Source organism: Paractinoplanes hotanensis (assembly GCF_023717965.1).
GTDB classification, from domain to species: domain Bacteria; phylum Actinomycetota; class Actinomycetes; order Mycobacteriales; family Micromonosporaceae; genus Actinoplanes; species Actinoplanes polyasparticus.
Genome location: NZ_JAMQOL010000013.1, coordinates 1 through 57,671, shown reverse-complemented (window position 1 = coordinate 57,671; position 57,671 = coordinate 1). Strand labels below are relative to the sequence as shown.

General features: G+C 71.3%; 40 protein-coding genes (1 of these 40 running past the window's edge). 20 read left to right on the top strand and 20 right to left on the bottom strand.

All coding sequences use genetic code 11. From position 1 onward, the window contains the following. A protein-coding gene (locus LXN57_RS10980) for an SDR family oxidoreductase (protein WP_251797937.1) crosses the window boundary here: on the bottom strand, positions 1 to 496 show its 5' portion. The gene continues 452 nt to the left of window position 1, outside the view; the window shows 496 of its 948 coding nt (coding positions 1–496); its start codon is at positions 494 to 496; the stop codon falls past the left edge of the window. A gap of 159 nt (positions 497 to 655) precedes the next feature. Here LXN57_RS10980 and LXN57_RS10975 point away from each other — a divergent pair, with 159 nt between their 5' ends. Together LXN57_RS10975 and LXN57_RS10970 are read left to right on the top strand one after the other, a co-directional pair. Next, positions 656 to 1,507, top strand: coding sequence for a helix-turn-helix transcriptional regulator (locus LXN57_RS10975; RefSeq protein WP_251797936.1), 852 nt, complete (start codon positions 656 to 658; stop codon positions 1,505 to 1,507). Between the two features lie 624 nt (positions 1,508 to 2,131). Next, complete coding sequence (locus LXN57_RS10970; RefSeq protein ID WP_251797935.1) at positions 2,132 to 2,290, top strand: hypothetical protein; 159 nt, start codon at positions 2,132 to 2,134, stop codon at positions 2,288 to 2,290. 37 nt (positions 2,291 to 2,327) lie between these two features. Here LXN57_RS10970 and LXN57_RS10965 read toward each other — a convergent pair whose 3' ends face one another. Both LXN57_RS10965 and LXN57_RS10960 read right to left on the bottom strand, forming a co-directional pair. Then, complete coding sequence (locus LXN57_RS10965) at positions 2,328 to 2,687, bottom strand: hypothetical protein (protein WP_251797934.1); 360 nt, start codon at positions 2,685 to 2,687, stop codon at positions 2,328 to 2,330. Between the two features lie 352 nt (positions 2,688 to 3,039). Then, positions 3,040 to 4,620, bottom strand: a complete 1,581-nt coding sequence (locus tag LXN57_RS10960) for a tannase/feruloyl esterase family alpha/beta hydrolase (RefSeq protein WP_251797933.1) — start codon at positions 4,618 to 4,620, stop codon at positions 3,040 to 3,042. A gap of 225 nt (positions 4,621 to 4,845) precedes the next feature. Between LXN57_RS10960 and LXN57_RS10955 the strand changes: the two genes are divergently transcribed. Then, entirely contained in the window at positions 4,846 to 6,456 is a 1,611-nt protein-coding gene (locus LXN57_RS10955) for an alpha/beta hydrolase (protein WP_251797932.1), read from the top strand. A gap of 87 nt (positions 6,457 to 6,543) precedes the next feature. Here the strand turns inward: LXN57_RS10955 and LXN57_RS10950 are convergent, their stop codons facing one another. Further along, positions 6,544 to 7,137, bottom strand: coding sequence for a class I SAM-dependent methyltransferase (locus LXN57_RS10950; RefSeq protein ID WP_251797931.1), 594 nt, complete (start codon positions 7,135 to 7,137; stop codon positions 6,544 to 6,546). Between the two features lie 81 nt (positions 7,138 to 7,218). Continuing rightward, complete coding sequence (locus LXN57_RS10945; RefSeq protein ID WP_251797930.1) at positions 7,219 to 7,812, bottom strand: TetR/AcrR family transcriptional regulator; 594 nt, start codon at positions 7,810 to 7,812, stop codon at positions 7,219 to 7,221. 108 nt (positions 7,813 to 7,920) lie between these two features. Here LXN57_RS10945 and LXN57_RS10940 point away from each other — a divergent pair, with 108 nt between their 5' ends. The 3 genes from LXN57_RS10940 (at position 7,921) to LXN57_RS10930 (ending at position 10,120) form a co-directional block, all read left to right on the top strand. Beyond that, a complete protein-coding gene (locus LXN57_RS10940; RefSeq protein ID WP_251797929.1) occupies positions 7,921 to 8,625 on the top strand; it encodes a DUF998 domain-containing protein in 705 nt (234 codons plus the stop codon). Positions 8,626 to 8,787: 162 nt separating this feature from the next. Next, complete coding sequence (locus LXN57_RS10935; RefSeq protein WP_251797928.1) at positions 8,788 to 9,168, top strand: hypothetical protein; 381 nt, start codon at positions 8,788 to 8,790, stop codon at positions 9,166 to 9,168. A 133-nt stretch (positions 9,169 to 9,301) separates the two neighbouring features. Beyond that, positions 9,302 to 10,120 carry an SAM-dependent methyltransferase gene (locus LXN57_RS10930; protein WP_251797927.1) on the top strand — a complete coding sequence of 273 codons (819 nt, stop codon included), beginning with the start codon at positions 9,302 to 9,304 and terminating at the stop codon, positions 10,118 to 10,120. A 6-nt stretch (positions 10,121 to 10,126) separates the two neighbouring features. Here LXN57_RS10930 and LXN57_RS10925 read toward each other — a convergent pair whose 3' ends face one another. From LXN57_RS10925 to LXN57_RS10915, 3 genes are read right to left on the bottom strand one after another with little or no spacing between them, the layout of a single operon-like run. Next, positions 10,127 to 11,821: an amylo-alpha-1,6-glucosidase gene (locus LXN57_RS10925; protein WP_251797926.1), complete on the bottom strand. Its 1,695-nt coding sequence runs from the start codon at positions 11,819 to 11,821 to the stop codon at positions 10,127 to 10,129. A gap of 14 nt (positions 11,822 to 11,835) precedes the next feature. Beyond that, on the bottom strand, positions 11,836 to 12,156 hold the full coding sequence (locus tag LXN57_RS10920; RefSeq protein ID WP_251797925.1) for an STAS domain-containing protein: 321 nt from the start codon (positions 12,154 to 12,156) through the stop codon (positions 11,836 to 11,838). A gap of 38 nt (positions 12,157 to 12,194) precedes the next feature. After that, entirely contained in the window at positions 12,195 to 12,641 is a 447-nt protein-coding gene (locus LXN57_RS10915; protein WP_251797924.1) for an ATP-binding protein, read from the bottom strand. Between the two features lie 147 nt (positions 12,642 to 12,788). Between LXN57_RS10915 and LXN57_RS10910 the strand changes: the two genes are divergently transcribed. From LXN57_RS10910 to LXN57_RS10895, 4 genes are all read left to right on the top strand, one after another. Beyond that, the gene (locus LXN57_RS10910; protein WP_251797923.1) at positions 12,789 to 13,505 is read left to right on the top strand and encodes a class I SAM-dependent methyltransferase; all 717 of its coding nucleotides are present in this window, start codon (positions 12,789 to 12,791) and stop codon (positions 13,503 to 13,505) included. Continuing rightward, the gene (locus LXN57_RS10905; RefSeq protein ID WP_251797922.1) at positions 13,505 to 13,831 is read left to right on the top strand and encodes a hypothetical protein; all 327 of its coding nucleotides are present in this window, start codon (positions 13,505 to 13,507) and stop codon (positions 13,829 to 13,831) included. The genes LXN57_RS10910 and LXN57_RS10905 overlap by 1 nt, the downstream gene beginning before the upstream one ends. Further along, a complete protein-coding gene (locus LXN57_RS10900) occupies positions 13,831 to 14,631 on the top strand; it encodes a nitroreductase family protein (RefSeq protein WP_251797921.1) in 801 nt (266 codons plus the stop codon). The genes LXN57_RS10905 and LXN57_RS10900 overlap by 1 nt, the downstream gene beginning before the upstream one ends. A gap of 93 nt (positions 14,632 to 14,724) precedes the next feature. Then, entirely contained in the window at positions 14,725 to 16,716 is a 1,992-nt protein-coding gene (locus LXN57_RS10895; RefSeq protein WP_251797920.1) for a S1 family peptidase, read from the top strand. Here LXN57_RS10895 and LXN57_RS10890 read toward each other — a convergent pair. The 4 genes from LXN57_RS10890 to LXN57_RS10875 form a co-directional block, all read right to left on the bottom strand. Beyond that, the gene (locus LXN57_RS10890) at positions 16,644 to 17,741 is read right to left on the bottom strand and encodes a PaaX family transcriptional regulator (protein ID WP_251797919.1); all 1,098 of its coding nucleotides are present in this window, start codon (positions 17,739 to 17,741) and stop codon (positions 16,644 to 16,646) included. The two genes, LXN57_RS10895 and LXN57_RS10890, sit on opposite strands and share 73 nt — an antisense overlap. A 125-nt stretch (positions 17,742 to 17,866) precedes the next feature. Further along, a complete protein-coding gene (locus LXN57_RS10885; protein ID WP_251797918.1) occupies positions 17,867 to 19,219 on the bottom strand; it encodes an extracellular catalytic domain type 1 short-chain-length polyhydroxyalkanoate depolymerase in 1,353 nt (450 codons plus the stop codon). Positions 19,220 to 19,493: 274 nt separating this feature from the next. Then, positions 19,494 to 20,249, bottom strand: coding sequence for an SDR family oxidoreductase (locus LXN57_RS10880; protein ID WP_251797917.1), 756 nt, complete (start codon positions 20,247 to 20,249; stop codon positions 19,494 to 19,496). Beyond that, on the bottom strand, positions 20,246 to 21,274 hold the full coding sequence (locus tag LXN57_RS10875) for a zinc-dependent alcohol dehydrogenase (RefSeq protein ID WP_251797916.1): 1,029 nt from the start codon (positions 21,272 to 21,274) through the stop codon (positions 20,246 to 20,248). The genes LXN57_RS10880 and LXN57_RS10875 overlap by 4 nt, the downstream gene beginning before the upstream one ends. A 94-nt stretch (positions 21,275 to 21,368) precedes the next feature. Between LXN57_RS10875 and LXN57_RS10870 the strand changes: the two genes are divergently transcribed. The 6 genes from LXN57_RS10870 to LXN57_RS10845 are packed head-to-tail and all read left to right on the top strand — an operon-like array spanning position 21,369 to position 27,568. Further along, positions 21,369 to 22,739: an ABC transporter substrate-binding protein gene (locus LXN57_RS10870; protein WP_251797915.1), complete on the top strand. Its 1,371-nt coding sequence runs from the start codon at positions 21,369 to 21,371 to the stop codon at positions 22,737 to 22,739. Next, positions 22,736 to 23,665: a carbohydrate ABC transporter permease gene (locus LXN57_RS10865; RefSeq protein ID WP_251797914.1), complete on the top strand. Its 930-nt coding sequence runs from the start codon at positions 22,736 to 22,738 to the stop codon at positions 23,663 to 23,665. Before LXN57_RS10870 ends, LXN57_RS10865 begins: the two co-directional genes overlap by 4 nt. Positions 23,666 to 23,669: 4 nt before the next feature. Then, positions 23,670 to 24,563 (top strand): carbohydrate ABC transporter permease, encoded by an 894-nt coding sequence (locus LXN57_RS10860; RefSeq protein WP_251797913.1) that lies wholly within the window; start codon positions 23,670 to 23,672, stop codon positions 24,561 to 24,563. A 28-nt stretch (positions 24,564 to 24,591) separates the two neighbouring features. Beyond that, on the top strand, positions 24,592 to 25,746 hold the full coding sequence (locus tag LXN57_RS10855; protein ID WP_251797912.1) for a mandelate racemase/muconate lactonizing enzyme family protein: 1,155 nt from the start codon (positions 24,592 to 24,594) through the stop codon (positions 25,744 to 25,746). An 8-nt stretch (positions 25,747 to 25,754) separates the two neighbouring features. Then, a complete protein-coding gene (locus tag LXN57_RS10850; RefSeq protein WP_251797911.1) occupies positions 25,755 to 26,579 on the top strand; it encodes an amidohydrolase family protein in 825 nt (274 codons plus the stop codon). Continuing rightward, complete coding sequence (locus LXN57_RS10845) at positions 26,576 to 27,568, top strand: aldo/keto reductase (protein ID WP_251797910.1); 993 nt, start codon at positions 26,576 to 26,578, stop codon at positions 27,566 to 27,568. The genes LXN57_RS10850 and LXN57_RS10845 overlap by 4 nt, the downstream gene beginning before the upstream one ends. On the opposite strand, the gene LXN57_RS10840 is transcribed toward LXN57_RS10845, so the two are convergent. The 8 genes from LXN57_RS10840 to LXN57_RS10800 form a co-directional block, all read right to left on the bottom strand. Next, positions 27,565 to 28,314, bottom strand: coding sequence for a FadR/GntR family transcriptional regulator (locus LXN57_RS10840; RefSeq protein WP_251797909.1), 750 nt, complete (start codon positions 28,312 to 28,314; stop codon positions 27,565 to 27,567). The two genes, LXN57_RS10845 and LXN57_RS10840, sit on opposite strands and share 4 nt — an antisense overlap. A 35-nt stretch (positions 28,315 to 28,349) precedes the next feature. Then, positions 28,350 to 29,120, bottom strand: coding sequence for a FadR/GntR family transcriptional regulator (locus LXN57_RS10835; protein WP_285904611.1), 771 nt, complete (start codon positions 29,118 to 29,120; stop codon positions 28,350 to 28,352). A 42-nt stretch (positions 29,121 to 29,162) separates the two neighbouring features. Beyond that, positions 29,163 to 30,062: a GlcNAc-transferase family protein gene (locus LXN57_RS10830; protein WP_251797907.1), complete on the bottom strand. Its 900-nt coding sequence runs from the start codon at positions 30,060 to 30,062 to the stop codon at positions 29,163 to 29,165. After that, positions 30,059 to 30,760 (bottom strand): hypothetical protein, encoded by a 702-nt coding sequence (locus tag LXN57_RS10825; RefSeq protein ID WP_251797906.1) that lies wholly within the window; start codon positions 30,758 to 30,760, stop codon positions 30,059 to 30,061. Before LXN57_RS10825 ends, LXN57_RS10830 begins: the two co-directional genes overlap by 4 nt. Before the next feature lie 2 nt (positions 30,761 to 30,762). Beyond that, a complete protein-coding gene (locus tag LXN57_RS10820; RefSeq protein WP_251797905.1) occupies positions 30,763 to 31,818 on the bottom strand; it encodes a hypothetical protein in 1,056 nt (351 codons plus the stop codon). Positions 31,819 to 31,942: 124 nt separating this feature from the next. After that, a complete protein-coding gene (locus LXN57_RS10815) occupies positions 31,943 to 50,935 on the bottom strand; it encodes an aldo/keto reductase (RefSeq protein WP_285904610.1) in 18,993 nt (6,330 codons plus the stop codon). Then, positions 50,928 to 51,971 (bottom strand): hypothetical protein, encoded by a 1,044-nt coding sequence (locus LXN57_RS10805; protein WP_251797904.1) that lies wholly within the window; start codon positions 51,969 to 51,971, stop codon positions 50,928 to 50,930. Before LXN57_RS10805 ends, LXN57_RS10815 begins: the two co-directional genes overlap by 8 nt. Next, a complete protein-coding gene (locus tag LXN57_RS10800; RefSeq protein ID WP_251797903.1) occupies positions 51,968 to 52,384 on the bottom strand; it encodes a YbaB/EbfC family nucleoid-associated protein in 417 nt (138 codons plus the stop codon). The genes LXN57_RS10805 and LXN57_RS10800 overlap by 4 nt, the downstream gene beginning before the upstream one ends. A gap of 282 nt (positions 52,385 to 52,666) precedes the next feature. Here LXN57_RS10800 and LXN57_RS10795 point away from each other — a divergent pair, with 282 nt between their 5' ends. The 4 genes from LXN57_RS10795 to LXN57_RS10780 all read left to right on the top strand — a co-directional run. Continuing rightward, positions 52,667 to 52,987 carry a WXG100 family type VII secretion target gene (locus LXN57_RS10795; protein ID WP_251797902.1) on the top strand — a complete coding sequence of 107 codons (321 nt, stop codon included), beginning with the start codon at positions 52,667 to 52,669 and terminating at the stop codon, positions 52,985 to 52,987. Between the two features lie 27 nt (positions 52,988 to 53,014). Further along, positions 53,015 to 53,317: a WXG100 family type VII secretion target gene (locus tag LXN57_RS10790; protein ID WP_202989554.1), complete on the top strand. Its 303-nt coding sequence runs from the start codon at positions 53,015 to 53,017 to the stop codon at positions 53,315 to 53,317. A 61-nt stretch (positions 53,318 to 53,378) separates the two neighbouring features. Beyond that, complete coding sequence (locus tag LXN57_RS10785; protein WP_251798005.1) at positions 53,379 to 54,176, top strand: hypothetical protein; 798 nt, start codon at positions 53,379 to 53,381, stop codon at positions 54,174 to 54,176. A 36-nt stretch (positions 54,177 to 54,212) separates the two neighbouring features. Then, positions 54,213 to 57,671: WXG100 family type VII secretion target (locus tag LXN57_RS10780; protein WP_251797901.1), on the top strand; the 3,459-nt coding region annotated here is incomplete at its 3' end.

The following is a 57,671-nucleotide window of genomic DNA, read 5'->3' as shown; positions in this document are numbered from 1 at the left end:
CGTTCAGATCGTCCCAGTTGATCGTGCCCCGGCGGGCGGCGATGCTGATCTGCGACGTGACCCGTGCGCGGCCGGCGCGCAGCAGCGGCAGCAGGTGTCCGACCAGCGCGAAGTGGCCCAGGTGGTTGGTGCCGAACTGCACCTCGAAGCCATCGGCCGTGAGCTGCCGGTTCGGCGGCCGCATGACACCGGCGTTGTTGATCAATACGTGAATCGGGTCGCCCTCCCCGCGGAACGTGTCGCCGAGGGCGGCGACCGAGGCGAGGGACGAAAGGTCGAGGGTACGCAAGGAGACTGTGGCGCCCGGGTGGCTGCGCCGGATCTGCGCGATCGCCCTGTCGCCCTTGGCCGCGTTGCGGACCGGCAGGATCAGTTCGGCTCCGGCGCCGGCCAGCCGGGTGGCCATGATGAGGCCCATCCCGTCGCTCGCGCCCGTGATCACGACGCGCCTGCCGGTCAGGTCGGGGACGGAAAAGTCGATCTTCGTACGTGCCATCGTGCTGCTCCTCGTCAGTTCGGCTGCGATTGAGATTCGTGCACAACCGGAACCACATCCAGGGCCTGCCGATCCGTGTCACGCCGATCCGTCCCGGCCCGGCGAAGGGGGGATCGGCAGGCCCTGGATGCTGTGGCGCGCGGCCGGTAGAACAGACAGATGATCGATCGCTCCGGACTGGCCGAGTTCCTGCGCCGCCGGCGGGAGTCGTTGCAGCCGGAGGACGTCGGTCTGCCCCGCGGGCCGCGCCGCCGCACCACCGGCCTGCGCCGGGAGGAGGTGGCGGAGCTCTGTCACCTCTCCGCCGACTACTACAGCCGGATCGAGCAGGAGCGCGGCCCGTTGCCGTCCGAAGGCCTGATCGCCGCCATCGCCCAGGGCCTGCACCTGTCCCTCGACGAGCGCGACCACTTGTTCCGCCTGGCCGGCCACCACCCGCCGGCCCGCGGAGCGACCAGCGAGCACATCGGCCCGGGTCTGCTGCGCATCTTCGACCGGCTCACCGACAGCGCCGCCGAGATCGTCACCGAGCTCGGCGAGACGCTGCGGCAGACCCCGCTCGCCGTGGCGCTCACCGGCGACCTCACCCGCTTCACCGGACCCGCCCGGAGCCTGCCGTACCGGTGGTTCACCGATCCGGCCACCCGTCAGCTGTACCACCCTGACGATCATGACCGCATGTCCCGCGTCTTCGCCTCCGCGGCACGCCGGCTGACCACCGTCCGCGGGCCCGGTTCGAAGGCCGCCCGGCTCGCCGACCGACTGCTCGCCGAGAGCCCGGAGTTCGCCGAACTGTGGAACCGGCATGACGTCAGCGCGGGCCCGCACGAGATCAAGCGATACGTGCACCCCGAGGTCGGTCTCGTGGAGCTCGACTGCCAGACGCTGCACGACCCGGAGCAGTCCCATCGGCTCCTCGTCTACACCGCCGTCCCGGGCAGCGAGAGCTACCGCAAGCTCGATCGCCTGTCGACGATCGCCGCACGGCCCGTCTCCGCCGATTTTCACTGAGCCTCGGCACTCCGGCGCCGGGCCCGGTCACGCGTGCCCCGACAGTGTGCGCGACAGCGTTCCCGGCAGCCACGGTCTGCCGGTCCCCGGCTCGGCGGCGCTCGCGGTCGCCGATCCAGGGATCGGCAGACCGTGGCTGCCGCGTCGACGAGGGCCCAACCTGGTGGGCAGCCGGAGTTGACCAGCGCCCGAACCGTGCAGGGCGGGGAAGCAGGGAACGATGACGTCACATGACGATGGGGAACATGGCGGATCGGGGGTGACCCGGCGGGCTGTCCTCGGTGGTGGCGCTGCGGTCGCGGTTGCGGGGCCGCTGCTCGCCGGTCCGTCCGAGGCCGTTGCGGCCGGGGGCGGTTCCGTCACGGTGCGTTGCGCACCACATGCTCCTTCGACGTCGGGCTGCGCAAGCTGCTGCCCCAGCTGAGTGACCTGCCCCCGCGCTATGTCGTGTGGGGCGAGGGCACCACCGATGAGATGTGTGCGCCACTGCTCACTGTCTCCGGCCCCGTTTCGAATGCTGGGAGTGGATCTGCGCAAAGGTGACACGGCTGGGTCGTACCGGACTGAAGGCGCGCTACCTCGGCGCGTCGTCGATGGGGGCCCGGCAGTTCGCGAAGATGCAGCATGCCGCCGTGGCCACCGGTGGTGTCCTGCCCGATCGTTGGCGCCACCGAGCCGAACCACCTGCAGGACGCTGTCGCCGCCCTCGGTCTCGACCTCACCGGGAGCGAGATCGCCGACCTGGAAGCTCCCTATCAGCCGCAGGACAACTACTGGTGGTGATGCCAGGACTCCACGAGGATGCTCTTGGCCCGGTGATTCACCGGCCGGTTCGTCGGGAGTCCGGGCGTCGCCCGCCACGCGCCGGCCCGGATCGGCGGGCTCGAGCCGGTTGATCCGCGGGACTGTCGAAAGCGCCGGGGCTGGAGAACACCGCCGGAGGCGCCGCGGGGCGGCTGGAAGTCGGGGGTGGCCACTCCGACGCGGTGATCTGTGCTCCGGTGACCGGCACCGCCGGCGAGACGTGGTCCAGCAGGCGCTGCGCCAGAGTGGCGTCGATCTCGAGGTCGGAGCTGATGCGAACGTCAGCGGCGGTGGCCAGGTCCACAACGTCGTCGCTGGTGAACGCCTCGGCTCGAAGAGTGCTGAGCCGCCGGGCGAATTCCTGTGCATTGATCATCTGTAAACCACATCACTCGATCTGCTAATGACCCAGCGTAACCGCTGCGATCAGACCGCCCCGACGCCCCACCGCAGAAGCGGGTGGCGGCGGCTGTGAACTCGGACCTGCCGCCCGCATCAGCGGGTCTTCCGGCAGATGCCTCTGCGCCGAGCCCGGTGTACGGACACACTACGGACCCGGGACGGCGCGCGTGCGAGTAGGCCCTTCACAGTACGGCCATTCCCCGGGCCGTCCTGGACCAACCATGCGCCGAGGTGCTCGACCGACACGCGACCGCGAGGCGGCCCCGGTCTTCCTGTGCAGGAGACCGGGGCCGCTTTCCTGGAAAGGATCAAGTTGCCGGGTGGGATCAGGCGCGGACGCAGCGGTAGTTCGCGGCCGCGGTGACCGAACCCTTGCCGGTCCAGCGTGCGACGTCCGGGTAGCTGCAGACCGGGTGGCTGACGCTCACGCCGGTGGGCGACGTGCCCGCGGCCGGCAGCGTCTTCGGCTCCGTGCCGCGCTCGACCCACTTGGTCAGCGCGGCGAGAGCGTCGGTGTCGCTGATCGTCGGGCCGCTCGTGCCGCAGTGGTCGACGCCGGGCACCAGGAACAGCCGGTAGAAGTGGTCGACCGTGCGGTTGCCACCGAAGATCTTGTTGACCCGCTCGCGGTACCGGACCGTCGCGTCGGTCGGAATCAGCTGGTCGGACTGGCCGTGCCAGGTCAGCAGCTTGCCGCCGGACGCGGCGAACTTCCACAGGTCGGCGTCGTCGGTGCCGATCACGGCGTCGTACTGCTCGACCGAGGCTGCGTACAGCTTGTCGAAGGTCTTGAAGTTGATCTTCGACAGGTCGTAGCCGGGGTTTCTGGTCACGAAGAACTTCGCCCAGGCGTCCGCGACGAAGAACGGCTTGCCCGGCGTGGCCAGGAATGCGAGGCTTGCGCCCTTGTTCGGCCCCGGGTAGCTCTTCGGGCCGGCCCAGATCCTGGTCACGGCGTCGGCGACGGCCTTCGTGACGGTGATCGTCCTGCCGTCGCAGACCACCTCGGCGCCGACCAGCTCACGGGCGTCCCACTCGCAGTTCTGCGGGACGTCGACGATGCCGTCCCGAACGCCGTCGAGGGTGTCGCACGCCTTGACCGCGGCCGTGTTGAAGGCCTCCAGCTCGCACGGGCTCGGCTTGACCTCGTACTCGTTGAAGACCGCCTGCGACCAGGCCGTGCCGACCGCGAAGCGGGTCCAGTCGATCGCGGGCGCCTTGGCCAGGATGCCGTTGAAGTCGGCCGGGTAGTTCTGCGCCTCCGAGTAACCCTGGCGGCCGCCGGTCGAGCAGCCGTTCCAATAGGACCAGAACTGCGCCTTGCTGTAGAAGTTCTTCGTCACCGACTTGCCGACGACCGCGAGGTCGTGCATCGAGCGCGAGGCGAAGTTCTTCACCAGCTGGGGGTTGTCGGCCCACGAACTGGGATCGAGCGGATCGGCGCCCACCCCGGCGTCGGTGGCCGCGGTGGCGTAACCACCCTTGACCCCCGCGACCAGCGGGTAGAGCAGCTCACCGGCGAGGTAGGCGCTGCCGCCGGTGGCTTGGAAGCGGCCGTTCCAGACCTCCTTGTCCCGCGGTAGCGACACCTTGATGGTCACCTTGTCCGCGGCGCCCGGGTGGGTCACGGTGACGGTGATGTCGCACCACGCCGGAACGCCCGCCAGCGGCGGGTGGTCCGGCAGCGGCGGGGCCGAGGGGAACGAGATCGTGCCGCCGGCGTTGGCGACGGCCGTGACCTTCTCCACTTCGGTGCCCTGAGGCGCGGAGACAGGAACGGCAGCACAGGTCGAGGCGGCCTTCGGGCCGCCGCCGGCGGCCGGCACGGCGTTGGCCGCCATCGGCACCAGCAACGCGGCGACCGGCAGGGCGGCCACCACGGTCAGGACGAACAGGCGTCGTTTCATGACCGACACCCTCACCCGGCGTGCGCTGCCCTCGCCCCAGGGAACACACTGGGCACCCCACGGGCGGTCGCTCAGGAGCGCCAAGGCGGCGGAACGCGCCGCGGCCGTGCGCCCGATGCCCGGCGTCCACGCCGGACAGGACTGAGCGCACTCGCGGTTGGTGACCGGCTTGACCCGGTGGCGGGAACATGGTTTTGGCTGGCGGAAAGGAGAGGATTCCGCACTGTGCCCAGAACGATGAACGGCAAGCCTTTCGCGCATCGGGAAAGCCGGGGATCGCGCCGCTTCGGCCTCGCCGGCCTCGCCGTGCTGATGTGTGTGATTTCGGCCGTGGGTTGCACGCCCGCAGACAACGAGCAACCGGAACCAGCAGGCAGTTCAGCAATTGCCGATCTGGGGAGGTACTACTCTCAGAAGCTGGAATGGAATGGCTGCGCCGAGTTCGCCACCAGCAAGCGCGAGGCCGAGATTCTGGCCGATCCCGCGGCTGAGTGCGCGCGATTGACCGTGCCGCTGGACTACGACGATCCACAGGGAACGACCGCCTCCGTGGCGGTCCTGCGCGTCAAGGCGCGAGGCGAGTCGCAGGGCTCGGTGGTCTTCAACCCGGGCGGTCCGGGCGGTTCCGGCGTCCTCGGTGGCTTGGCCGCCAGCCGCGGGCTGGCCGAGAGCCGCATCACGGAGACGTTCGACCTCGTCGGGTTCGACCCGCGCGGCGTCGGCGCCACCAAGCCCGCCGCGGACTGCTATTCCGAGAAGGGCACGAGCCGAGGCGACAAGGTGTTCCCCTCGTTGACGCTGACCGTCGATCTGACGGAGGAGGACACCCGGGCGGTCTTCGAGCGTTGCGCCGAGGGATCCGGGGGAGCGAAGGCGCTCGCGCAGATGGGTTCCCGGACGACGGCCCGCGACCTGGACGTTCTGCGGGCGGCTCTGGGCGACGACAAGCTGACCTTCCTCGGCCAGAGTTACGGCACCCGCCTGGGCAGCGTCTACGCCGAACAGTTCCCGCAGCGGGTGCGGGCGATGATCCTCGACGGGGCGTTCGATCCGGGCCTGGGCACGATCGATCGGCGGCTCGGCGCGTACGGAGGTTTCCAGCGCGCCTTCACCGTGATGGCGGCCGCGTGCGCCAAGGACGCCAAGTGCCCGCTGGGGACCGACCCGAAGGCATGGACGTCGACCTTCCAGGACATCCTGCAACCGCTACGGGACAAGCCCGTGCCCGCCGGGGACCAGGAGCTGGACTTCGACGGGGCGCTCGGCGGAGTGATGGCGGGGCTCTACAGCCCGAGGCTGTGGCCCACGATCGTGAGCGGCCTGGCCGAGGTGCGGCAGGGACGCGGTGACGCTCTGCTGCGGTTGGCGCTCGACATCGGTGGCGGCGAGGGCGACACGGCGCTCAACGGCAATGTCACCGAGGCCATGTTCGCGATCAACTGCATGGACGAGCAACGCCTGACGCCACCGGAGGTCGCCCAGCTGCGAACGCGGACGTTCGAGATCGCGCCCTTCATGAACCCCGGCGGCGACGTCACGAAGGGCGCCCGGGACGGCTGCGAGTTCTGGCCGGCGCAGCCCACTCTCGGCATTCCGTACGCTCAGAACATCCCAGGCTTGCCGAAAACACTGGTCGTCTCGATCACCGGTGATCCCACCACTCCGCACGCCGGCGGCATCGAGCTCGCCGAGACCCTCGGAAGCGACCTGCTGACGGTGAAGGGCGAGGGACACACGGTCGTCTCCGCCGGGGCGAACACGTGTGTCGACAAGATCGCTGCCGACTATCTGGTCGACCTCGAGCTGCCGCCGACGATGCCCACCTGCTCGGTGTGAGCTAGGTCCTGCGGTGGAGAAACGCCGCGAGCCGGTCGACAACGGCGTCGACCGGCTCGCGGTGCGTCGTGCCGAAGTTGCTGGACCCTAGGGGCGCCTGGGGCGGCGGCAGTGGTAGACCAGCGCGGGCGGCACGTTCGCCCAGACCGTACGGCCGAGCACGACCTCTTCGAAACGCTCGTTCAACGCCGCCCGGAAGCGGCGGGCCGGTCCCGACCAGCGCGCGTGCACGTACGCGAAGGTGGTGAAGCCGCCGTCCGGGTGCAGGACGGCGGTGAGCGCGTCGAGGATGTCGCGTTGCGTTCCCGCGTCGAACGCGGCCCAGGGCAGCCCGCTGACGATGACGTCGGCGTGGGGCAGCCTCCGTTCGCGTAGCAGGCGGGGCAGCTCGCGCGCGTCGGCGGTGACCGCGTCGAGGCCGGGGAAGCGTTCGCCGATCAGGGCGGTGAAGCGGGCGTTCACGTCGACCGCGAGGTGGTGCCCGCGCCCGCCCAGCGTGGTCTGGATCTGCCGGGTGAACGCGCCCGTGCCCGGCCCCAGCTCGATCACGGTGGGCTGCCCGGACGCCGGGATGGGCAGTGACACCTGCCGCGACAGGGCCTGGCTGCTGGGCGTCACCGACGCCACCGATCGGGGCTCGCGCAGGAATTCGCAGGCGAAGGAAAGTGTGGACGACGACATGCTCACCATGATCGTCGAAGCGGCGGCGATCAGCCTGGGCCTGTCAGTCCCACCCAACGCCTCCGCCGGGTTCGGCGAGGGTCACAGCCCTGACACGTACTGCTCCCAGCCCTGATCGAGGATGCGGAAGCCCGCGTCGAGCATCGGATCGGTGTCACTCTTCACGAGCAGCTGGATCTGGAGCGCGAAACGGGCGTACATGCGGATCTCGTCGCTCGGCTGCGGCAGACCGAACTCGTCGGCGATGGCCGTGGCGAGTGCGTCCTCGTGGCGAAGCCACATCCGGGAGGCGTAGTCCTGCAGGGCGGGTGTCGCCTCTATCAGCGACATGAAGCGGCTCCGGAGCGCCCCGCCCGCACCGGTCCACATGTCGATGAACTCGGCGCGGTAGTAGGTCTTCAGGGCTTCGGAGATCGAGCCGCCCGGCCGGTCGCGTACGGCGGCGACGAGTCGCTCGCGCTGCGCGTCCTCCTCGAAGAAGAGAAGTGCTTCCTTCTGGGGGAAGTGGGCGAACACAGTCGTGGGGGAGACGTCCGCCTCGTCGGCGATCTCGCGCACGCTCACCGCGTCGAAGCCGCGATCGAGGAACAACCGCTGCGCCGCCTGCAGGATCGAGGCCCGGGTCGCGGCCTTCTTCCGCTCGCGCCGTCCGGCCTGGTTCGGATTCGTTCCCATGGCCGTGATCGTACTGACTCCGACCAGGATTGTATTGACTACAAAACTGGTACGACTACACTTTCGCACTGACACCAGCTGACGCCGACCATGTGAAGGAAGCCCACCATGATCGAACGTATTGACACCGAGCCGGGAACGATCGCCTTCGGGGCGCCTCGGACGAAGCAGCGGCGCGCGGCCGGAGCGACCCTCGCCGCCGCGGCCGTGATCTTCTTCCTCGCCGAGTTCATCGCGGCCGCGGCGTGGACAGATCCGCCCTACAGCTACACGTACCACTACATCAGCGACCTCGGGGTCCGCGGCCCGCTGGAAGCGCTCGACCAGTACATGTACTCGCCCTTGGCCTGGGTCATGAACACCGGCTTCTTCCTGTACGGCGTCGTGGTGTTCGCCGGCGCCGCCATGCTCACCGGCCTGCGCGGCGGGCGTCGTGGGGCGGTGCTCGTGCTCGCCGCCGTGGTGGGTGCCGGTAGCGTCCTGCTGGCCTTCTTTCCCGGCGACGGCCAGGCCGACACGTACCACGGACTGGGCGCCATGGCGGCCATCGTCGGTGGCAACGTGTTGATCATCCTTGTCGGACGCTGGTACCGGCGCCACGGCGTCGCTCGCCGGCCCGGCCGGGCCATGGTCGTACTCGGGGCGTTCGGGCTCGTCTCGACGGTGGCCTTCCTGGCCGTCGCCGGCTCGGGGGCCAACGTCCTGGTCGGGCTCGTCGAGCGCTGTGCCGTCTACCCGGTCCTCGTCGGCCTGCTCTGCGCGGGCGTGTCGATCGGCAGAGCACGGCGCCCGGGGGAACTCGATCAATCGTGATGGAGGACCCTGGCGAGCACGCGCAGGACGAGGACCACCGAGACGACCAGCAGGTCGTGGCCCAGCAGCGGGAACAGGGCGACGCCGGGGTTGACTCGCGGGCCGCCGCCGGGCAGGAGCGTGGCATCAGGCCCGCGACCAGGGATCGATACGCTTCGGGGTATGTCTCCCGATGCGGCCGGTCTGTTCGCGCAGGTGCAGGCGGCGCTGCTCATCGCGATCGTGGTGGAGATGAGAGGGGCGCCGGGCGATCGGGTTCCCCGGCGAATGGCTTTCTGGAACCCGTTGGCTGTCTTCGCGGTGTTCTTCGGGCTGGCGGTCAACCTGACCGGCGTGGCCGCTGACAAGCCGTTGCCGGGCGTCATGGTCTTCGTAGTCTCCGGCGCGACTGCGTTCGCCGCTTACATCCTCCTGACCAACGCCTTCCACCGCGCCATGGTGTCGTTGGGAACGGAAGGCTCGTCACAAGGTGCTCTGCTGGTCGCTGCCTTCGCCACAGGTATGGCTGCTTTCGGCGTATGGGCGTACGTGTTCCTCAATTAGCGTGAACCGATCGCGGCCGAAGCGAATCGAGCGGCGTGGGGTGGGACTGGGGGCCGAGCGGCGTACGGGTCCACATTGTATCGGCGGAATCGGTACAGTCTGGATTCGTCCTACGACATCGATGGGAGACACTGTGACCGAGCCGGATCCCGCGACGACGGTGATCGACTCATCGGTGCCGCACCCGGCCCGGCGCTACGACTACTGGCTGGGCGGCAAGGACAACTTCGCGGCCGATCGGGAGTCCGCGGACGCCATCGAGGCCAAGTTTCCCGGGATGCGCGCCGGAATCCGGGCCAACCGCGCTGTGCTGCGCCGGATGACCGAATACCTGGCGGCCGAGGCCGGTGTCCGGCAGTTCCTGGACATCGGCACCGGGCTGCCGACCGCGGACAACACGCACGAGGTGGCACAGCGCTCAGCCCCGCAGGCTCGGGTGCTGTACGTCGACAACGACCCTCTGGTCATGTCGCATGCCCGGGCGCTGCTGACCAGCAGTCGCGAGGGCGCCACCGATTACATCGAGGCGGATCTGCGCGAGCCGCAAGCCATTCTGGACGCCGCCCGCGAGCGGCAGGTGCTGGACCTGTCCCAGCCGGTGGCGCTGATGCTGATCGCCGTCCTGCACTTCATCCCGCCCGGCAACGGGCAGGCCCGGGCCATCGTGCGCACGCTGATCGACGCGCTGCCCGCCGGCAGCTATCTGGCGGCGACCCACTTCACGCTCGATTTCATGCCGCCCGAGGAGCAGGCCCGCTATCAGCAGCTGCTCGATGCGGGGATCAGCGACATCTGGCCGCGGGACCGGGCTGCGTTCGCCACCCTGTTCGACGGCCTGGACCTGGTCGACCCCGGCATCGAACTGATCAGCCGGTGGCGGCCCGAGGCGCAGGCCGACACCACTGACCCCAGCCGGATCAGCATCTGGGGCGCCGTCGCCCGAAAGCCGTGAACTGGTTCACCGCCGGTGCTGATGGGCCGCGGCCAGGATGAGGTACGCGGCGGCCGTCCAGGTGTAGGCGCGGTCGCGCAGGCCGGCCCCGGTCTCGGCGTCGAAGTTCTCGGCGAAGCCGGACTGCTCGCACAGGGCGCGGAACCGGTCGCTGACGGTGTCGGCGAGGCCGGTGTGCCCGGCGCGGCGGAGGCCGTCCTCGACGAGGACCGTGGACGGGGCCCAGATCGGTCCTCGCCAGTAGCCGTCCGCGGCGTAGTGCGGTGAGCCGGGTGGTTCCGTCGCCAGCCCGTACGTCGTCAGGTGAGCTTCGAGCCGCTCGGCCAGAGCCGTGTGGACCTCGGTGGGCAGGTCGTCGCCGAGGACGATGGGCATGAGCGCGAGCAGGCTGCTGCTGTCGTGCACCTGTCCGGTGCGGGCGTCGCGGGCGACGAATCGGCCTTCGTGCCACAGCTCGGACACCAGCGCGGCCCGGATCCGGCCGGCCGTGGCCTGCCAGTCCGCGGCGGCGTCGGCTTCGCCGAGTTCGGTGGCGAGCGCGGCGAGTTCCCGCAGTTGCAGGATCAGGAAGGCGGCGAGGTCGGCCGTCTCGAGCATCCGGCCGGCGTCGAAGGTGGTGGCGTTGTCCCAGCCGCTGTCGTTGCCGTGCTGATAGTGCGGGAGGACATGGCCGGGCACGCGGCGCTGAGTGAGCCAGAACGTGGTCCAGCCGCTCAACCGCTGATAGGTGCTGGTCAGTTCGGAGCGGGTCAGCTGCCGGCCCAGGTCGCGGCGCAGGTGAGCGAGGGCCCAGCCGTGGATGGGTGGTTTGACGAAGTTGTAGAGCACCTCGGAATGGGTCACCGAGTCGGGCAGGGCGCCGGTCGGTTCCTGATGGTCGAAGGGAAGGTGGAACTGGTGCCAGGCCAGTTCGGGGTCGCCCGCGGCGAGGGCCAGGGCGTTGAAGCAGTGGTCCCAGCTCCACACCTTGTCCATCCAGTGCTTGGACATCAGCACGGCGGGCCGGGTGAGGAAGCCGGCCGGGGCCACGGTCGCCGACCACAGCACGTACGCGGCCAGTTCCGCGGCCGGCGTGCGGGCATCGCGCCAGGGGGCCACCGCTTCGACGTACGCCTGGAAAGCCTCACCCGCACGGCGGACCACCTTGTCGAAGGGCGCTTCGGGCCGGTACGGATCGCGGCTGGTCGCGTACTCCTCGATGGCGACCTCCCACTCGGAGCCGTCCGGCAGATCGAGGTGCCGTTCCCCGGCGCCGAGCAGCTCCACGCCGGCCGCGCCCTCGCCCGTGGGAGCGGTGAGCACGGTTACCCGGTAACGCCGCCCGGTCTCGTAGGACGTGAAGACGTAGGCGCCGTCGCGCGGGTCACGGTAGAGGTAGGTGCCGGAGAACGGGGTCAGCGTCTCGGCGGCGGCCGCGATGCGCATGCCCAGGCCGGCGCCGCGCAGCCGGATCGTGCCGGCGTTCTCGTACACCAGCTCGACCTGCCCGCTGCCGTGCCGCCACCGCAGCCGGGTGGGTGTGGCATCCACGTCCGCGTCCGCCTGCGTGGCGGTGAACCGCAGAACCGGGTGCATGCCGGTCTGGTGTGACACCAGGTGCAGGTCGTCGGCATAGACGTTCTCCGCGATGACAGGGGAGACGTCGAACCAGGCGCCCGGAAAGCTGAACGGGATGTCCCGGACGGAGAAGGTGGTGATCACGAGGTGGAGGCCCTTCAGCGGCAGAGAACTTCGGACAACCCCGTTATGTCGAGGACCTCTTGAACTGTGCCGCGACCGTTGACGACGGTGAACCCACACTGTGCCGCGGTGGCGGCTTCATAGCCCGCAACCAGGCCGGCCACGGCGTGTGAGTCGATGAAGACGGTCTGTTCGAGGTCGACGACCACGTGCGTGACGGCGGGCCGGCGCGCCGCGTCGGCCAGCGCGCGGGAGAGGGCGTCACCGACGCTCACGTCGAAGTCGCCGGCCAGGCTCACCCGCAGGACGCCGGTGGGCGCCTCCTGCTGGGAGATCGTGAAGGGTGGGGTAGTCACAACCGCAGTGTCTACCACGCGGGTATGACATCGGGGGCTCATGACCGTGGTGCGTCGTCCCGTGGCCGGGGGAACGAGGCCCAGACGTGCTTGGTCGTCGCGGTGACGTACCAGCCGACCTGCTCGGCCACGGCCAGGCAGATCGGCAGTCCGCGGCCGCCGGCGCGGATGCCCGGACCGGCGTCGGCCGGGCTCGGCAGGTCGCGAACAGCGTGGTCGCTGACCTCGAGGAGGTAGCAGTCGTCATCACTCAGCATGCGCACGACCACCGGCGGCAGCCCGTGGCGCAGGGCGTTGGCGGTCAGCTCCGTGGCCACGAGTCCCATCTGCTCCGCCGTCGTGCCGTCGGCGGGACCGGCCGTCTGCTCGGCGAAGAATCGCAGGATTCCCGCGCGGATCCTTCTCAGGTCCGTGTCGCTCTCGGCGTTCCAGGTGAGCAGTAGGGACGCCGATGCGGGTGGTCTGAGCATCCGCAGGGCCGCCATGGGTGCTGTGATGCCCGGTCGCCGAGATCGGAAACTCCGCCACGCCCGGACATGACAGATATTCGTATTGATGCCTGCCGCATCGACGCGTTTTCTGACTGCCGAGGGGGTAAGCATGCCGTCGCGGAGAGATCGGAGAACTGAACCATGAGCAGCAGCCGTACGGCGAGTGTGCGCGGGCTTGCCCGGCGGGACACCGCATCGCGCGAGCTGATGGACGATCCCGGCTGCGACCCTGATCGGCTCGAGCGTACCTACCGGCAGTTCACCGCGGTCAATCGGCTCGTCTCGGGCTGGCGGCGCCTCTACCGGCAACGGATCCGGCCGTATCTGGACACCCGTCGGCCGACGACGCTGCTGGACATCGGCTTCGGCGGTGGCGACATCTCCCGTGCTCTGGCGGGATGGGCGGCCCACGACGGGCTGCTGCTGCGGATGACAGCCATCGATCCGGACGCGCGTGCCCTGCGGCATGTGCGCCGGCTTCCCGATGCCGGAGTCCGCTTCGAACAGGCGTCGAGTGCGGAGCTGGTCGCCCGCGGCGACCGGTACGACCTGGTGGTGTCCAATCACCTCCTGCACCACCTCGATGCCGGGGAACTCTCCGCCCTGCTGGCCGACAGCCTGGCGCTGTCCCGCCGCCTGGTCATCCACAACGACCTCGCCCGGGGGCGCGTCGGCTACGGCCTGTACGCCGCCGCCACACTGCCGTTCGCCCGCCGCTCCTTCGTCCATCAGGACGGGCTGCTCTCCATCCGCCGCAGCTACCGGCGAGCCGAGCTGCAGGCCGTCGTCCCGCCGGGGTGGCGAGTCGCGCCGATGTTCCCGCAACGCCTGCTGCTCCTCTGCGAGAAAGGCCCTTGATGACCCGGATCCTGGTCACCGCCGCCGCGGCGAGCTACGCGGTCAACGCCGCCTTCGGTACGGCCGTCGCCGCCGGGGTGATCGACAACCGGCGCATCCGCTGGGTCCACCACGCGCTGTTCAGCGCGACGGCCTCGCTCACCGTGCTCGCGGTCGCCGCCGGCGCGCTCGAGCGCCGGCCCGCCGGTCTCGCGTTGCTGCCGGCGCTCGGCCCGTTGACCGCACTGCCGTACGCCGGTGGCCGCATTCGCCGGCACGCCGCCCTGGCCGGGTCGGCTGCGCCGGCGTACGCGGCCGCTCTCGTTTCCGCCTGGAGGAGTCACTGATGGAGTTTCTCGATGTGGTGCGGCGCCGCCGGACGACCAACGGCGCGTTCCTGCCCGACCCGGTCTCCGAGGAGCACCAGCGGTTGCTGATGGAGGTGGCCGGGCGGGCCCCGTCGCAGCTGAACAGTCAGCCGTGGCGCTTCGTGATCGTGGAGGAACGCCCGGCGATCGAGGCCATCGCCCGGATCAGCGGCGAGAGCATGACCGAGGCGATGTCCAACGGCACGTTCTTCGAGCGCTACAAGCCCTATTTCCGGTTCAGCAAACAGGAGATGGAACGCCGTCGCGACGGGATGTTGTTCGACCGTCTGCCCGCGCCGCTGCGCCCGTTCACCAGCCAGGTGTTCACCAGCCGCGGGCAGAAGCTCATGAACGCCATGCGCGTGCCGCAGACCCTGGGCGAGGAGAACCGCAAACTCGTCGCCGGCTCCCCGCTGCTGCTCGGCGTGATGCTCGACCGGTCCGAGTACCGGCCGGGGGAACTGTCGTCGTTCTACTCGGTGTTCAGCATGGGCGCGGCGATGGAGAACCTGTGGCTGACCACGGTCGAGCTCGGCATGGGCATCCAGTTCATCTCCTTCCCGATGGAGGTCCCCGGCCGCTGGGACGAGATCGTTCGCCTGCTCGGGGTGCCGGACGACCTGGAGCTGATGGCCGTGTACCGGCTCGGCTACCTGCCCGCCGAGCAGCGGCGGCCGCCCATCGACTGGACCAGCGAGCAACGCAAGCTGCCGTCGCAGTACGTCTTCCGCGGCACCTGCGCGACCCCGCAGGAAGGCTGGGACGACAGGAACGGCTGAGGCCGACCGGGCAGACATATCGATCCCGGTGACAGTAATCTCCTCTGCGGTCCGGTCCACGGTGGACCGGTTCACGGGGGAAGCAGGAATGTTGTGAGAGTTCACCGGAGGGTACGTGCTGCCCTGTTCACGGCGTCGGCACTGGTCCTGACGACGGCGTCCACCGGCCCGGCCCTTGCGGTCGCCGGGGGCGCCGACACGGCCGAGGGGGCGCTGCCGTTCGTGGCGCGCCTGGACATGGGCGACAGCCAGCGGTCGTGCAGTGGGGTGCTGGTCAGCCCGCAGCTGGTGCTCACCGCCGCGTCGTGCTTCGCGGGCGCGGACGGCGTGGCCACCACCGGGGCGCCGCCGCTGACCACCACGGTCACGGTCGGTCGCACGGTTCCCAGCGGCGGCGCCGGCGGTGCGGTGTCCGGAGTGGGGCAGGTGATCCGGCACCCGCAGCGGGATCTGGCGCTGGCTCGTCTGGAGAAGGCGGTGACCACGGTCGCGCCGGTCGCGATCGCGCCGTCGGCCCCGGCTGCGGGCGACGAGCTGATCCTGGCCGGCTTCGGCCGCACCGGGACCGAATGGGTCCCCAACCGTCTGAAGTCGGCCGCGTTCACGGTGGACACCGTCACGGCGACCGGCCTGGCCGTGACGCCGACCGGCTCGGGCGGCATCTGCAAGGGCGACGCGGGTGGTCCGGCGCTGCGCCGGTCGGGCGACGCCTACCAGCTGGTGGGGCTGCACTGGAAGTCGAACCAGGCCGGGTGCCTCGGCGAGGCGACCGGCGCGCCGCTGGTGACCGAGGCCCGCGTGGACGACGTGCAGGACTGGGTGAGGGCCAACCTGCCCGGCTTCGCCACCGGGTTCGAGGCGGCGGACGCGCGCGCCAACTGGGTGAGCGCGGCCGATACCGGTGCCAACGGGCACGGCGGAGTGACCGGCGTGGGCGGCATCATCTCCACGGTCGCCGGCCCGGAGCTGGCCACCCGGGCGGAGCAGGCGCACAGCGGCACGACCGCGCTGATGTACTCGGGCAAGGACACCAGCGCGACCCGGTCGTACGCGTACATGAAGGCCTTCAGCCTGCGGAACCTCACGATCCGCCCGAGCTCGACGCTGTCGTACTGGATCTTCCCGCAGAGCGTCGCCTCGAACTCCAACGTGACCGGCGCCAACAGCACCTGCGTCGCGGTCGACCTGAGCTTCACCGACGGCACGAACCTGCGGGACTCGGGGGCGACCGATCAGAACGGCAACCGGGCGCACCCGCAGCACCAGTGCGCCAAGCTGACCCGGGACACCTGGAACGAGGTCATCGTGCCGCTCGGCGCGGTCGCGAACGGCAAGACGGTCGACACCCTGGCCGTCGCCTACGACCAGGCGGCCGGCACCGGCGGATACCGCGGTTACGTCGACGACCTCGCGCTCTCCGATGTGCTGGCGGCGAACCATTTCGGTTCCGGCCTGGAGACCGGTGAGACGGCCCTCGGCTTCACCAGCACGGCCGACAGCGGCACGTCCCCGCACGGCGGTCTGCTCAACGTGGGCGGCATCATCGGCTCGGTCACCGGCCCCGAGCTGGCCACCCGGACGGAGCGGGCGTACACCGGCACGACGGCGCTGATGTACTCCGGCAAGGACAACAACAGCACCAAGTCGTACGCGTACATGAAGGCGTTCGCCCCCGGCAGCGTCTTCGTCCGGCCGGGCACCAGGCTCACCTACCGGGTCTTCCCGCAGAGCGTGAGCTCGAACAGCAACGTGACCGGCGGCAACAGCAGCTGCGTGGCGCTCGACCTGATCTTCCTCGATCAGCCGACCGGCGCCCAGGCGAACCTGCGGGACACCGCGGTGGCCGTCGACCGGAAGGGCGTCCGGGCGCACCCGGGAGCCCAGTGTGGCAAGCTGACCCTGGACACCTGGAACGAGATCACCGTCGACCTCGGCTCGGCCTTCAACGGCAAGCAGATCACGCTGATCGACGTCGGGTACGACCAGGCGGCCGGCACCGGCGGCTACCGGGGTTACATCGACGACATCCGGATCACCGATTCGGGCGTCGCGGCGTCCGTCGCGGCCTCCCTCGCGGCCTCCTGAGCACCCGGGCGGCCGGGATCATCGTCCCGGCCGCCCGACGGCGCCGTGACGCTGTCGGACCGGGTGGCTGCCGGTCGCAGTCCGGCGGACAGGTCGGCGACGCTGTGCGCCTGAATGCCGGCGACCGGACCGTCGGCGGCGCCGGCCGCGATGGAACGGACGTGGTCCTGGGCGGTGGTGGCCAGGCCGTCGTAGACGGCGACGAACAACTCCCGGGCCGGTTCCCGCAGCCATCCCGGTGGTAGCAGTCGGAGGGGCAGGCGCGGGTCGAGGACGGGCAGGCGGCGGTAGGTGTCCATGACCTCGGTGCGGGCCCGGACCGCCTCGGCTCCGGTGAGCCGCCCGGTCGAGATCCGGGCCGGCACGAGGCGCCAGTGCTGGATGAAGGCCTCGTACTCGCGGGCGATGGCCGCGGTGTCCCAGGCCTCCAGGGGCGTCCGGTGCAGGCCGGCGGCGAGTTCGACGTGCCGGGCGCGGAACACGGTCATGGTGCCGGGGCCCACGAGGGCCAGCTGCGCCCGTGCCTTGTCCGGAAGGTCGTGCGGTGAGATCCACAGGCCGTCGTACAGCGGGGCGTATCCCATCCAGCGCAGTTTGTTGCGGAGCTCCTGCCGTCGGGCGCGTTCCCCCGGTGGCAGCGAGAAGGCGATCAGGGTCCAGTGCTCGTCCCACGGTTCGGCGCCTTCGGCGGACGAGACGATCGAGCTGCCGCCGACGGACAGGAAGGCGGCCGCGTCCGGGGTGAGCCGGTAGGCGCTCCGCCGTCCCTGCCGCCGGACCAGCAGCACCCCGCGCCGGGCGAGCCGGCTGATGGCTGTCCGCGCCCCGGCGTGGCTCACACCGGCCTCGGCGAGCAGGGCCACGATGGCGGCCGACGGCAGTTCGGCCCCGGTGCTCAGGGTGTAGTCGGCGAGCAGGGTCACCGTCAGGTCCTGCGGTGAGTTGCCGGCCTGCCGCCGGGGTAGGCGCACGGCTCCCGCGGCGTCGTCCGGGAAGATCTCGTCGATGTCGTACGGGCTGGTCACGCGACGGGCTCCGGCAGGATCGGGGGCTGACGGCTCCGAGGATCTTCCCACGCCGGCCCGCGATACCGAGACCCCGAGGACCGGGCGGACGGCGTGCCGTCCACCCGGTCCGGCCGGTGCCTGTGTCAGCCTGTGCAGGCGGAGCCGTTGAGCGCGTACGCGGTGGGCGCCCCGCTGTTGCCGGTGTGGGTCGCCTGGAATCCGACACTGATCGAAGCGCCGGGCGCCAGGCTCGCGTTGTAGCCGACGTTGGTCGCCGTGACCCGTCCGGAGGTGGGCGCGTAGGAGGCGCTCCAGCCGCCGGTGATGGTCTGGCCCGGGGGCAGGTCGAAGGCGAGAGCCCAGCCGTTGATCGTGGCGTTGCCGCTGTTCGTGATGGTGATGTTCGTGGTCAGGCCGGTGTTCCAGGCGTTGACCGTGCCGGTGGCCCGGCACGCCGAGGTCGGCGGCGGGGTCGTGGGCGGGGTCGTCGGGGGAGTGGTGGGCGGGGTGGTCGGGGGAGTGGTGGGCGGGGTGGTCGGAGGTGTGGTGGGCGGGGTGGTCGGAGGTGTGGTGAGGCCGAAGAAGGCGATGGCGGAAGCCGCCATGCCGCTGCTGGGCAGGCTGTGCCCGGCCCCCTGGATGCTGTAGGCCTCGACCTGGACGGTGCCCGTCGCGCCGGCCCAGCGGCGGCGGTTCCAGCCCGACTGCGGAGTGTCGCTGGACGTGGGCGTCGAGCTGAGCCCGAAGACGTTGGTCCACTGCTCGATCGACTCCTGCAGCAGGGAGTAGGGCACGAGGGTGTCGTTGGTGCCGTGCCACAGCTGCACGCGGGGACGGGCGCCGGTGTAGCCGGGTGACGCCTGGCGGACGGCGTCACCCCACTGCTGGGGTGTGCGGTTCATGCTGCCACCGGTGCACTGGCCGCCGGGCGGGTAGTCGGCCGCGTTGGCGAAGCAGTTGAACGGCACGCCCATGAAGGACGCTCCGGCCTTGAACAGGTCGGGGTAGAGGGCGAGCATGTGCTGGGTCATCATGCCGCCGGAGGAGCTGCCGGTGGCGTACACCCGGTTCTGGTCGCCGCCGTACCGCTGGCCGGCGTAGGCCACCATCGAGGCGATCGAAACCGGATCGCTGCCGCCGTTGCGCTGCTTGGCCGCCGCGGACCAGGTGTCGAAGCACTTACCGAAACCGGCCTCCTGCATCGCGGACGGGTAGATCACGATGAACCCGTACCGGTCGGCCAGGGAGGCGAACTCGCTGCCGGAGTAGAAGCCGGGGCCCGAGCCGCCGCAGCCGTGCATGGCGACCACGATCGCCGGGTTGGCCGGGCGGGTGTCCGGCACGTAGATGTGCATGCGCATGCCGCCCGGATTGGTGCCGAAGCCGGTCACCTCGGTCAGCGCGGCCGCGAAGGCCGGCCGGGCCGCCGGGACGGCGAGACCGGCCAGGGTCAGCAAGGTGGCCAGGGCGAACAGCAGATTGCGTCTGATCTTCATAACTCGTCACTCCTGAAGGAGGCCGAGCCGTACGCACGGACATGCCACGGGTGCGCACAGCCCACGGGGGAAGACGGGGGATGCCGGCCCTGGCCCGGAGGACATGCGGGTGCTCTGCCCTGTCTTCACCCGCATCGGCACCGGAGGAACCCGGTGCCGGCCGCCGTGCCGAGGCCGTGTCGCGCGTACCCGGCGAACACGCGTCGTATGGCACTTAGAGTGCACCCAGAAGAAAAAACTGTCAATCGACGTTCGCCGATCGAAGCAGCCGGGGTCACCGCCCCAGCCACCCGCCGTCCACCGGCAGGATCGCGCCCGAGACGTAGTCGGACGCCGCTGAGCTCAGGAAGACGGTCGCGCCGGCCAGGTCGTCGCCGCGCCCCCATCGTCCGGCGGGAATGCGCTCCAGAATCGAGCGGGACCGGTCAGGATCGTCGCGCAGCGCCGCGGTGTTGTCGGTGGCGATGTAGCCCGGTGCGATGGCATTGACGTTCACACCCCGGCCGGCCCATTCGTTGGCCAGCGCACGGGTGAGCCCGGCTATCCCCGACTTCGCCGCGGTGTAGCCGGGCACGTTGATGCCGCCCTGGAAGCTCAGCAGGCTCGCGGTGAACACGATCTTGCCGTGGCCGCGCTCCAGCATCGGCCCGGCGATCAGCTGGGTCAGGACGAACTGGCTCGACAGGTCGACTTCGAGCACTCTGTCCCACCAGTGCAGCGGATGCTGTGCGGCCGGCGCGCGCTCGATGGTGCCGGCGTTGTTGACGAGGATGTCCGGGGCACGTCCGGTGAGATTGGTGCCCAGGGCGACCACGGCCGCCCGGTCGGCGAAGTCGACCGCGTGCGCCTCGAACGACCGCCCGAGCCCGCGGATCGTGTCCCCTACCTCGTCGTCGGGCCGCAGCCGGGCGCTGACCCCGATGATGTCGGCGCCGGCGGCGGCGAGGGCCTCGGCCATCGCGCGTCCGATGCCCCGGCGGGCGCCGGTGACCACCGCGAGCTTCCCGGTGAGGTCGAACAGCGTGTTCACGCTCGATCCCCTCCGGCCACGTCGACCAGGATCTTCATGCCGCGGCCCGCCGAGAGGTCCTTGACGGCGGTCGCGGTCTCCTCGAGCGCGACGACGCCGGATATGAGTTCGGCGCCGGGGATGACCCCCTGGTGCAGCAGCTGGATCGCCCGTTCGAAATCGGATCGCTGGTAGACGCGCGCGCCGAGAAGGCGCAGCTCCCGCCAGAACACGCGCTGCAGGTCGATCTCCCGGGCAGCCGCGTGGATGGCGACGACGACGATCGTGCCCCGGACCTTCGCCAGCGAGGTGGCCGAGCGGGCCGCGGCGGCCGCGCCGGAGACCTCGAAGACGACGTCGGCGCCGGTCCCGTTGGTCCGGCGCTCGACCTCGGCGCCGAGGTCGGCGGCAGCCGGGTCCAGGACGTCGATCCCGAGGGCCGCGATGAGCTCGCGGCGGCTCTCGTCGATCTCGGCCACCAGAACGTCCGCTCCCGCGTGCCGGGCCACGCAGGCGATGAGGACGCCGATCGGGCCGCCGCCGAGGACGACGACACGGTCGCCGATCTGCAGCTCCGAGCGCCGCACGTCGTGCACGGCGACCGCAACCGGTTCGACGAGGGCAGCGGTCCGCAGGTCGAGGCCGGCCGGCAGCGGCACGGCGATCGTCGCCGGAACGTTCCAGAGCTGCTGCAGGGCGCCGGGGGCGTCGATGCCCACGAAGGTCAGGTTCTGGCAGATGTGCTGGTGACCGGCGAGGCAGGCGGCGCACGTGCCGTCCCAGAGCAGCGGCATGACGGTCAAGGGGTCACCGGGCGCCCAGCCCTCCACTTCGGACCCGACAGCGGCGACGGTGCCCGAGGACTCGTGGCCGAAGACGAGGGGAGTGCGGACCCGGGCATCCATGTCGCCGTGCGCGATGTGCAGATCCGTGCCGCACAGCCCGCAGTAGGCCACCGCGATCTGCAACTCACCCGGCCCTGGTGGCGTCGCGTCCACGGACATCGTCCGCAGTCGTCCCGTGCCTTCGTACGCGATGGCTTTCAAGCTTTGACCCCCTTGCAAACATCATACGTATGCTCTTATATTTCGGGTCGATGAACGAGGCGTCAATAAGCAACATCAAAAAAAGGACAACGACATGGTCCGTTTCAGGCGTGCTCACCACGTTCGTTCACTTCTGACGATCACCGGCACGGCAGGGATGCTGATCCTGGCCCTCGCCGGCTGCGGAGGCAACGACAGCGACAGCGGTCCGGCTGCCGGATCGTACGGATTTCCCCAGGTCACCCAGGACGACAAGGCCGCGATCACGGTGTGGGTGGACGCGGACCGCACCAAGGCCGCGGACGCGTTCAAGAAGGCCCACCCCGAGGTGCCGATCACCGTGGTGACCTACGACGGCTCGGCCAACGGCTCCAACTCGTTCCGGACGAAGATGCAGCTCTTCGACCGGGCCGGGAGCGGCTGGCCCGACGTCGTGTTCTCGACCCAGAACAACGACGCGGCGTGGGCCAGCCAGAAGAGCAACGGCAAGCAGGCGTTCGCCGCCGTGCTCAGCGACGGCCTGGTCGCCAAGGACACCCTCGACAAGTTCACTCCGGGCGCGCTGAACCCGTGCACCGTCGAGGGCAAGGTCTACTGCCTGCGCAACGACCTCGCGCAGGCGGTGCTCTGGTACAACAAGACGCTGCTCGACCGGTTCGGCTACAAGGTGCCGACCACCTGGCAGGAATACCAGGCGCTCGGCGAGAAGGTCGCCCAGGAGCACCCCGGCCACATCGTCGGCACCGTGGGCGACGCCTGGACGCCGGAGGTCTTCTTCTGGGGCAGCAAGTGCCAGGCGAACGACATCACCGGCCCGAAGACCGTCACGGTGAACACGGGCACCCCGGAGTGCCAACGGGCCGCGGCGATGCTCGACACTCTGATCAAGAACGGCACCACCCCGAACGTCAGCGTCTTCACGCCCGAGTTCGTCCAGAAGTACTCCGGCAAGGTGCTGATGATGCCCGGGCCGGCCTGGTACGCGGGCGCCATCTTCAACAACCCGGAGTCGCTCAAGGTCCCGGCCGGGCAGCTCGGGGTGGCCGCACCCCTGGCCTGGCAGGGCGAGGAGGCGGTGACCGGCAACGTCGGCGGCGGCACCTGGTTCGTCAGCAGCCACTCGAAGAACCTCAAGGCGGCCGAGTCCTTCGTCCGATTCGCCACGACCGCCGACGAGTACCAGGTCGAGGTCGCTCCGGGCTATCCCGCGTACGCGCCGGCCGCCCAGAAGTGGGTGACCAAGCAGGAGGCGAGCAAGTACTACGCGACCGATCTGCAGGCCGTGGTCAAGGCCGGCACGTCGATCTGGAGCGGCTGGGGCTCGGGGATCTTCAGCCAGGAGGCCATCTGGGCCAAGACGATGACACCGGGCATCGCCGGCGGCAAGAGCCTGGTTTCGCTGTTGCCCGAATGGCAGACGGCGATCAAGAACCAGGCGCAGGTCGACGGATACACGGTCAAATGACGATGGTCGACACCGCCCGTACGGCGGCTGCGGCGACGGGGCGGGCGGCCAACCGGCCGCCCGCCCGGCGGGGCGCCGCGATGAGCTACGGCTTCGTCTCGCTCTACGCGGTGCTCACGCTCGCGTTCGGGATCCTGCCCGCGCTCTACGCCCTGTATCTCGCCTTCACCGACGGCGAGGGCGGCTTCGCCGGGCTGGCCAACTTCAGCAAGGTCGTCGGCGACTTCCGGTTCTGGCCGGCGGTCACGCACGTGGCGCTGTACCTGGTCATCTGGCTGGTCGCACTGGTCGTTCTGGTGACCCTGCTGGCCGTCGTCGTCCACGCGATCCGGGTCCGGTGGCTCAGCCGTACGCTGCGGTTCGTCTTCTACCTGCCCGGGGCGCTGGCGGGCGCGTCGAGCGTGATGTTGTGGCTGTTCGTGCTCGACCCGACGGCCAGCCCGGTCGGCGGCCTGCTGCGGCTGCTCGGCTTCGAGAGCTTCGTGCAGGTCATCGTCCCGGGGAACCTGCCGGTCGTCTTCGCGATCATCGCGTTCTGGACCGGCGCCGGCGGGTGGATCGTCATCATGTACGGGGCGCTCAACAACATCAGCGCCGAAGTGATCGAGGCGGCCCGGGTGGACGGCGCGAACGCCGTCCAGATCGCGTGGCGCATCCAGATTCCGATGCTGCGCAAGTGGATCTCGTACATGGGCATCATGTCGCTCGCGGCCGGCACCCAGCTCTTCGTCGAGCCGCAGTTGCTCTCCCAGGCCAGCAACGCGGTCGTGCCGAACGACTACTCCCTCAATCAGCTCGCCTACCAGTACGCGTTCCAGCAGAACGACTTCAACGGCGCGGCGGCGATCTCGCTGCTGCTGCTCGTCATCGCCCTCGCGCTGTCGGCCGTCTTCGTGACGCGCGGCGGCCTGTTCGAGCGGGACTGAACCCATGACCTCTGCGCCCATCAGAACCTCACCCACCGGCTGGAGCGGCCGGACGATCGTCACGGTCGTGGTGGTGGTCTTCGTGCTGTTCTTCGCCATCCCTCTCGTCTGGCTGCTGCTGGCCACGACAAAATCCGCGCGTGGCCTGATCGTCGACAACCCGTTCGCGCCGGGCAGCCTGGGCGGCCTGTCGGCCAACTGGAGTCAGCTGTTCGCGTTCCAGGACGGCGCGGTCACCACGTGGATGGGCAACTCGGCGCTGTACGCCGTGGGTGCGCTGATCATCACCCTGGTCGCCAGCATCCCGGCCGGGTACGCGCTGGCCCTGACCGAGTTCCGGTTCCGGCGGCTGCTGCTGGTGCTGACCCTGGTCGTCATGCTCATCCCGAACACCGCGCTCGTGCTGCCGATCTTCCTCGAGCTCAACGCCGTGGGCCTGATCGGCAGCTCGCTGTCGGTGATCCTGCCGATGTCCTTCTTCCCGTTCGGGGTCTACCTGACGTACATCTACTTCTCCACCGCCATCCCGCGGGATCTGCTGGCCGCGGCCCGGATCGACGGTTGCCGGGAGTTCCAGGTCTTCACCAGGATCGCACTGCCGCTGGCGGCGCCGATCGTGGCTCTGGTGGCGTTCTTCAGCTTCGTGCAGAACTGGAACAACTTCTTCCTGCCCTTCGTGATGCTGCCCTCCAGCGACGGCTATCCGGTCCAGGTGGGACTGACCTCGCTGCTCGCGTCCACCCCGGCGTTCAACCCCAGTTCCGCCGGCGCCCAGTCGGTGCAGCTGCCGACGCTCGCCCTGGCGACCGTGGTCTCGGTGCTGCCGGTGCTCATCGTCTTCCTCGTGTCCCAGCGCTTCCTGGTAGCCGGCATGACAGCCGGCGGGACCAAGGAGTGACCACCATGCCGTCCGACCAGGAGTCACCATGAAAGTCACCGGTTACCGCAGCCTGCTGACCCGGCACGACTGGGGCCGGCTGACCGGCGACGCCAACGGCGTGATGCCCGAGCCGCTCACCGACGTGCACGTGCTGATCCTCGAGACGGACGAGGGGCTCGAAGGCGTCGGGGTCGGCGCCCACGGCGACATCGACCGGGTCTTCGGCGCTGTCGAGGGTGAGGATCCGCGCGCGGTCACGGCGCTCTACGACCGCATGCTGAGGTGGGTGTTCAAGACCGGGCACGCGGGGGCGGCGTTCGGGGCGATCGGCGCGATCGACATGGCGCTGTGGGACCTCAAGGCGAAGGCGGCCGGTGAGCCGCTGTGGCGCACCCTCGGCGCCCTGGACCGGTACGTGCCGGGCTACGCCTCCGGTCTCGACATCGCCCTCGGCGACGAGGCGCTCGTCCTGCTCTACGAGCGCTACGCCGACCGCGGCTTCACCTCGGCCAAGCTCAAGGGCGGCCACGACGTCACGCACGACCGGCGCCGGCTGCTGGCGGTTCGTGACGTGCTGGCCCGCAACTCGGAGCATCCGGCGCTCATGCTCGATGCCAACGAGGCCTGGAACCGTACGCAGGCGGTCCGTTTCGTGAGCGAGCTCGAGCGGGACATCGACCTGGCCTGGATCGAGGAGCCGGTGCGCCGCTGGGACGCGGCCGGTCTGGCCTCCGTCGGCCGGCACCTCCGCGCGGGCGTCGCGACGGGTGAGAATCTGACCGGCCTGGAACAGTACCGGCCCCTGTTCGACGCCGGCGCCGTCGACATCGTGCAGGTCGGCAACGTCTGGGGCATCACTCACTTCCTCCGGGTGGCCGCCGTCGCGCACTGCCATGATTTACCGGTGAGCCCGGTGACGTACCACGCCAATCCGGTGGCCCACGCGGCCGCCGCGGTCCCCAACCACCTGGCCTTCGAGGTCCAGCACCTCACCTCGCCGATCGGCGTGGAGATCGACCAGGAGATCATGGACGGCGGCATCGTCCTGGGCGACCAGCCCGGCATCGGCATCCGGGTCGACGAGGAGCGCATCAACGCCGTCCGGGCCGCGACCCCGGTCGCCGGTGTGACCGGGCCACACGTCCGCCCCCGCCGGGCCGGCCTGCGTCTGGTCCCCGACACATCGGCTGCGGCGTCATGAGCGGCGTCATGAGCGGCGTCGTCGACGCCCACGTGCACCTGTGGAACCTGGCCACCGACCCGCAGCCGTGGATCGATCCGGAGTCGATGGCGGCCATCGATCGTGACTTCAGCTCCGGCGACCTCGAGCGGATGCTCGACGCGACCGGCGCCGACGCCGCGATCGTCGTGCAGGCCTGGAACAGCATCGCTGAGACCGGACGGCTGCTGGACGATCCCGGGCGCCGGATCGCCGGCGTGGTGGGCTGGATCGACCTCACCGCCGACGTGCAGGCACAGCTGGACGCGCTGGGCGCCGGCACCCGACGGCGCCTGGTCGGCCTCCGGCATCTGGTTCATGTCGACCCCGATCCCGGCTGGCTGGCCCGCCCCGACGTCGGAGCGGCCCTCGACGCGCTCGCCACCCGCGACCTCTGTTTCGACCTGGTCATCAGGCCCTGGCAGTTGCCGTTGGCGGCGACGGTGGCCGCGGGCCGTCCCGGCCTGCGCTTCGTTCTCGACCACCTCGGCGGCATCGCCGAGAGCACCGACGACGCCGCCTGGGAGGCGGATCTGCGGGCGCTCGCGGCCCACTCGCACGTCCGCGCCAAGATCTCGGGGTTGGCCGGCCTCGTGGACGACCCGGTCCGGCTGCGCCGGGTGGTCGGCGTCGCGCTCGACGCCTTCGGGCCGGACCGGCTCATGTACGGGTCCGACTGGCCCCTGACCCGCCTGAGCACCGGGCCGGTTGTCTGGCGGGCGAGGGTGGATGAGCTGATCAGCGATCTGAGCGAGGGGGAACGCCGGGCGATCCTGTCGGGCACCGCGACAGCCTGCTACGGTCTCGGCACATGAACCCGGCCGTCGAGAAGCTGTTCGATCGGGCCCGGTCACCGCACGGAGTCATCGGTCTCGGCGGCGCCCCCTTCGGCAACTTCGCCGCCGCCATGGACGACGAGCGGGCCGGCGCCACCCTGCGGCGCGCCTGGGACCGGGGAGTCCGCTACTTCGACACCGCTCCGCACTACGGCCTCGGCCTCTCCGAGCGCCGGATCGGCGCCGAACTGAGCCGCCGGCCCCGCGACGAGTTCGTCATCTCCACCAAGGTCGGCCGGTTGATCGTTCCCCGGGTGCCTCCGCTCGAACAGGACGACGACGGGTTCCTGGTGCCCGGAAACCTGGGACGACGGTGGGACTTCTCGGCTGCCGGGGTCGAGCGTTCGCTGTACGAGAGCCTCGAGCGGCTCAACCTTGACCGGGTCGACATCCTCTTCGCGCACGACCCCGATCAGGCCTGGGACGGCGCGGCACGGGAGGCCCTGGCCTCGCTGACGCGGCTCAAGGCGGCGGGCCTCGTTTCGGCCGTCGGGATCGGGACCAACTCGACCGCCGGGCTCGCCCCGCTCGTCCGCGAGGGTCTGGTCGACGTGATCATGCTGGCCAACCGGTACTCCCTGCTCGACCAGGAAGCGCTCGAAACCGTCCTGGACCCGGCCGCGGAGAACGGCGTGGCCGTCGTCGCCGTCGGGGTCTTCGCGACGGGTCTGCTCTCGACCGTTCAGCCCGATGCCCGAGCCACCTACGACTATCGCCCGGCCGGCGCCGCCGTTGTGGGACGGGCCCGGCGGATAGCGTCGATCTGTGCCGACCACGGCGTCGCCTTGCCGGCCGCCGCTCTCGCCTTTCCGCTCCTGCACCCGGCGGTCGCCGCGGTGGCGGTCGGGATGCGCTCACCGCGGGAGGTCGACGAGGATCTCGAGCAGTTCACCGCCGGCATCCCGGCCCAGCTCTGGCCGGATCTGGTCGCCGCCGGGCTCCTCCCGGCGGGCGCCGTCCCGTCCTAAGGAGTGTCGCGCACCGGCGACTCGAACCGGCGTCGCTGCCACGAGCCGAGGATGTGGTCGCGCATCGCGGTCTCGGCGGCGGCGACATCCTGGCGGGTGATCGCGTCGAGGACCAGGGCGTGCTCCTCGACCGTCGATTCGAACGACTTCTCGTAGCCCATGCCGTGGAACCGGTTGCTCTCCAGCGCCCGCAGATAGAGGCGCTTGGCGATGTTCTCGGCCAGGCGGTTGCCGGACAGCTCCATGACCGTCAGATGGAAGACGACGTCGGCCTGCCGGGAGGCGTCGCTTTCCTGCCGCTGCTCCCGCATGACCTCCAGCGCGTGCGCGATCCGGGTCAGGCCCTCCTCGGTGCGTTGTGCGGCCACGGTTCCCGCCATGGCGGACTCGAGATTCGCGCGGACGACCGTGAGCTCGTCGAGAACGCCGAGTGACTCGTCGTTGTCGATCAGCGTGGAGAGCACGACCGGGTCGAGCATGTTCCACGAGCCGGACCGGGCCACCTGGGTCCCGCGGCCCTGCGTGACGATCAGCAGGCCCTTCTCCTCGAGCCGCTTGACCGATTCGCGGATGACGGTGCGGCTGACACCGAAGTGCTCGCTCAGCGGTCCCTCGGGCGGCAGCAGATCGCCCTCGGGAATCTGGCCGGTGACGATCAGCTCGACCAGCTCGAGCACGACGGCCACGCTCAGCCGGTCGGGGCGCCGGCGAAGGGGAGTGGCGAACGCGTCCGGTGGAGCCGTCATGGTCGTACCTTACCCATGGACGCCGGCGGCGCGGCTCAGCGCTGCAGGCGCGAGGGAGCTTCGGGCCCACCCCGCCGGACGAGCCAGGCCTCGGTGATGTGGGTGAACATCGCCCTGGCGGCGCCCTCGGGGTCGTGCGCCGCGATGCGCTCGTAGATGCGCCGGTGCCCCTGGTTCGACGCCACACACAGTGCCCGCTCGGCCCGGCCCAGGTAGCGCGCGGTGTTGACCACCTGGCTCTCCAGCGCCCGGACGACCCCGCGGGCGAGGCGGTTGCCGGCGGTCCGCATGATCGTGTCGTGGAAGGCACGGTCGTGCTCGGCGTACGTGAGCGGGTCGTCCACGAGTTCGTCCATGCGGTCCACCAGCTCGCGCAACTGGTCCAGAGTCTCGTCGCCGGCCACCCGGGCCGCCACGTGGGCCATGTCCGACTCCAGCAGCCGGCGGGTGACGACGAGGTCGTCGAGGATGGCCAGGCTGTCGTCGGTGGCGATGGTGGCGCGCAGCACCACCTCGTCCAGCACGTCCCACCGGGACGGCGCGGTGACGATGGTGCCCGCACCCTGCCGGACCTGCACCAGCCCCTTTTCCTGGAGGATCTTCACCGCCTCCCGGACGACGGTCCGGCTCACGCCGAAGGCCTCACCCAGCGCGGGTTCCGGAGGCAGGGGGCTGCCGGGCGGATACGTGCCGAGCACGATGCGCTCCACGAGCTCCGCCGTGATGGCTCTGGCGAGGTTGGCCGGCCGGCGGGCTCGAGCCGGCGTAGGGAGGCTTTTCGCTCCTGCCTCCCGCGCTGCCGCCACAGGGCCCCACTCTACAGCACCGTAAGGTCATACGTGATATGACTACGGCGTACCGGCGGTTGCGTTTGTCACCGTTCGCCAGTCGGTCCACTTCCGGTGGGCGAAATCGCAACCGGACCAAGCGGCGTAGGCCGACAGCGGGCGGGTGCGGCCCAGTCCGTAACGGCCGTAGTTCGGGTAGCGGAGCAGAGTGTTGACGCGTCGTCGGCTGGCCTTGTCCCAGGCCGGCCAGGCCGCGGTGTGGTCCGTCCAGTGGCGGGGGCTGCCTTCGCGGATGTAGTAGTGCCAGGCCAGCACCTCGGTGGGGTGGAACAGGTCGTAACCCCAGGTGTAGGCGCGCAGCGAGAGGGTGAGCTCCTCGCCGTGGAAGTACAGGTACGGATCGTACGGAACCTCGCGCACGAGATCGCCGGGCGCGAACAGGAAACCGCCGGCGACGAACCGGGCGGGAACCGGGCGGCCGTCACCGGTCGGCAGCTCGCGTTGCCCGAAGATGGGCAGGCCGTCGCCGGACCAGCCGGTCACTGTCGTCTCGGTCGGCACGCCGGCGCCGGTGAACTCGCGCGACGGCTCGTACGTGGGCGGATAGCAGGTGACGATCGGCTTCGGCACACCGGTGGCGGCGGCCAGTCCGATCACCCGTTGGTCCCAGCCCGGGGCGAAGCGGGTGTGACTGTCCACCTGCAGGAACCAGTCCTCGCCGGAGTAGTGCCGCATCACCTGGGCCCGCGCCCAGCAGGCGCCGCGGCTCTGGCCCGCGTCGAACTCGATCAGCTCGACCCGGGGGTCGGCGGTCAGGGGCGACACGTCCTCGTCACCGAGGTGCTGCCAGTTCACCACGATGCGCAGGTCGTCGGGGCGGGCCGCGCGGGCCAGGCAGTCCTGCACCGTGCGCACCAGTTCGGGGTCCCGATAGGACGCCACCGAGACGAAAATGGTCACTGCGCCACCAGGGCGTGCGTCTGGAACAGCACTGCCAGCGCCCGGTGCTCGTCGACGGCGTCGACGACCGGGCGTTCGCCCGCGGCCAGCACGTGCGCCACGAGGTCGGGTTCCGGGGCCAGACCGTACGTGCGGAGGTAGTACGCCACCGAGTCCGTCCACAGCCAGCGGCCGTCGGTGCGGTAGCTCATCGGCACGACCTCGCCGCGGCCCGGCTCGACCAAGTCGGGCAGCCGGCCGTCGGTGCCCAGCACGGCGCTGCCGGCCTCGAGGTAGGCGGACACGCGCTGCTGTACCGCCCCGGCCAGCCGCGGGTGATCGGGGTGGAAGGTCCCACCACCGTCGAAGACCCGGGCGACCCGGATCGGCTGCACCGGCCGGGCCGTCCAGAGCAGCGCGCCCGCGTTGCGCGCGGCCCGAGTGTCCGCGGACAACGCCTCCCCGGGGGCGTAGCACTCGGCTTCGAAGGCCGGCGGGTCACCGTGGGTCTCCACCACGAACACCCTCGACGGCGGCGAACCGGGGGAGACGCGCCAGGAACGCCACAGCGCGATCGACCCGGTCCGCGCCGCGGTCGACGCGACGGCCGCCCGGTCGTCGTCGTCGGTGGGACCGAACGCGGTCAGGTCGAGCAGCGGGGGCACGGCCGAGCCGAAGGTCTTCGGGTCGGGCAGCGCCGGCACGAACGTGTGATCCATGGTCAGCGCACACCGGCCGGGCTCGCGGCGGCCGGGCGGAACAGGGCAGCCAGCGTACGGTGCTCGGCGACGTCGTCGACCGCCGGCGCTCGGAACTCACGTCCGCGGATGTGGGCCAGCAGTTCGGGGTCCGGGGCCAGGCCGTGCGTCCGCAGGTAGTAGGCGACCGTGTCGGTCCAGACCCAGCGGCCGTCGGTGCGGTACGACATGGGCACCACAGCGCCCCGCGCAGGTTCGACCACGTCGGCCATCCGCTGCGTCGTCGTCAGCACCGGCCGCCCGGCTTCCAGATATCGGCCGACCCGCTCGCGTTCGGCGCCCTCGAGCACGGGATGGCCGGGCGCGAACCACGGTCCGGTCTCCGGGTCGACGCCGTCGAAGACCCGGGCCAGGCCGATCCCGTACGGTTCCTCGGCCGTCCACAGCAGAGCCGCCGCGCCCCGGGCCTGCACCTGATAGGCCGGCAGTTCGTCGCCCGGCGCGTACACCTCGGCCGCTGCGCCGGTTTCCTGTTGCAGCAGAGCCGTCAGGACCGGCAGATCCTCGCCGGGCACGTCCGCGGCGAGCACGAACACCCGGGCCGGCGCCTCCCGGGGATCGCTCAGCCGCCAGGCCCGCCAGAGCGCGCGAGCACCCGCCGTGCGGCTCATCGCCTCGACCGCCTTGGCGTCCGTCTCGTCGGTGACGGCGGTGACGAACGAATAGGGCACGTCGGTGAGGTCGAGCAGCGGTGGCGGTGCCTCGGGAGCGAAGACGGCCGGTTCGACCAGGGCCGGCTGGAAGTCCACGGCGGGCATCGGCCACTGGCCCGGCTGCGTGCCCGACAGTTCCGTGACCGACTCCGGTTCGGCCGCGGCCAGCAGGGCGAACTCCTCGTCGGTGGGCGCGAGACCGGCCGCGGCGGCGATCGCCCCGACGGCTCGGGCGACGTCGGCGACGCGGCCCTCGGCCAGCGCCTGCCGGGCCGCGATGACCTCGGGATCGGGCGCGTAGCCGGCCACCCGCAGCAGCAGGCGGTGGAACTCCGCCCCGTAGCTCACCGTCCGGAACTCAGCCATGGCGCCATTCGACCACGGTGGTTCCCGCATGATCGACGCCCGGACGCCCGGCTTGCCCGCAAACCCCCGTGCAATGGGCCGCAATCCCCTCCCGAGGCGAGCCTCAATCTTTCCGTGGCGAGCCTCAAGCGCCGGCCTGATGGGCCGCGAGCGCCCGGCGATGGTCCTCGACGGCCGTCCACCAGGCCTGCTCGGCCCGCGCCACGGCGGCGTCGGCCGCGGCCGCCTCGGCGCCTCGGCCACGCAGGCCGTCGCGGGTCGCCACGGCGGTGGTCCACGCCTTCGACGCCTCGGCCACCCTTTCCGCGCCGGCCCGCAACACCGGCGGCACGTCGTCACCGGCCGAGCGGATGACGACGGCGTCGTGGATCCGCAGCTCCGTGCCGCCGGAACGGTGGCCCGCCGGCGCCCGGCGAGTCGGCGCCGAGGTCACCACGAAGCGGAACTCCAGCCCGTACGAGAGGGTCTTGGTCAGCTTGCTGCTGTCCGCGGCGACACCGGCGGTCGGTTGCTGCTGGGCCGACGTCTTGCCGGCCGTCGCCTCGGCCTTGAGCTGGTGCGCCGCCGATTCGAACAGCTGCTGCTCGCGTTGCGACGAGGCGGACATCGCGCCGAAGGCGGGGCGACCACCTTCGGGATGGGTGACGCCACCGCCCGCCGCGGGCAGAACCGCTCCGGCCCCGTACGTGGTGCCGGTCGTCTTCTCGAGTTTGGTCTCCTCGTCGTGCGTCCGGCTGCCGGACAGCTCGATCCGGGCGTCCACGCCGGCCAGGCGGGGATGCGGGACGAGCCGGGCGTCCACGTGCAGAACGCGGTCGCCGCCGGCGGGCAGGGGCACCCGGAACCCGCCGTCGAGCATGGCCGGCAGCGCGGTCCTCAGGTTGTCGACGCTGAGGCCGTCGCGCAACGCGGCGATCGTCGAGGCGTCCACCGCGCCGCCCGAGTCGGTGATCGCCCGCGCCGCGGCGGCCCGCAGGTCGTCCAGGTCGGCCAGCACGTGCTCCACCCCGAAGCGGCCGGCCTCGGGCAGCCGGGGATGCCCCGGGGCGTCCCGCCAAGCCTGGCGGGCGGCCGGGGTGCGCTGGGCCCGGGGCAGCGCGCCGGCCAGATCGGCCCGGCCCAGGCCGGTGTCGCCCGCCACCGGTTCGGGCAGGGTGTCGCCGGCCAGCGTGTGCAGCCCGACCGGCCGCACCTGGATGTCCCGGGCCACCACCACGCCGCTGGTCTCGCCGTCGCCGTCCTCGAAGCGCTGGCCCCGGCTGATCGTCAGCTCGATCTCGACGTCACCGTCCCAGGTGGCGACCGGGCCCGCGACCTGAGCGGCCCGCTTGTGGGTCACCTGGCCGGTCTCCACACGCTTGCTGTCGCGGCCGAACAGCTCGGCCGTGGCGCGCAGCCCGGCCGCGAGCGTGCCACTGGCCGGGCCGTGCCCGGTCCCGGCCGGCCCGGCCCCGCGGAACAGGCCCATCACCCGCGCCGCGCCGGTGAGGCCGAACGCCGTCCGCTGCGAGCTGCGGGTGTCGGTCGTGGTCAGCACCACCTTGCCGGCCGTGCCGAGCTGCTCGACGTGGGTGATGCCGGCGAACCGGGGCGCGTCCGGGAAGCGGGCCCGGGCGGTGAGGTAGTACGTGTGGCCGCTGACCCGGTCCTCCAGGCGCAGGGGCTGGCTGCGGCCGCCGTTCAGGGCGCTCGCCAGGTGCCGGTCGAGGTCGGCCAGGAAGTCGTGCACCGTCCGCGAGTTGTCGTGCGGGGTCCGCAGCGGTGATACCGGCAGCAGCCGTTCGGCGGCGCGGTCGCCCAGGGTCTCGGCGAGCCGGCGCCGCAGGTGTGGGATGCGGTCGGTGAGGTCGACCGGCGTGCTGACCCCGCCCAGCCCGATCGAGCGTCCCGGCGGGGTCAGGGTGCGCGGCCCCGCGCCCGTGGCCGGGGCCGCGACCGGTCGCTCGGCGGCCAGGGCGAGCAGCTCGCCCCGCTTGGCCTCGGTCAGCGCGTCGATCTCGGCGGCGTGCCGGGTCCGCAGGTCGAGCCGGTCGCGTCCCTGATCCAGCCGCAGCTCGCGGAACGCCCGCCGCTGCAGGCGCAGCTGGTCGCCGCGGGTGGCGGGGTCGGCCGTTGCCCGTTCGAGCACCTGCCGCCGGGCCAGCCGGCCCAGCGCGTCCCGCTGCTCGCGCAGCAGCCCGGCCGCCTCGGCCAGCTGGACCTGTCCCAGCCTGATGTCACGGTCGACCTGGGCGCGGTCGAGGTCGGCTTCGCGCAGCCGGTGCACCTGCTCCTCGGTCATCCACATGATCACCGCCCCGGGCCGCCGCAGCTCACGGCCGGCCCGGTGCACGCTGTCATCGGAGAACACGTCGAAGCGGTCGATGTTGCCCCGGCGGCGGGTCTCGGCGACGACCTCGGCCTCGATGTCCAGGCGTACGGGAACCCGGTGCTCCGGCCGTCCGGTCAGCCGCAGCCGCGCGTTCCCGGTCAGCTCCTGGCCGCGAGCCCGGCCCCAGCGCCGGACGAACGGCTGGAACTGGGCCATCAGCAGGCCGCCCGGCCCGGCCCGCCCGGTCAGCCCCGACAGCGAGGTGCTGCCGGTGGCCGAGGCCGACGCCTCCCACTGGTGGCCGCGGCTCTGCTTGCCGATCACGCCGCCGGCCCGGCTCTGCTTGGCCCTCTCGTACTCGGCGCCGGAGAGCACCTGGGGGTTGGCCGGGCGCAGCCGGACGCCCACCCGGCCGTGCACGTCGGCGACCCGGCGCGGGTGGGTGAGCCCGTCGAGCACGATCGGCCGGCTGAACAAGCGCGGGTCACCCCGCAGGTTCTCCGGCGAGAACGTGTCGGCGACGGCGGCCGACAACACGCCGTCGGGGAAGCCGAAGATGGGGTCGCCGGACGCGGCGATGAGCGTCTCCTTGACCGCGGCCTGCAGGTCGGCGGCCGCGGTGAACGCCTCGATCCGGTTGCCGTCGAGGTCGCGGGTGTAGCCACCGGGCAGCTGACTGACCGGGGGCGGCTGCTCGATGGGGACGGTCGCCGGGGGCGGGGCCGCCGGGCCGGGTGCGGGCGGCGTGGTGGTGACGCGGTGCTCGGGGACGAGCAGGCGCACGTCCACGCGGTGACTCCGCGCGGGCAGCGCGGGCGGTTCCACCGTACGGGGGATGTCGCGTCCCGGGCGGCCCAGCGTGAGCCGCCGCCCGCTGGTGTTCAGCCGCCGGTACGACGTGCTGGTGGTGGTCAGCGTGAGCGGCGCCAGGAACTCGACCATCCGCTGCTCGGCGATCGACCCGTCGTCGTCCAGCGCGCCGCCGTGCTCGTGGGTGTGCGAGCCGCTCTGGGTGACCCCCAGCGTGTGCGACTCGGCGCCGGTACGGGTGATCTTCGGCCCGAACGTGAGCGTCCCGAACAGACGGCCGAGCGTGCCGTAGACGCGTCCCTCGACGCTCACCTCGGCCTTGTCGGTGCGGGTGCGGCCGGCCTGGGTGCCGGTCTTGGTCTTCAGCTTGCCGCCGGTGCCGAACGCCCCGCCGGCCACCACGCCGCCGTCGGACAGCTCGCCGACCACGCCGGTCACCTTCACCACGGTGTGGTAGTCGTGCAGGTGGCCGTTCTTGACCAGCGGCACCTCCAGACCGGGCCCGACGATGCGGTCGAGCAGCAGGGCCAGTTGCCGGTCGGAGAGCGCGTTGCGGGCCTTGGTGTCCCGCGCGATCAGCGCCTGCACCCCGGCGGTGAGCCCGTCGGTCAGGGCCGGGTCGTCGAACTGGCCGAGGAAGGCGTTCGACAACACCCGGTGCCCGCGCCGCCCGGGAACGGTGCGCAGCGCCCGCGACACCGCCTCGTAGAGCTGGTCGCCACCGCTGAAGTCGTCGACGATCGTGCCCCCGAACGAGGTGCCCTGCTCGACGTGCGCGGGCGCGAAACGCTGACGGTCCGGGCCGTGCAACCCTCGCCAGCCGCCGTCGGTTCCGGTGACCAGGCCGGCTCGCTCGATCCGGTCCTGCCGGGCCCACTGGAAGCTCTCCACGGCCCCGTCGAGGCGGGTCGCCGGCCGCCCGACGGTGCGCACCTCGAGGTCGTAGACGACGTGGTAGCGCCCGGCCGGGCCGGTCACCGTGCTGGTCTCGGCCGACGTGGTGGCCACGGTGTGTTCCTGGCCGTGCTCGGTCGTGCGGCTGAACCCGACCCGCGGCCCGACCGCGAACCGCACCGCGCCGGTCTCCGTGCCGGCGCCGGCCGCCGCGGTCAGCCCGACCGTGCGGGTCGCGGTGTTCGTGTCCTTGTCCTCGCCGCTGCGGGTCTGCGTGTCGGTGTGGGTGGCCTCGGCCACGGTGTCGGTCACCTGCGCCTGGCGCGGAACCAGCCGCATCTGCACGACGCCGTCGCGGGCCTGGCGCAGCCGGTTGCGCCCGTGCCGGGGAGCGTGCAGCAGCGGCTCCGAGGTGATCCACGCGGCCTCCGGATGCCGATCGCCGTCCTCGGCGACCATCGCCGGCAGTTTGGCGGCGATCGTGGCGTCGTCGAGGAAACGCCGGAGCGTGTCGCGGCCGGGCGCGCCGATCGCGGTCACCTCGGCCGGAAGCAACGCGGCGACCTGGTCGAAGAAGTCCCGGTGTCCGGCCGGGCGGCCGGTCGTGCTTTCCACCCCGAACCGGGCCGGCAGCGATCCGGCGTGGGCAGCGGGGGCGGTGGCTGGTCCGGTGAGACCTCTGGGCACGCGGATGGTCGCGCTCGCGTCGGTCGTCCGCTGCCCGATCTGGCCCTTGGCGTCGCGCAGGGTGAGCACGAACTTCACCGGGACCACGGTGTCGAGTCCGCGGCCGAGGTCCACGGTGGACTTGTGCGAGTACTCGTTCTCGTGGGCTGCCGTCCGGGTCTCGCTGGCGCCGGCCGGCAGCTGCGCGGCGACGTCGGCCACCAGCGGCGGGAGGGCGGCGAACGCGGCGCGGGGATCGAGCTGGGCGTTGTGCTTCGCGGTGGCGGTGCGGGTGTCCTTGGCACCCGTCTTGGTCTCGGCCCGGCCGGGCTTGGTGGCCTTCTCGCCGACGGTCAGGCCGTACCAGTCGAAGACCGCGCGCACGACCAGCTCGGCCGGGCGGTTGCCGACGGTCACCGGGAACGGGTGGCCGTCGCCCAGGAACGGGGCCACGCCGGACTCGGCGAGGCGCTGGACGCGGGCCACGGTGTCCGCGTCGACGCCGGCCTCGGTCAGCGGGGTGGCCAGGTCGGTGTTCTCGGTGCGGCCGAGCTGCTTGGCGAGGCCCAGGCCGCGGCTCTCGCGAAGATAGCCGGGCAGCGCGCGGCGGACGCTGAGCGGGGTGTCGGCCGGTTCGGCCTCGGCGGCCGCCTCGGCCTCGGCGTCCTCGGCGATGGCGTCCGGCACGTCGAGCGGACGCGGGCCGGGCCTCGTCCGCGGCGCCCGCGGAGTCGACCCGGTCGGTGCTTCCAGGCCGGTGTTCCGTGGCGTTGTCGCGGGCGTGCCCGGTGTCGGGCCGGGGCCGGTCGGTGGCGTTGTCGGGGCTGTGTTCGGTGCGGTGGCTGTTTCCGGGGCTGGTGGGCGGGGGCTTGGTTGCGGGTGCGGGGCGTCGCCGAAGGCGGCGCGCAGCACGTTCAGGGTGGCGGCGTGGTGGTCGCGGGCCGCCCGCTGGTTGGCCAGGGCGGCGTTGAGCTGGGCGACCGCCTCGGTGCGCAGGGCCGGGTCGACCCGGCCGCCGGTGTCGCGGTGCCGGCGCTCGGCCGCGATTACCAGCTCACGGGCGCGGGCGGTGCTCTCGGCCGCCGTGTCCATGGCGTCCTCGCTGCGTCCGAGCGCGGCGAACAACGCCACCGGGTGCTGCCCGGCCCGAAGCACGTCGGGCGGGGCGGTGGCGATCGTCCTGTTCGCCGCGGTCACCTCGGCCAGTCGCTGGGCGAACTCGGCGTCCACCTCGGGCTGGCTCTTGAGGGCGGTCTCGGCCGCGGCCTCCTCCCCGAAGAAGAAGTCGTCGAGGCTCTCCAGCCGAGCCACCAGGTCGGCCATCGTCTGCGGGCCGGCATCCGAGCCGACGCCCGAGCTGTCGTCCGGGCCGGTGTCCGGGGTGTCGTCGTTGAAGAAGTCGTCGAGGCTTTCGAGCTTGGCGATCAGATCGGCGAGGCTCTGCGGGCCGGCGTCGGGAGTGTCGTCGAAGAAGTCGTCCAGGCTCTCCAGCCGGGCGGCCAGCTCGGACCAGGTCGGCGGCGGGGACGGGGTGAACGCGACCGCGCCGGCGAGCGAGGCCTTCGCGTACGCGGGGGTGGGCAGCTCGTGGTCGGGAAGTGTGCGCGTCACCGGCGGGTGCCCGCCGGTGTGCCGCCAGCTGCCGGGTTGCCGCAGGTCGGGCGAGGCGGTGAGGATGCGCCCGCTCGGGGTGGTCCACGCGGTCGTCGTGGGTGCCGTGACCGAGGTGATGCCGGGCTCCCGCGCGAGCCGCACGTCGTAGTCGTCGGCGCCGGTGTCGCACGAGACGAGCACGATCTGCCGGCCGTGCGAGCGCGGGTCCTCGGTGATCCGCGCGGCGAGCTGCGCGGGCGTGACCAGCTTGTTCTGGAACACGATGCCGTCGGGCGTGCCGTGCGCGAACACGAGGTACTCGCCGGGCCGGGCCTGATGGCGGCGGGCGATGGCCCAGTTCGCGCCCTCGGAGTCGTCCAGCAAGGCCAGACCGGCGGGGACCGGGACGGCCGGCGGTGGCGCCTCGTGCGTGCCGTGAACGTCGGTGGTGGCCCAGGATGTCCCCTTGCCCTTTCCGTACGGGTCGCCGGGCCGGTAGTCGTGCCACTGGCCGTCGCTCTCGTCGTAGTACTGCCAGCGGCCGGTGGTGCGGTTCAGGTAGAACTGGGTGCCCCGGTCGTTCTCGAAGATCGTGTCGCCGTCCTCGTCCACGAAGATCGGACGGGCGTTGGCCGGCGCCGCCGGTGGGGCGGTCGGCTGGGTGGTGTACCGGATCGGCGCCTCGCTGTAGCGGACGCCGGGCATGCGGCTGGATTCGGCGATCGATGGTGTGTCGCTGTAGCGGACGCCCGGTATCCGGTTCGATCCGCTGGTCGACGGTGTGTAGCTGTAGCGGACGTCGGACATCCGGGTCGGTTCGGCGATGGATGGTGTGTCGCTGTAGCGGACGCCGGGTAGCCGGGACGAGCTGGCGTAGCTGGGTTCCGGTGGTGCGTCGGTCATCTCCTCGTCGATCGGGCTCGGCTGCCGGGTCGGGGCCGCGGCTTCGTTGACCGATCCGTACCGCTTGTCGAGGTGCTGCTGCAGGCTCTTGCGCGGGATGTGCAGGTAGTCGGCGAGGCTCTGCATGTTGTAGTGCCGGCGCAGTTCAGCCAGGGTCCGGTTCAGCGCATCCGGTATGTGCCGCGCTTGCAGGTTCGCCTCCGCGCCTTTCTCGATGGCTTTCCAGCCGTGGCCGAAGTCGGTTCCGCGGATGGCGTCGCGGATCGTCTGCCGGCCGTCGGAGTCGAGGTCGGGGCGTTTGGTGAACTTGCTCGTGGAGGAGCCGGCGGTGGAGGCGGTGTCGCCACGGCCGCTGCGGGACCGGACCCGGCGGTGAACCTTCTCGCGGCCGTCGCGCTTCTCGTGGCCGTCTTTGTCCTTGATGAGCCGGCCGATGTGGGAGGCGCTGGCTCCGGAGGCCTCGTTCATCTCCTGGTTGCTGACGCCGCGGGCGGAGTGGTATTTGAACAGGGCGGTGGCGTGGGCGGTGTCGCGGACTTTCCAGGCGGAGGCGAGCTCGGCGCGTTCGGTGTCGGTCAGCACTCGTTGGGCGGCGCGGGGTGCGAACGGCTTGTCCCGTCCGGTGCCCATCGTGCGGACGCGGCTTCCGGTGGCCAGGTCGAGGTTGCGCTTGGTGGTCACGTACGAGCGGCGTTTCTCGACCCACTCGGTTTCCGAGTCCGAGGCGGTGACGTAACCCCGGTTCGGGGCGTCGTGCACCGGGATGACCTTCTCGAGGCCGTTGTTCTCGTACGCGTCAGGTGGCGGGGCCTGCCGCGACAGCGCGGAGACGCTCATCAGCCGGTCGGTAGCCGCCCGGACGTGCGTGGCCACCGAGCCGGCCAGGTGCGGCATGAGGCCGACCATGGTGCGGACGGATTCGGTGTAGTAGTTGCCGTGGTTGCGGTCGAAGTCGACGGGGAAGCCATCGGCCGCGTACGCGTTGAGCGCGGCCCAGCAACCCAGGCAGGGCCGGTACTTGCCCATCACCAAGTGGGTGCCGTGGATGTCGTCGGGGTCGAGGCCGGCGTTGTGGACGGCCAGCATCAGTTTCTGTTCGGCGTGCACGGAATCGGCGCCGCTGTCCGCGTGGCGCAGGACGATGGTGGTGCCGCGGTACGCCGGGTCGGTGAGCATCGCGTGCAGCTGCCCGCGGCCCTCCGCGGTGGCCGGGGCGGCGTCGACGATCCGCAGCCGGTCGTTGGCCCGCATGGCTCGCGCGGTGGAGCTGTCCCGTGCGCCGGCGAACGCCGCGTCCAGCTTGACCTGGCTGCGGTTCATCCGGCCGACGTATTCGTCGGCGTCCTGGGTGGTGAGGTGGGCGCGGCGGCGGGCGTCGCTCTGGTTGAGGCTGAGCAGGCGTTGCAGGGGCGGTCCGGCGCCGGGTGGGATCGGGGCGTTGTTCAGCAGGTCGACGGTGGCGTTGTAGTTGGTCGCGAACACGAGCCGGTTGTTGATGAGCATGCCTTGGACTTCGAGGTCCTTGGGCAGGCTCTCCCGGGCGGGGTGCTGATCGCGGAGGTGGCGGAACGTGTCGTGCAGCTGGAAACTGAGGTGGTTGAGGGTCTGCGCGGCGCGTTCCCGGCGTTTGTCGCGCGCGAACCGCAGCCGGAACTCGTCGACGGCCCGGCCGAACTGTCCGCCGCCGTACGACTTGGTGAACCGCTTGGCGGCGTCGTCGATCTCCGCGATCAGTTCCTTCTTGGTCCGTCCGAAGGCGACCGCGCCGTCTGTGGTGGTGGGCAGTTCCTGGCCGGGTGACAGGTGGGAGATCGGGGGGTGGCCGCTGGTGTGCCGCCATTGGCCGGCTTGTTCGAGGTTCGGGCTCGCGGACAACACGCGGCCGCTGGGTGTGATCCAGGCGGTCTGGGTGGGTGCGGTCACGGCGGTGATGCCGGGTTGCTGGGACAGGCGTATGTCGTAGTCGCCGGCGGCGGTGTCACAGCTGACCAGGACGATCTGCTTGCCGTGCGAGCGAGGGTCGGCGGTGATCCGGGCGGCCAGTTGCTCGGGGGTGACCAGTTTGTTCTGGAAGACGATGCCGTCCGGGGTGCCGTGCGCGAACACCAGGAACTCGTCCGGGCGGGGTCGGTGGTTGCGGGCGGCATGCCAGTTGTCGGTCTGGTCCGGGTCGAGCAGGGCCAGGCCGGCCGGGACCTCGACGACCGGGGGAGCGGTCTGGTGGGTGCCGGTGACATCGGTGGCCTCCCAGGATGTCCCCTTGCCCTTTCCGTACGGGTCGCCGGGCCGGTAGTCGTGCCACTGCCCGTCCGACTCGTCGTAGTACTGCCACCGGCCCGTGGCCCGGTTCAGATAGAACTGGGTGCCCCGGTCGTTCGCGTAGACCGTCCGACCGGCCTCGTCGGTGTAGAGGGGGTGGGTGTTGACGGGCGGCGGCTGGGCCACCGGCGAGGTGGCGGCCGGCTGGGTGGTGTACCGGATCGGCGCCTCGCTGTACCGGACGCCGGGCATGCGGCTCGATTCGGCGGTCGATGGCGTGTTGCTGTAACGGACGTCGGGCATCCGGCTCGATCCGCCGGCCGTCGGTGTGTAGCTGTAGCGGACGTCGGACATGCGGGTCGGTTGGGCGACCGTTGGTGTGTCGCTGTAGCGGACGCCGGGTAGCCGGGACGAGCTGGCGTAGCTGGGTTCCGGCGGTGCGTCGGTCATCTCCTCGTCGATCGGGCTCGGCTGCCGGGTCGGTGCGGCGGTGCGGGTGGCGGCTTCGTTGACCGATCCGTACCGCTTGTCGAGGTGCTGCTGCAGGCTCTTGCGCGGGATGTGCACGTAGTCGGCGAGGCTCTGTATGTTGTAGCGCTGCCGCAGCCCGGCCAGGGCCTGGTTCAGCTCCGGTGGCATGTGCCGTGCTTGCAGGTTTCCGTTCGCGCCCTTCTCGATGGCTTTCCAGTTGTTTCCGAAGTCGGTTCCGCGGATGGCGTCGCGGATTGTCTGCCGGCCGTCGGAGTCGAGGTCGGGGCGTTTGGTGAATTTGCTGGACGTGGAGCCGGTGGTGGAGGCGGTGTCGCTGCGGGCGCTGCGGGACTGGACCCGGCGATGGACTTTGTCGCGGCCGTCGCGTTTTTCGTGGCCGTCCTTGTCGTTGACGAGGCGGCCGACGTGGCCGGCGCTGGCGCCGGAGGCTTCGGACATCTCCTGGTTGCTGACGCCGCGGGCGGAGTGGTATTTGAACAGGGCGGTGGCGTGGGCGGTGTCGCGGACTTTCCAGGCGGTGGCCAGCTCGGCGCGTTCGGTGTCGGTCAGCACCCGTTGGGCGGCGCGGGGTGCGAACGGCTTGTCCCGTCCGGTACCCAGCGTGCGGACGCGGCTGCTGGTCGCGAAGTCCAGGTTCCGCGCCGTCGTCTCGTAATTCCGCTGCTTGTATTCGGTCTCGCTGTCGGACGGCGTGACGTAGCCGCGGTTGGGCGCGTCGTGGGCGGGGATGACCGTCTCCGGCCCGTTGTTGTGCACCGCGTTCGAGGGCGGGGCTTGGCGGGACAGCGCCGAGACGCTCATCAGCCGGTCGGCGGCCGCCCGCACCTGCGCGGCCACCGAGCCGGCCAGCTGGGGCATGTGGTCGATGAGCGAACGGACCGACTCGGTGTAGTAGTTGCCGTAGTTGCGGTCGAAGTCGACCGGGAAGCCCTCGTTCGCGTACGCGTTGAGCGCGGCCCAGCAACCCAGACAAGGCCGGTATTTGCCCATGACGAGGTGGGTGCCGTGGATATCGTCGGGGTCGAGGCCGGAGTTGAGGACGGCCAGCATCAGTTTCTGCTCGGCGTGGACCGAGCTGTCGCCGGCGTCCTCGAGCCGCACCATGATGGCCGAGCCCTCGTGGCGCGGGTCGGTCAGTAGATCGCGCAGGGTCGCGCGGCTGGTTGAGCTGGCCGGGGCGGCGTCGACGATCTGGATGGACTGGTTCGCCTGCATGGCTCGCGCGGTGGAGCTGTCGCGGGCGCCGGCGAACGCTGCGTCCAGCTTGACCTGGCTGCGGTTCATCCGGCCGATGTATTCGTCGGCGTCCTGGGTGGTGAGGTGGGCGCGGCGGCGGGCGTCGCTCTGGTTGAGGCTGAGCAGACGTTGCAAGGGCGGGGCAGATCCGGGCGGAAGCTGGATACCGGAGAGCAGGTCGACGGTGGCGTTGTAGTTGGTCGCGAACACGAGCCGGTTGTTGATGAGCATGCCTTGGACTTCGAGGTCCTTGGGCAGGCTCTCCCGGGCGGGGTGCTGATCGCGGAGGTGGCGGAACGTGTCGTGCAGCTGGAAACTGAGGTGGCTGAGGGTCTGCGCGGCGCGCTCTTGGCGTTTGTCGCGCGCGAACCGCAACCGGAACCGGTCCACTGCGCGGCCAGACTGTCCGCCGCCGTACGACTTGGTGAACCGCTTGGCGGCGCCGTCGATCTGTTCCAGCATCTCCTTCTTGGTGACCTTCTTGGGCCCGAAGTCGACGGCCTGATCAAGGTCGCCGACGGCCCTGACTGTTTCGGACCTGACTGTTTCGGCCGTGGGGTTGAGGTCGCCGCTGATGGTGGCGGCGGTGGGCAGGTCGGGGCCCGACTCGACGGGCTCGACGGCCGTGCCGGTGAAGGTGTTCCAGTGGCCGGGACTGGTCAGGTCGGGGCGAGGGCGGCCGTCCGGGTCGAACGTGGTGGCGTCGGTGGTGAGCACCCGGCCCGACGGGGTGACGAACGCCGTACGGTCGGGGGCCGTCACCGACGTGATGCCGTCCTGGCGGGCCAGCTCAGCCGGGAAGCCGGTGGGGTCGCTCCCGGTGTCGCACGAGATGAGCACGATCTGCTTGCCCTGGGCGGCCGGGTTGTCGTGCAGCATCCGGGCCAGTTGCGGGGCGGTGACCAGCTTGCCGCCGACGACCAGGCCCTGGGGTGTGCCGTGGGCGAAGACCAGGAACTGGCCCGCGCGCGGCGCGAAGTTCCGGGCCGTCTCGAGGTTGAGGGCCTCGGTGTCGTCGAGCAGGGTGATGCCGGCCGGAACGTCGCGGGGTGCGGGCGGGTTGTCGTGGACCTCGGCCGGCACGTCGGTGACCGCCCAGCTCGACGTGCGCGATCCGGCGTCCGAGGCGATGTCGCTGCCGGTGCCCGCCTGCGTGGTGACGATCTCGCCGAAGTGCGGGTAGAGGTTGTTCCAGTCGTCCACCGGGGTCAGCGTGAGCTGGGTCAGCTCGATCGCGGCCTTCCAGTCGCAGCTCGTGTTGCCGAGCAGGTCGCGCAGCACGCTGCCGAGCGACCGGTCCACGTGCTGACTGCGCAGCCCGTAGCGCTCGGGGATCCGTACGTCGTCCAAGGTCTCCGGGCTGTCGATCACGTTCCGGTCGGTCAGCCAGTGCGCGATGAAGTCCGCGTCGACGGGCCGGTTCCGGGCGTTCGCCTCCGCGGTGATCTCCGCGCGTACGGCCGCCGAGTCGGTCACCGCGTCGTTGAGCCACTGCCGCAGCGGCGGATCAAGCTCGACGTCCGGGCCGTTGGTGGTGGCGAACGTGGGGCGCTGCCGCCAGTTGAACACCTTGACCTGCGCGTCGAACTGGTCGACGCCGTCGTGGTCCGGATGTTCCGGCGCCAGGTCGAAGTCGTCGCGGGCGGCGGCCTGCCGGTCCGGGCGGCCACTGCTGACGATCATGCGGGTCGGGGCGTCGCCGTAGAACGTCGACACCGCGCTGGCCAGTCCGCGCAGGTCGGCCGGGCTGTCCAGGCCCATGGACGAGGCGAGACGCCGTACGCCGTAGTAATGGACCTCCGGGGACGGCTCGCCGCGCTGGTCGGCCTGGTTGACGAAGTCCTGCACCCCGGTGTCGCGCAGCAGGCTGTCGAGCGAGTTCTCCAGGATGCCCACCGGCGAGCGGGCGTTCAGCTCGGTCAGCTGGTCGAGGTGCTCGTCACGGACGTTGCCCAGGCCGATCCGATCGATCCGGCCGTCCGTCTGCAGACCGGCCAGCACGTCCCAGGCCCGCTGGGTGGCGTCGCGGCTGCCGCCGTCGATGTTGTGGATGAGCACGCTGTCGAGCCGCCCGCCGAACTGCTCGGCCACGCCGGTCAGGCGCTCGGTGAGCTGGTCGGCCGATTCGTTCTCCCGTACGTCGAACTTGTAGACGACCTCCACGGCGTCCCGCGGCGGGGCGCCGGGACCGGTGAGCGCCTCGGCCGTGGCGTCGACGTTGCGGTAGCTGTCGGCCAGGTCGAAGCGGCGGAATCCGTTGTCCAGCGCCGATCGGATCTCCGGCCCGGTGCGACCGTCGGTGCCGAACGCCGCCCAGGGACCGTCGATCGCGGGCCGCGCGGTCTCGGCGGCGTTGTCGCCGGCCAGGGCCGCCTGGTGATCGGCGCGCTGCGGGCCGGTGACGCCGGTGTCCGGTTCTGACCTGCTTGTCTCGGGCGGGCTCGGTGGGGCGCTCCGGGGTGCGGCGCTCCTGGTGCCGGCCGGGGACGTGTCGAGGTCGACGAGCGTACGGCGGCGGCGGTGCTCCCGAGGGCCGGGGCCGGGCGCCGGTCGGCGTCCGCGCGAACCGGTCTGGATCGGGATCCCGGTGGCCGGTCCGCCCCGCTCGGCGAACTGGTGCCTCAGCGCGTCGCGGACCGAGTCGGCGCGGTTCTGGGCCATCTCGGTCGCGTGCGTGTTCGGCATCGAGTCGGGCAGCAGGCGGACCAGCCCGCGACCGTTCGCCCCCGCCTCCACGCTGATCGCCGGCGGGCCCAGGCCCTGCGCCGCCCGCCAGTCCGCCACCTTGGCCGCGGTCTGCACGAACGAGCGCATCGCCGGGGTGTCCGGATCGACGGTCTGCTCGCCGGGCGCGAAGTCGACCGCCGCCGTACGGGCCGCGTGACCCCCCACCACGACCAGCGTCATCGGGTTGACGAACGACGGCGACTGCTGCTGCGCGGCGAAGTGCGACTGCGCCGGGGTATCGCCCCAGGCCCGGAAGTGCCACAGGTTCTCGTTGTTGACCACCTCCGGTGAGTCGTTGAGCAACTGCAACCGTGCGATGGTGGCCGCCTTGGCGAACGCGTCCGGGTCGTTCAGTTTCGGCGCCAGCCGCTCGAACTCGGCCCGGTAACGGTCGTCGGTGCGGCTCGGATCGGCCTCGAACTGCTCGACGTTGAGGCGCAGCGCCTCCGTGGCCAGATCCTCCACCTTGGAATTGGGACGCGAGTTCTCCAGTGTCACGTGCATCGCCGAATCGGCGCTCTCCGCGACCACCCCGGCGAAGTGATACCCGTACGCCCCCGTGCGCGTCTCCGGAGCCCCGGTGCGCGAATGGTCGATGTCGAACGCGGCGTCCCGGCCCTGGCCGCGATCGCTGATCGACTGAGTGAGATAGCCCTCGCCGACCCGCGCGCGAGCGAACTGGTTGACGCCGATCGCTTGCGAAGCGGCAACCATGTCCGGCTTCTGGTTGACCGCGAGGCCGTAGTCGCGGCCGGGCCGCGGGGCGCCGTCCATGCGGCCGTGGTTGCGCTGGTCCTGCGCCATGACATCGCGGGCCTGGGCCGTGGTCCGGGGGCCCGAGTCCCCGGCCAACGCCTGCGCGAGGTGGAAGACCCCGGTGACCTCCATGCCGTCGTTGGCGACCACCGGAACGGCGCGGGCCTGCTGCCCGTCGGGGCGCAGAACCACATGGCTGGGATCCCCGCCCAGCACGTTGGCGGCGAAGTCGCGGCAGACCGAGGGCATGGCCCGGTCGAAGCTCGGCTGCACCATGACGAGCGTGGCGCCGTCGACCGTGAGCGTGTTCTCGGGCGTGGCGGTCAGCGTGACGGCGCTGTTGGCCGCGCGCAGTTGCCGGTTGAGTCCGTCCAGCCGCTCCGGCGTCGTGTAAAACTCGTTCTTCCGGCCCGCCGGCTCGGCGTTGATGGCGAGCGTGCCGTCCGGGGACACCTGGATCGGCGGGTGCTCGTCGGCGATCGTGGGCCGCCGGACGACGAACCGGGGAACGACGTCGGGCCCCCGGTCCACGATCTCCGGCTCCGGGATGGTCCGGGTGAACGGTGGACCCTTGCCGGCCCGTACGTCGTAGGCGCGCGTGACCCGCCCGGCCCCCGCGAACGGCGGCACCTGGGACGGGAACGCCACGGCCAGCGCGAGGTCGTCGGCGGTCCCCATCTCGGGTTCGGCCGTCACCCCCTTGGCCGACACGGTGTTCCACTGACCCGGCACCACCTGGTGCGGTCCGGCCGCGACGGTCGCGGTGATGACCTTGCCGGACGGCGTGACGAACGCTGTGTCGCTCGGCGCGACGACCGACGTGTCCCCCGAGTAGCCGGGATCGTCCCGGCGCCGGTGGTCGACCTCGCGGGCCAGGTCGGCCGGGAAACCGTCCGGGTCGCGGCCGGTGTCGCACGAGACGAGCACGATCTTCTTGCCCCGCGAGTCCGGGTCGTTGTGCACGAGCGCGGCCAACTGCGGGGCGGTGACCAGCTTGCCGTCCACCACGACGCCGTCCGGGGTGCCGTGCGCGAAAATAAAGTACTGGTCCGTCCGTGGGGGGACCGTGGCGGCCGCGTCGAGGGCCGCGTTGTCGTGCGGGTCGAGAAGCGTGAGACCGCCGGGCACCTTGCCGGGAGTGGGCGCGGTGTCGTGCACGGGCAACGAACCGGCGAACTCCAGCTCCTCGGCCCAGATCGAGTCCGTGTCCGAGCCGTCGTCGTCGAAGATGGAGTCCACCTCGGACGCCCGGTCGTCGTCGAAGACCGAGTCGACGTCGGACGCGGGGTCGTCGTCCCAGTCCGGCTCGGTCTCCCGCCGGACGTCCGAGCGGTCCTCGGCCGCGGGCTCCGGCTGGGTGTCTTGCTGGTTGTCCGGTCGGGCCTGGGGTGTGGGCTCTTGCTGGTTGTCCGGTCGGGCTTCCGTCGTGGGCTCTGGCTGGGTGTTCTGATTGTTCTGCGGTCGGGCTTCTGTCGCGGGTTCGGGCGAGGTCTCCGGCTGAGTGTCGGCCTGCTGTGTTCTCGGCGAGATCTCCGTCTGGCTCTTCGGCGTCGTCTCCGTGGCGGTGTCGTCGGCCGGAGTGATGGCGGCGGGCTCTGTCGAAGGTCCGTCCAGTGGCGCCGGAGTTGTGTCGGACCTGCTGGGCTCCTGCGACAGGCCGGTGTCAACATTCGGTCCGGCTACCGCGGGCGCCTGGTCAGGCGGGGCGGTGTGGTTCGTCGACGCGGTCCCGTCGAAGTCGGACGACGGACCTTCGACCGACAGCCCACCGACTGGCCCGACCGCGGCGGAGGGGCTGCTGTCTGTTCTCCGAATCCCGCCGTCCGAGGAGGCAGGTGGTGTGGTCGGGGTGCCGGTCGTCCCCGTCAAAGGTTGAGCGGCTGATGAGACCGAGCCTGGGATGGTCGTGCCTGGGAGTGGTGAGCTTGGCCCGGTCGTGCTTGGCCCGGTCGTGCTTGGCCCGGTCGTGCTTGGCCCGGTCGTGCTTGGCCCGGTCGTGCCTGGCCCGGTCGTGCCTGGCCCGGTCGTTCCTGGGAGGGGCGAGGCTGGGGCGGTCGCCGTTGGTGTCGCCGAGCCGGGCAGGGATGTGTCTCGGTCTTCCGCGCCTGTGTCCGAGGTCGTTGAGCCCGGGGTTGCTGTGGAAGGTGCGCTGGTCGGAGTCGTCGTGTCGGGGGAGACCGAAGCGCTGTCGGGTGGGGCTGTGACCAGGCTGGAGGCAGCCTCGCTGCTGGGGGGCGGCGCGTCGCTGGTGGCGGGGGCGTTGTTGGTGGGCGAGGTGGTTCCGGCCGTGAGCGGCGACGTTGCGTCGAAGCCGGGCAGACCGCCCGCCGGGCCGGGGGAGCTGCCGGACGGGGCCGAGATGCCCGCGGGCCCGTCGGTCTGGATCGCCCCAGGCCCGGTCTGCGCCGAGGGCGCCGGAACGACGGAAACATTCGAAGAGGGTGCGACGGCGCTTCCGGTAGCGCTGGGGGGAATGCCCGCACCGGTCGGAGCCGCATTCGTGGACGGCGGCTGAGTACCACGGTCAGCCGGGCCGGGGGCATTCGGACCGCTGGACGTCGGACTTCCCGGGTTGGCCGGTGAGCCGACGGGGCCGGCTCCTGTAGCCGAGGGTGCAGCGGTCGACGGCGTCGCGCCAGGTTGACCCTGCACCCCCGCGCCGTCCGGACCGCCCGCCTTATTACCGGTGGAGTCAGGGTTGCCGATGGTGGTCGAGGCCGGAGCCGGCATACCGGCGTCGCTCGGCCCGGTGACGGCGGGTGCGGGTGGGTTGGCGTCGGCCGTGTCGGGTGCGCCGCTGGTGGCGGCGCCGGGTGTGTCGGCGGTGGCCGGGTTCGGTGTGCCGAGGTTGCTGCTGGCCGGGGGTGCGGGTGGGTTGGCGTTGGCCGTGTCGGGTGTGTCGTTGGTGGCGGGAGCGGGTGTGTCGGCGGTGGCCGGGTTCGGCGTACCGAGGTTGCCCGTTCCGGCGGAAGCGGGTGCGCTGGCATCGGCCGGGTTGGGTTCGCTGCCCGTGACCGGTGCCGCTGGTGCAGGAGCGGAGGTGTTCGTACCGACGGGATCGGACGCACCGTTGTTGGACGGGGCGGACGCGTCGGCCGGTGCGGGCGGGCCGGCGCTGACCGGTCCCGACGTGTTCGCCGCAGGGCCGCCGACCGGACCTTGCCCGTTGGTCGCCGCCGGGGCTGCGTTACCCCCACCGAGCGCGGGTGCTTCAGCGTCGCCCGGCGCCGTCGCTCCGCCCGCGGTTGTGGCACCTGCAGTCGCGCCCCCCGCGGTTGCGCCCCCTGCAGTCGCGCCCCCCGCGGTTGCGGCACCTGCAGTCGCAGTCCCCGATGAGCCGGCTTCCGTGGGCCCAGCATCGGTCGGTCCCACGCTGGTTGGGCCTGCGCCGGTTGGTCCTGCGCCTGTGGGTCCTGCGTCCACGGGTCCTGCGCCGGTCGGTCCTGCGCCTGTGGGACCGGTGGCTGTGGGGCCCGCGTTGGTCGGGCCGGCGCCCGTGGGGACGTCGGGGCCCTCGATCGTGGTCGGGTTCTGGGAGCCCGGACCGGGGCCGGTGGTGTTCAGCGCCGGCGGTGGCTTCAGGGCGTTCGGGTCCGCGGACGGGCCGAACTGGTCGCCGAACTCCGTGGCGTAATGATGGGCCATGCCGCCGAGCACCGAGGACGAGAAGGTGGCGAACGGGTTGAAGCCGCTCCCGCCGACCATCATCGTGAACAAGCCCTCGAACAAGGTCTCGGCCAGGCCGGACAGCGTCTCGCGGCTGTAGACGTTCTTATTGATCTTGGGATAGAACTTGCCGGCGATCTGGTGCATGCCGCTCACTCCGGCGCCGATGAAGACGCCGCCGGCGAAGGCCATCGCCAGGTCCTTGTAGTCGAGGCCCTTGCGGTTGCCCTCGGCAATCTGGGTCAGCTGGGCCGCGGCGCTCTGCCACAGCTCCTCCAGACCCTCTTCGAGGCCCTCCCACACCAGCCTCAGCAGCTGGTTCTGCAGCCGGGCGCGCAGGAAGTTGACCAGCGCGCCGACGATCTCCTGGCCGATTTTGATCAGGCCGGGGACGGCGGCCGCCCCGAAGCCGGTGGCCATGGCGATCGCGATCTCGACGACCTGGGTGAACGCCGCGATGACGATGTTGTACTGGGTGGACTCCGAGTCCAGGGCGAACTGGTAGGCGGCGTCCCCGAGCGCCGTGGAGATCTGGCCGCCCGTCGGCACGCTACGGGTGATGTCGCCCTGGAACTGCGCGAACGCGTCCGCGGCCGGGCCGTTCAGGCTGCCACCCAGCGCATAGCCCAGGTTCGCGGTGGCGCCGACCCCGTTCAGCAGCTCGTTCGTGAACCCGTAGAGCTCCTCGCCCATGCCTCGCAACGCGGTCGGGTCGGCCTCCGGGAACTCTTCCCCCACCCCGTACAGAATCAGGTCGTAGGCCCACTGCCACTCGGGGTCGTTGGGGATGTGGAAGTCAGGCATCGCCCGGAATCAGGGGGCTGGGCGTCCCGTCCGGCGCATAGCTCAGCACCAGCGGCTGGTATCCGGGCGCCGTCGCATCTGCGGCCGGGTTCTCCCGGACCACGAACAGCTGGCGGCCTTCGGGGTCTATCGGGCGGCCGTCCGCGGTGGTCACCGGCGTGCCGGCCAGGGGCGTGATCGACTCGTACAGGTTGGCGTCGACCCTGGTGGTGCCGTCGGGGAAGGGGTTGAGGGCCTGCAACCGGTAGCCGGGCGGCAGCGGTTCGCCGCCGATCCGGGCCTCCGCGTATTCGGGCTTGAGCATCATGCTCGAAATCGCGGGCATCATCGGCGAGGCCGGGGTCAGCGTGCTCGGCGCGAAGGCCGGTAGCGACTCACCCTCGATCGGCTCGATTGCCGCACGTTCGCTGATGAAGGCCGGTTGCAGTTCGCTCTCGACAAAGCCTTCGACGGGTGTGAGTGTCGCGCGTCCGCTCAGGAAAGCCGGTTGCCGCTCGCCCTCAACATGATCACCTTTGATCGGTGCGATCGCCGCCCGCCTGCTCAGAAACGCCGGCCGCAGCTCGCCCTCGGCGAACTCCTCGGCCCGCGCCGCGCCCCTCATGCGCGTGGGCTGAAGCCCGGGAAGTGGTTCGCCCTCGACGGTCTGGGCCGGCTCCACCCGCGCGGCGAGGGCGTGGCGGGTCTTGGGCGCGAAGGACTCCTCGAAGTCCCCCGCCATCCGCAGACCGACCTCGCGCGCGCTCTCGTCGGCCTCCGCGTAGGCCTTCCCGAACGACCGCAGCCCCTCCGAGGTGTAGCTCAACGTGCCCCGGACCCCGCCGATCAGACCCTCCAGGTTGTCCAGGCCGTCGAGGAACTTGGTGGAGAACTGCCGGCCCATGTCGTCGTCGCCCCACGCGTTGGCGTAGCGCTCGCGCAGTGCCACCAGGTTGGCGAGGTACGTGTCGTACATCTGCACGTGCTCGTCGTACGCGTCGCCGACCGACACCACACCGTCGGGGTCGACGAACAGGCGCCCGCGCGGCTGGGTCATCGCGGCGCCCGTCCCAGGCCGAGCATCTCCCGCACGCTCGTGGCCATCCGCGGCTGGGCCGGCAGATAGGCGTCGGTGCCGGCGCTGCCGTCGACCATCGCCCGGGCGTCCGCCCCGTCCGGCAGCATCGGCGCCAGCACGGCTGCGGCCTGGGTCGTCACGTCCTGTCTGGCCTCGCCGTACGCCGCGAGGATGACCTCGGCCAGGTCGGCCGGCGTGAGGCGCTTGTGGGCCGAGGTGGGGAACCGGATGTCGGTGAGCACCCCGTTCTGCCCGACGGTGACGGTGACCTCACGGCGGGGTGAGGTGGCGGTGGCGGTGAGGGCCCGCATCTTCTGCTGCATCTCGGTGAGGCTGTTGCGCTGGCGCTGATATTCCTCGAACAGGCTCTCGATGCGCTCATTGAAATCCATGGCCACCTCCACGTCGGCGTCCAGTGAAGATCGGGCGATCCGGGGCGGGGAAGCCTCGCCGCGTTATCGGAGGACTTTCGTGCAGGTGCGTTTCCCTAGCCGTCCGCGGGCCTGCCCTGTATCGGGCGATCGAGTGCACTCTTGCCCGTCTTTCGGACATCCACCCGTACGGCGTCCTTGCCGCGGCCGTGGGTGATCGACGAAAACTCTTGTGCTCGCGGTGGTGGATCCCCGCCCGGGCACAGACGTGACCAGCGGCACCAGACGTGAGGAGTTTCAGCCGTGACGATGCCACAGGTGCAGACCACTGAGGAGGGCATGCAGCGTGCTGCCCAGGAGTTCTCCGACAAGGCGACCGAGTTCACCGGCTCGCTGCAGGCCGTGAACAGCCAGATGGCCACGCTGCAGTCCTCCTGGACCGGTCAGGCCTCGGCCGGTTTCAACCAGGCCATGGACAGCTGGGAGGGCGCCTTCCAGCGGGTCATCAACGAGCTCGTCAACATGCTCGACGTGATGGGCGTGACCACCAAGGGCTACATCCAGGCCGAGGACGACGCGTCGAACACGGCCGCCTCCTTCGGCGCCGCGTTGCCCGGCGTCTGACCGACCGAACTCACGAAGGAGGACCGCATGTCGAACTACACGTTCAATTTCCAGCAGGCCGACGCCGTGCTCTACGACATGAACGCGATCAACCAGAGGATCAAGTCGGCCCTGGGCCAGATGGAGCAGACGGTCGAGGCCAGCCTGGCCGAGTGGACCGGCGCCGCCCAGCAGCAGTACTACGTGTCCAAGGCGGCCTGGAATCAGTCGGCCGACCAGATGACCGTCTACCTGGACCAGGCCCGGGTCACCCTGCTGCAGATCTCCGACAACTACGGCACGACCGAGCAGCGGCACGCGCAGATCTGGAACGACGTCCGCGGCGGCTGACGACTGGCGTACGCCGGCCGCCGCGACCCGGTGGCCGGCCTTCCTCCACCCATGAAGGGAGATCGGCCCGATGAGTATCGACTTCAGCTACGCCAACCCGGAGGCGGTCGACGCGGTCGGCGTGCTGCCCGAGTACGACAAGGAACACGGCTTCGAGGACGGCTGGGCCCGCTCGGTCATCGAGCGGTGGCGCAACGACTACGACGGTGACATCGACTGGGACGACGACGAGCAGGCGCTGCTCGACTGGTACAAGGATGACGTCATCGAGCACGACAAGTGGAAGGCGATCGTCGAGGAGCACAACGAGGACATCACCCAGGAGGACAACGTCACCGTCGACCAGTACGACGCTGACAACCCGCCCTTCGACATGCCGGAGAACACCTTCGAGCACCCGGAGGACGCCGAGTACTCCGGCGGTGACAACCCCAACCAGGAGCTGGCGGTGAGCACCGAGGCGTTGCGGCACGTGGCCAACCAGATCGGCGCCATCGTCGGGCTCGACGACAGCGGCTCCAACCTCATTCTCCAGGCCCGCACGCAGCTCAGCGACATCCAGATGCGGCCCGGTGGTTTCGCCAAGGCCGAGGTGCTGCGGCAGAAGATCGAGGGCGCCAGCGCCGATTCCTCCGGCTTGCGCGGCGACGCCATGGGTCTGCTTCTCGCCTCGCACGAGGCGTTGCTCGCGGTCAAGGACGGGTTGCTCAAGATCGCGGACAGCTACGACAACGCCGAGGAGTTCAACGAGATGTCCACCACCCAGCTCGGCGAGAACATGGGCAACGCCTGGGGCAAGATCGACAAACTCTCGGAATACGGGAAGACCGACGGCACCACCACCGGTGGCGACCAGTAGCGGTTCTCTTTTCAGCGCGGTCACGAGGGCGGGGACATGGCGGACGACAAGTGGCAGAACTCGGCGGAGGAAGACGCGACCTTCCGTCCTCAGACCGTCGACACCACGAACCTGCTCGACTACGAGGCCTGGGCCGAGGAGGAGCGGGGCTGGCGCAAGCTGCTGGCCGCGGTGAACGGTGGCGCCGCGCTGGCCACCGAGGAGGGGCAGGCCGCTGCGGCCGAGCTGGTCAGCGCCCAGTCGGTGATGGACGCCGCGGTCGCCTTCCAGCGCGCTCAGGAGACCCTGGCCTACCTCGAGGATTTCGTTCGCCGGCAGTCCGACGCCATCGCCGGGCCGGACCGCGCGTGGCAAGGGCAGGCCGCCGACGCGTTCCTGGCCAAGATGCAGCACTTCGCCGACTGGCTCGGCAACCAGTCCGAGCGCATCGCCGGGGCGGCCGGCACCAACAACATCAACTCCATTCCCAACCAGCTCTACACCAGCGCGAACTACCTGTCGTGGGCGCAGCAGGCCATGCACCACCTGGACGCGTCGTGGGCGCACATCGCCGCGCAGAACGGCGTCGGTGACGGCAGCGGCAAGATGGTGCCGATCAGCGGCACCCAGTTCGAGAAGCCGATGGCCCGTCAGATGTCCCAGGTGGTCGGCACCGTGGCCGGGCAGTACGACTTCACGTACAGCTCCGTGGTCCCGCCGGACGGCACCGGCACACCCGAGGTCAGCACGCCCAATCTGACGACGCCCAACTTCACCACCCCGGTGTTCACCACGCCCGTGCTCACCACCCCGCCCGCCATCTCGATCCCGAACATCTCCACCCCGAACATCAGTACGCCCAACATCAGCACCCCGAACATCTCGACTCCGAACATCTCCACTCCCAACATCTCGACCCCGAACGTCTCGACCCCTTCCGTGGCCCCGCCGAACGTGTCGACGCCGGCCTTCAACCCCGGTAACGGCCCCGCGGCCAACACCCTCGCTCCGCCCGAGCTGAACGCGCCGCCCTCCGGCCTGTCCCTGCCTGGCGGCGGTCCGGGCGGCACTGGCGGCGGCCTTCCCGGCCTGGAGGGCCCGGGCGGGACCGGCCCCGGCGGCACGGGCGGCGGCTTCGTGCCACCGGTGGTGCCGAACGCTCCGGGCGCGGGCGGCTTCGGAAACAATTCCCGTACGCCGGAAGTCACCGCCCCCGGGGGCAGGGGCTCAGGCAACGGCCGGGTCGAAGCGCCCACTGTGCCCGGCCCGCCCACGGCGGGCGGCCTCGGCGCGAACAACGCCGGCATCGACGTGCCCGGCCTCAACGCTCCGGGCTCAAACGCTCCCGGCGCCAACGCTCCCGGCTTCAATGCTCCGAGTCTCAACGCTCCCGGCCTCAACGCTCCGGGTTCGGGCCTGCCGATCGGTGGCGCTCCCGGCGGTGGCAACGGGGCCGGCGGCATGAACCCGCCCGGCGTCCCCGATGCACCCGACGCCGGCGGCCTCCTCGAAGGCGACAAGGACGACTGGCGCGGCGCGGCCCCGATCGTGGGCGCGCCCGAGGCCCCCGGCGGTGTCGGCGCCGGCGGCGCGGGCCTCGGTGGCGGGATGCCGATGATGCCGGGCGCGCCTGGCGGTGGTGGGCTCGGTGCCGGTGGTGGGGGTGTCCCTGATGCTCCGGATGCGGGTGGTCTGGTGGCTGGTGATGCCGATGATTGGCAGTCGTCGGTGCCGCAGGTGGGTGCTCCGGAGGCGCCGTCGGGTGTGCTGCCGGGCGGTGCGGGTCTGGGGGGTGGCATGCCGATGATGCCGGGTTCGCCGGGTTCCGGCGGTGGCCCTGGTTCTGGTGGCGCCGGCGTTCCGGAGGCTCCGGATGCGGGTGGTTTGGTGACCGGTGACGCTGGTGATTGGCAGTCGTCGGTGCCCGGGGTGGGTGCGCCGGAGGCACCATCAGGCGTCCTGCCGGGCGGTGCCGGCCTCGGCGGTGGCATGCCGGCGATGCCGGGCGCGCCGGGTGCGGGTGGTGGCCTGGGCGGCGGATCCGGGGCTGGGGTCGAAGCTCCCGACGCGAGTGGTCTCGTGACCGGGAACGCTGCCGACTGGGACTCACCGGGTGCTGGTGTGGACGGTCCCTCGGCGCCCGGCGGGGTCGGGGCCGGTGGCGCCGGTCTGACCGAGCCCGGATCGCCGGTGGCTCCCGCTACGGGCGGAACCGGGACCCCGATCCCGGGTGCGGGCGCGCCGATGATGCCGGGCATGCCCGGCAGCGGGGGCGGCCCCGGTGGTCCGGGGGCGGGACTTCCCGACGCGCCGGACGCGCAGGGCCTCGTCACCGGCGACGCCGACAGCTGGAAGCCGTCGGGCGCGGGCGTCGAGCTGCCGAGCGCACCGGGCGGCGCCGAAGCCGGCGGCACCGGTCTGGTGATTCCTGACCCGCCGGCTCCGAGCACCACAGGCCCGGAAGCAAGCACCACAGCCCCGGACGGGAGCATCCTGCCACCGTCCGCGGACCTCACACTTCCGGACGGAAGCACCGCACCCCCGGACACGGGCGCCGTGACACCGGGCGGGGCCGAGCCTGGTTCGATCGGCGGCGGGATCGCGGCCGGTGTGGACCTGCCGGCGGCCGGGGAACAACCGGACGGTGCGGCCGGCGCCGGTGAGGGCAGTGGTTCCGGGGCGCAGCCGGCCCCCGGCACACCGATGATGCCTGGTCAAGGACCGGGAACGGGGCCGGCTGGCGGGACCGGGGGAGCGGGCCTGCCGGACACTCCCGACGCCAACGGCCTGATCGGGGCCGACGGCTCGGACTGGACCCCGGCCGGGCCGTCCGTGGACATCCCCGCCGCGCCGGACGGGACGAGCGCGGGCGGCTCGGGCCTGGTGGTCCCGGAGTGGACCGGACCGACCGGGTTCGGCGTGACGGACGGCCCTTCGGTCGCGCCGCCCGAGGCGGCGGAGCTTCCCGACGTCGAGAGCCCGGAGACGGCAATCACGCCGGGCTCGTCCTCGACCGTGCCGCCGATGATGCCCGGAATGCCGGGAGTCCCCGGCAGCACCGCCGGTCCCGGTGACACTGCCCCGCCCGACCGCTCCGAGGCGTCCGGCCTGGTCGACGCGGAGAACGCCGACTGGCACCCGGTCGGCCCGGCGGGGGAGAACCCGTCCGCCGCCGGCGGCACAGCCGGTGGAGGAGCGGGCCTCGACGACTCAGCACCGGTCGTCGTGGACCTGCCGGATTCCGACGCCCACAGCGGGAGTTCGGCCACCGATGCCGGCTCCGTCGCGGTGGAGCCGGAGGTCGCCAACCCCGCGGAGCCGCCGCCGGCGTCTCAGAACATCTTCGCGCCGTGGGCCTCCGAGCCGGTCACCGTCGATGGTCCCGTCCCGGAGACGCCGCCCACCGCCGCGGCGGAGACGCTGGAGCCGGCAGTCGCCGAGCCACCCGCCCCAACCGGGCCGGACGCGCCGACCCCAGCCGAACCAAGCCCAGCCACGCCAGCCGAGCCTGGCCCG

Bases quoted from the DNA above. Each gene is read 5' to 3' on its own strand.
- LXN57_RS10865 (WP_251797914.1), top strand. From the start codon at position 22,736: ATGACGATGGTCGACACCGCCCGTACGGCGGCTGCGGCGACGGGGCGG.
- LXN57_RS10860 (WP_251797913.1), top strand. From the start codon at position 23,670: ATGACCTCTGCGCCCATCAGAACCTCACCCACCGGCTGGAGCGGCCGG.
- LXN57_RS10850 (WP_251797911.1), top strand. From the start codon at position 25,755: ATGAGCGGCGTCGTCGACGCCCACGTGCACCTGTGGAACCTGGCCACC.
- LXN57_RS10855 (WP_251797912.1), top strand. From the start codon at position 24,592: ATGAAAGTCACCGGTTACCGCAGCCTGCTGACCCGGCACGACTGGGGC.
- LXN57_RS10910 (WP_251797923.1), top strand. From the start codon at position 12,789: ATGAGCAGCAGCCGTACGGCGAGTGTGCGCGGGCTTGCCCGGCGGGAC.
- LXN57_RS10970 (WP_251797935.1), top strand. From the start codon at position 2,132: ATGCCGCCGTGGCCACCGGTGGTGTCCTGCCCGATCGTTGGCGCCACC.
- LXN57_RS10790 (WP_202989554.1), top strand. From the start codon at position 53,015: ATGTCGAACTACACGTTCAATTTCCAGCAGGCCGACGCCGTGCTCTAC.
- LXN57_RS10905 (WP_251797922.1), top strand. From the start codon at position 13,505: ATGACCCGGATCCTGGTCACCGCCGCCGCGGCGAGCTACGCGGTCAAC.
- LXN57_RS10935 (WP_251797928.1), top strand. From the start codon at position 8,788: ATGTCTCCCGATGCGGCCGGTCTGTTCGCGCAGGTGCAGGCGGCGCTG.
- LXN57_RS10950 (WP_251797931.1), bottom strand. From the start codon at position 7,137: ATGTCGTCGTCCACACTTTCCTTCGCCTGCGAATTCCTGCGCGAGCCC.
- LXN57_RS10800 (WP_251797903.1), bottom strand. From the start codon at position 52,384: ATGGATTTCAATGAGCGCATCGAGAGCCTGTTCGAGGAATATCAGCGC.
- LXN57_RS10975 (WP_251797936.1), top strand. From the start codon at position 656: ATGATCGATCGCTCCGGACTGGCCGAGTTCCTGCGCCGCCGGCGGGAG.
- LXN57_RS10845 (WP_251797910.1), top strand. From the start codon at position 26,576: ATGAACCCGGCCGTCGAGAAGCTGTTCGATCGGGCCCGGTCACCGCAC.
- LXN57_RS10885 (WP_251797918.1), bottom strand. From the start codon at position 19,219: ATGAAGATCAGACGCAATCTGCTGTTCGCCCTGGCCACCTTGCTGACC.
- LXN57_RS10965 (WP_251797934.1), bottom strand. From the start codon at position 2,687: ATGATCAATGCACAGGAATTCGCCCGGCGGCTCAGCACTCTTCGAGCC.
- LXN57_RS10840 (WP_251797909.1), bottom strand. From the start codon at position 28,314: ATGACGGCTCCACCGGACGCGTTCGCCACTCCCCTTCGCCGGCGCCCC.
- LXN57_RS10820 (WP_251797905.1), bottom strand. From the start codon at position 31,818: ATGGCTGAGTTCCGGACGGTGAGCTACGGGGCGGAGTTCCACCGCCTG.
- LXN57_RS10870 (WP_251797915.1), top strand. From the start codon at position 21,369: ATGGTCCGTTTCAGGCGTGCTCACCACGTTCGTTCACTTCTGACGATC.
- LXN57_RS10940 (WP_251797929.1), top strand. From the start codon at position 7,921: ATGATCGAACGTATTGACACCGAGCCGGGAACGATCGCCTTCGGGGCG.
- LXN57_RS10825 (WP_251797906.1), bottom strand. From the start codon at position 30,760: ATGGATCACACGTTCGTGCCGGCGCTGCCCGACCCGAAGACCTTCGGC.
- LXN57_RS10805 (WP_251797904.1), bottom strand. From the start codon at position 51,971: ATGACCCAGCCGCGCGGGCGCCTGTTCGTCGACCCCGACGGTGTGGTG.
- LXN57_RS10945 (WP_251797930.1), bottom strand. From the start codon at position 7,812: ATGGGAACGAATCCGAACCAGGCCGGACGGCGCGAGCGGAAGAAGGCC.
- LXN57_RS10900 (WP_251797921.1), top strand. From the start codon at position 13,831: ATGGAGTTTCTCGATGTGGTGCGGCGCCGCCGGACGACCAACGGCGCG.
- LXN57_RS10915 (WP_251797924.1), bottom strand. From the start codon at position 12,641: ATGGCGGCCCTGCGGATGCTCAGACCACCCGCATCGGCGTCCCTACTG.
- LXN57_RS10815 (WP_285904610.1), bottom strand. From the start codon at position 50,935: ATGCCTGACTTCCACATCCCCAACGACCCCGAGTGGCAGTGGGCCTAC.
- LXN57_RS10960 (WP_251797933.1), bottom strand. From the start codon at position 4,620: ATGAAACGACGCCTGTTCGTCCTGACCGTGGTGGCCGCCCTGCCGGTC.